This is a genomic window from Cryobacterium sp. AP23 (assembly GCF_054075385.1).
This window is the reverse complement of sequence record NZ_CM133415.1, coordinates 1-57,671: the sequence shown is the minus strand read 5'-3', so window position 1 is coordinate 57,671 and position 57,671 is coordinate 1. Positions and strand designations below refer to the sequence as shown.

Sequence of the window (57,671 nt, the reverse complement as noted above, 5' to 3'; positions counted from 1 at the left end):
GCGAGAACGGCCACAGCGGCAGCGGTCCTTCGAACCGACCTGCCCCCTCTGCCGTCCAAGTGAGGAAGGGCGCAACTCCCTGCACATCGGCAATCTCCGCATTCAGGCGCGCGGGATCGTCCTCCCACCACGTGCGCGCGGGGACATTCATCCCTGCGGCGAATCCCGAATCGGCCGGGGCCCCGAGTCGGATCCACCGGCCAGCGAAATTACGAGCGGAAATGCGTCCCCAAAGACGTCTTGCCAGTGCTGGCTTGCGGTCGGCTGATCATTGTTCGCCACCCCTCGCACCGCGGCGGCGGCGGATACGGCCGCGTCCTCAAACGCACGGCGTAGCCCCGCGATGTCGAGATCCGGTTGAATTACCCCGGAAAGCCCAGCTGGGTCCTCGATTTGAAGGCTGTGCGTGGATGCCTCGACGAAGAAGTTCTTGATGGCCTCGGGCCGGTTCCCCTCATGAAGGCAGTCGAGGGCCAGCACCTCCATGACGAGTGACTTAACGCGACCGGTGTCAGCCTTGTGCTGTCGCGACCAGTATTTCAGCATGCGAACCAGCGGTCGGAACTGGTCCCACTCTTGCTGACGGTCTGCGACTTGATCGATGAGGCATTCCGGGTCAGCAAGTGTCCAGCGGCGCTCGCTCTTGAACGGTATGAGGATCCCGTCCGCGCGGCGCAACGCCGGCATGACATCCACCGTGAACGCGTTCTTCGCGTCCGGCGGATCTATGAAGCACTTCGCAGCCCGGTTCCGTTCGGCGGTGTTTACCTGCCGCACCAGCTGGGCGTACGACCCGTTCTCAACTGAGAGCAGCTCGTGCACGAGATGACGGCACCGCTCGATGGCTTCCCCGGCCGAATCGCCGTCAAGCCCCCAGTCGGGATGCTCAATGGCGTCGAACTCGACGACGAGATCGACGTCATGCACAGGCTGCAACTGCGTGCTTCGCGCCAGCGACCCCGACCCCCATACGATCTTCACGTCCGGGGCAGAGCTAAGTGCGGCCTTGAACGTGTCACGTCTGTGCCGTGCGACCTGAACAACATCGACGTCAGCATTGATCTCTTGTTGAAGCGAGTCGAACGAATCCAGAACTGTCATAGAGGCCTCCAAGCCGCACTCGGCAGATGTGACGAACCATGTCCGGCCTGCTTACGGCAATGGTAACCAAGACCACCGACATCCCGGCCGCGCCGGCGAACGGTACCCGGTGTCAGCAAGCAGCGGCATACTTATCTCAGGCGACCCACCGCCGCTATAAGGAGTCTCGAGTGAGCACCGATGTCGACGTCTCCGGTCCGCTGTTCCTCTCATACCGGCATAATGACGGATCAGAGATTGTCGCGGAGTTGGCCTGGCTCCTGCGTGCCGCGGGCATCCCCGTGTGGCGCGATAAGGACGACCTTCCTCCCGGAGACACCGCAAATCGGCTCAGCGAAGCGATCAACGACGGGCTATCCGGGGCCGCCTTCGTGATCACCGAAGACATCACCCACAGCACCATTGTGCGAGGCATCGAAGCACCGCAGCTGATCGAGCTACACGGCGACGACGCTCGATTCCAACTGTTAATCGCGAACGACATCGCTAGTGACACCGGATCCATTGATTACGCCGCCCCGGACCGGCTGCTCGGGCGCTCTCGGGACGACCTAAAGGGCGTCAACCAGTCGGCAACGAACACCGAGGGGCTACTCGGGCTGACACGGCGGGCTTTGACCCACCGGATGGTGCAACACCGCGCTGCAGTCGAGTCGAACGGCGTCTTCGAGCTCACAATCCAGACACGCAACGTCGGCCAGGTCTACGACCGCACCGGCGCCCAGCTCGACATCCGCGTCCGCCGCTCCACCACGAGAAACTACCCGACCCGGCGGGGCTAGAGGACCTACGCCGCACGCTTGCACTGCTGCCGGACGCGATCACGAGCACCGGAGCCCGGAAAGTAAGGGTAGGCGGCGGTGCACATCTTTCCGTCGCATTCACGCTCGGCATAGCGCTACCGTCCTCGCGGATTGGACAACTCGAAGTCATCGATCAACGAGAAGCCGTCTGGAAGAGCGGGTCTGAAGCCGCCGTCCCGTCACCACTCACACTCGAATTCAATGTGACCGAACACACGCCAGCGCCGTCCACCAGAGCCCGGCCCCGCGTCGCCGTCTACGTCGATCTCCTGCCCACGCAGGGCGACGCTGCCTTCGAGCGATACCTCGAGGGACACGGCGACAGCCTGACCGCACACGGAGTCATCCGGTCCCCGCAGCGCGGGCTGCTCGACCCTGCAGAAGCCGGTGCACTCGCATCAGAGACAGCTGGGCTCATCCGCCAGCTCTCTGCCGCTCACTCCAATGCCCGCGTCGACCTGCTGCTCGCCGTACCCTTCGGTCTCGCCGTCCTCATTGGACGCCTCAGCAACACGCTCCGGGTACGCCTCTTCGAATGGGACGACAGCGACGAACCTATCGACGATAGTGCCGATGCGCGGCCCAGATACGTGCCATGTCTCGAAGTTCGAGCCGGGAGCACAGCGGGCCCGATCACCTCTGTGTTGCTCCAAGTTTGCAGCGACTGAGGCAAATTTCGGCGGCTTCGACGCTGCGCTCGACGCATGGCTTGGGCCAACGAGGAACGTCTCGGGTGGCTACTGGTGCATGTTTCGGGCGGCTGCTGCCGCATATAGAAGCGGCGCCCGAGTGCGGGAGCGGGCAGACATAGATCACTCGGAGAGCCGTGACCAGTTCGGGGTGCATTCGGATCAGGAGGCTGGCATGGCCGCGGCACAAACAACAGAATGTATCCGGGGGCACCACCGCCTTCGTGGGCGACGGAGGAACAATTGGCTGGGGACACCGCGAAAGACCTATTGGCAACGCATCAAGACGATGGGTGGCGACGATCTTTCGCGGGGATAGTCGACTTGATGGATCTACTGACTAGCTGCATCATCAAAGACTCATTCTCGGTCCCCAGTGCGATCACTGCAACGCTCAGCCTGACCGAAGCCGGTCGGGAAATGAAAAGCCGACTTATACGACAGGAAGACGTACCGAGCCTCGAAGCTCACCTGATGTGCGGTTTGACGCTGGGACACGACAGCCTGTTCATCGACGTTGAAGCTACGGATGTCGATCGGCTGAGAGCCGTGATATCCGACCAGATTGTGTCGGGCAGAATTCGGTTCCCGTTCGTATTTGGTAGGCAGCTTTACGACTACTTTGCCGCTCAGTTCGATGAAGAGAAGGATCGCCTGAGCAACGAGGAGACCATTCAACTTCTAGAGGCCATTCCGACAGGTGTATTCCAATACGGTCGTTACGTTGTAGGGCCTTCAGGGCTGCGGGAGAGCGATCACGGCAGACTATTGCAATTCACATCCCGTGTCCCGGCATACCATTGCGACGATCCGGTCTGCAGGAAGCTCCATTCGGTCCTTTTGAGTACGGGCCACAGCGCGCCCATTAACGCCGAACGGGGCAAGCTCGAACGCATTTTGCGGTCGCTGCCCGCGCCAGCGGCCGACTGGGCGGGGCTGGCAAATGAAATTACGCGATCAAAGGAGAGTTACTTCGGTAACAGTTGGACAGCGCCTATGATCACGCTTCTGGGTGACTGCCTCGGCGACGGCGAACTCCAGGCTCTCCATGCTTTCCTCGGCCAAAAGCATGAGTTGCCCCCTTTCTCATCACGCGAACAATTCCTTGAGGAGCTGCTCGTCCGTTTCAGCGACGATGAAATCGCATCCGCAATCGATGTTCTAGTTCGAGGCAAGAAGCTCGAGATTCCTGACGGAGAAGTCCGACGACCGGTCTCTACGTCGCACTTGAGATCGGGTGTTTTTAGACTGCAACCTCAACTTGGTAAGAATGGCGTTCGATTCGTCTCGGGTGACCCAGGTCTTCCGGTTCTTCGCGAACGCGACCTATTTCGTCGTATCTACCTGGATGCCGGAACAGCCGAGCGGCACGAACTGGACTGGCAGCTACGAGGCATCGACGGAGTGTCCCTAGAGGTTCGACTAGACGAATATCTGCGAACGCAATCTCCAGCTACAGCGCTCACACGCCTTGTTCTATCTGGAAGCGCAAGCGCTATAGCCGCAAGTGAACTCGTCGGAGCTGGGGATTTTGACGGAGCATCCGACGAGGAGATTATTTCGCGCCTCCTGTGGAAGTTAGGGTTCGACGATCGTGATCCGCACGACCTACATTCAAAATTTTGGAGACAGCATGAGCAACTAGTTGCATCCGTGCAGAGTTGGCTAGGCGCAGGTCCGGACGACACAGCCGACTTCAAGGGAAAGGCCTCGGTGTATTTCACGGAGCTAGAGGGACTACTTGAGGAGGCGCTGGCGTTCGCAACGTGGGCTCTTCTGCACGACCATACGTCGTCACCTCGCCGCTTTGTTTACACCCCCGATCTTGATCGTCCAGTCGGTCTTGAACTGCTTGACCGATTCGTGCGATCGGAGGCGGCGGCGAACCCTGGGGAGCGTCTCCGATACACCGGAAAACTCACGATGTATCCGCTACTGCGAGGCTTCGGTGTTCTGGGCAAAGTCCTTGAGTCCGTGGAGTCGAAAGCCCCGAACTATGGCCGAGCCATCGCCGACTTCCCCGACTATGCAAGTGCGACGGCGCTGCAGAACTTCCCGTTTAAATCCGTGTTGCCCTTTCTCGACATCGCGACGCACAGTCGCACACGCATCATCCAAGGATTCGAGCAGATCGAAGCGCTGCTCCAACAAGGGCGCGTCGATAGTGTCAGGAATGACTTTTCTCACTACCGTCGAACGTCGCCCGAGGTGGCTGAAATGGCTGAGACACTCGAGGCTGTTGCCCAAGTCGTCCGGATGATCGAAAACCTGGGATTCGGCCTCAATTTGTTCTCGCCTGCCGGCGAAACTAGCGACAGGTGGGGACGAAGAGTCGTTCGTTTTGAGGGCCCGCGTAGTCTTACTCACTCCATTAGCCGACCCTCCAGCCTCCAATGGGCGGGCCTCCCGAGCCTCAGGGCGAATCAGTTCCTAGTTCGGGCGGCATCCTTCGACGACGCCAATGAAGTGCTGAGATTCGAGCACGGTTACTCAAGCGAGTTCTCCGCAATGTGGTCGAATTATCCCAAGCCACGACGTGTGTCCAATCGTGTTGCGGAAGCTTCGGTCGACGCAGCAACGACATAGGGGCTCCCGCACATTCGTCGAAGGTCCGAGAAAACGGTCAGTATCGAGCGCTTATCGAGACACTACGATCCTCCGCATGCCGCCGCATGTGGTGGGCACGGCTGCGGTTGCGATCCGTCGCGCGCTCGGTCGGCGGCCTGGTTCAGGTTGGGACGGCGTTATAGGCTGGGCGCGATTTTGACGTGTGGCTGAGAAACGGTACCGGGAGTCGTTTGAGGACCGACCGATGATCTGCTCGTGCGCATCAAGGGAGGCAGCGAGATGAGACCACTCCGATACTCGATCAACGTCACGCTCGACGGCTGTTGCCATCACGAGGCCGGACTTCCCCCGGACGAGGAGTCAATGCGCTACTGGACCGACCAGCTGGAGCGAGCCGATGCCCTGCTCTTCGGCCGGGTGACCTACGAGATGATGGCGTCGGCGTGGCAGAAGCCGGCCACGGGCTCGTGGCCCGACTGGGTGGATAAATGGCAGAAACCATTCGCCGAGACCATCGACCGGGCGAAGAAGTACGTCGTGTCGAGCACGCTGAGCGAGGTCGACTGGAATGCCGAGCTGGTGCAAGGCGACTTGGCGCAGGCGGTTAGGCAGCTCAAGCAAGAGCCTGGCGAGGGCCTGTGGGTCGGTGGCGTCACGCTTCCCCTGGCGTTGGCCAATCTGGGGTTGATCGACGAGTACGAGTTCCTTGTGCAGCCGGTCCTTGCCGGACACGGCCCGACACTGCTTGCCGGTCTGAATGAGCGCGTTCAGCTCGAACTCGTGGACCGCCACGAGTTCCGGTCGGGGGCAGTCGCCGTACGATACCGGCCCACGCGAGTTCCTGCTTGACGTGCCTTGTCCTTGCCCGCTGGCCGCTTTCTCGCGACGGAACGACGGCTAGGGGGTTTGTTTGCCCCGCGCTGGCCGTGTCCCCGAACGGGCGGACATGGTTCGGGATCGGCTCGTAGGACTCCCCCAAAAGTCGCCAACGCCGCGCGGACACACCGCTAGTGAAGGAGTCTCCTCACGGCCTTCCCGACTGTGCCCCGAAACGGATCGTCCCGGAGCAAGAGTTCGTGACAGACCTCGGTTCTGGCCGCCAAGATCGGGTCGCCGTGAGCGCTTTCCGAGTCAGGTCGGTTCCAGCCGGTGCAGCGCCAGCCGGCGCCGGTGAATTCGGGCTGGAATTTCTCAGCGTTCGTTCTGACCGGAGCTGCCGAGAACACCATTGAATAAGTGGCTACCTTGCGCCTCGCGGCTTGCGCGCTCGACTTCCATCGGGTCCAGGTCTGGGCCGCCGTCGGGTAGCGGAGCCAGCGCTTCCGGCTGTTCGACCGGCGTGCGGGATTCCTTGGCCTCTTTCTTCAGCCGTCGCTTTGCTGCCTTTTCGACGAGGACGGGAACAAAATCACGCACCCGACCCTCATCCAACTGCCCGTGCTCATCTTGGACGACGTCGGCGATGTGTTCGCGCTCCAAGCTCGGGAACCGTTGTGACAGCCGGTCGATCACCTGGTCGATGGCCTGAGTCTCGTCTAGCTCGCTCATGGGTACATTCTTCAGCGCGAATGCTCCCGCGGCAACCGCCTGAAGGTGAACTCTCGCCGTGTCTCGGCATCGAGTGCTCGAATCCCCTCGATCGCTCCCCCGGATGCGAACTAACGGAAGGGCACAGGGACGCTTGCCGCTCGAGCCCACTCAAAACCGACCTGCTGGCCCCCGCACTCCTTCCGAACGTCGGCTTCCAGACGAGCCACGCGGTGGGCCATGGTGGCCGGATCTGTTCCGACGATATCGAACCGGTACTTCCGCAGCCGTTCAGTCACGAGGACGACCCCGACACCAGGAAAAATCACGAACATCTGGTCAGTGAACAAGAGAGTGTGTTCATAATGCCGGCGAAGGTTCTGACCCAATGCGGGGAAGGCGTTGAGCGACTCAAGCGGTCGCATCGTTGCTGTCATAGCGATCATGCACTCAGAGTCAGCTATCAAGGTAAGCACCAGGTTAACTCCGGATGGGCGTCCGCTGAGAATCTAGAAGTAGCCCGCTGACATGCCAGGCGCGTCCTCCTCAGTGCTTGAGGACTTCGCCAGTGTCATCGCCCGACACGTCCGCTTCACGCCACCGCGTACAGACACTCGAGTGCGCTCGTGATCGAGTCGAAGCTCCCAATCGGGTGCGTCTGGTCGTTCCTCACTAAGTAGCCTCGAGGGGTGCGTTGGATGACGCCGGCGAGTTCATTGGTGACTTCGTGCCGCACCTCCCACAGGGCGGGGCCCGCCACGACAACTGAGAACAGTTCTGCGTAGTTCATCGAAATCCCTCACTTTTTCGATAGCCCCTGCGGGTGTTTTTCCGCAACACAAGCTTGATACCGCTCCGGGTCGGACATGGTTGTCCGATAGAAGAACAACAAACGACAAGTGTCTGATCCAGAGACGCTAGGTCTCATCGTCGTGTGAACCGGAGACAACACCCCCGAATCTGACGGTCGGTCATCCCGCTCGGGGCCGCCCCAGAGCGCTACGGCATGGCCAATCCGGCCAGGACTTCAGTCGCTTCCGGTGCGTAGGTGGCGAGTCCACTGGCGGCAAGATAGTGTTCGGCGTCGCCCGCCGCGGCGCATCCGGTCCCGGCGGCGGTGATTGCTTGCCGGTAGCGGTGGTCAACAAGGTCGCCGCACGCGAAGACGCCGCTGAGGTTGGTGCGGGTGGTTGGATGGTCGACCAGCACGTAACCGTCGCCGTCGACGTCAACCTGACCGAGCACGAGTTCGTTCCGTGGGTCGTGACCAATCGCGATGAAGAGTCCTGTCGCGTCCAGGGTGGATTCCTCGCCGGTGACGGTGTCACGTAGCGAGAGGCCGGTCATCTTGTCTTTGCCGGTGGCGGCAAGGATCTCGGAGTTCCAGCGCGGCATGATTTTCGGGTTCGCCAGAGCGCGGTCTTGCATGATCTTGGATGCGCGGAGCGTGTCCCTGCGATGCACGAGAGTGACGGTTTTCGCAAACCGGGTCAAGAACATGGCCTCTTCGAGGGCGGAGTCACCGCCGCCGATGACGGCGATGTCTTGGCCGCGGAAGAAGAATCCGTCACAGGTCGCGCACCAGGAGACGCCGCGGCCGGTGAGGCGTTGTTCTCCGTCGACGCCGAGCTTGCGATAGGCCGATCCAATCGCGAGGACAACGGCGTGGGCCCGGTAGCTGTCTCCGGAGCCTGTGGTGATGGTCTTGATGTCTCCGGTGAGCTCGAGGGCGGTGGCGTCGTCGTAGATCAGGCGGGCGCCGAAGCGTTCTGCCTGCTTGCGCATGTTGTCCATCAGGTCGGGTCCCATGATGCCGTCCGGGAAGCCGGGGAAGTTTTCGACCTCGGTTGTATTAACGAGGGCGCCGCCGGCTTCGACGGAGCTGGTCAGCACGATCGGGTTCAGGCCGGCGCGGGCGAGGTAGATGGCGGCGGTGTACCCGGCTGGGCCTGATCCGACGACGATGACGTTCTCTACGCCGCTCACGCGGGAAGGCCCTTGGATTCGACGCCGAGTGTCTCGAGCATGGCTTCCACGTTGGCGCGGATTTGGTCGCGCACGAGGCGGACTCCTTCGATGGGAAGGTCGGCGGGGTCGGTGAGGTCCCAATCGCGGTAACGCTTGCCCGGGTACACGGGGCAGGCGTCGCCGCAGCCCATGGTGATCACCACATCCGCTGCCTGCACGACATCATCGGTGAGGGGTTTGGGGAAGGCTTCGGTGAGGTCCAACCCGATCTCGGTCATGGCTTGAACGACGGCGGGGTTCAGTTCGTGGGCGGGAGCGGAGCCTGCCGAGCGCACGTGCACCGCACCTCCGGAGAGGGCGCTGGTGAGCGCTGCAGCCATCTGGGAGCGGCCGGCGTTTTGCTCACAGACGAACAGCACCTCGGGGAGGGTGCTGTCGATCGCGCCTTTCGCCTGGGCGAGGGCGGCGAGTCGGTCGGTGGCAAAGCGGATGGTGTTGCTGGTCAAGTGCGCTTTGACTGTGGCCGTGCGGAGCAGCCCTGTGTACGACTCGAGGACGTACCGTTCAACGGTTTCAGCTCCGAATACCCCAGCGAACTTGATCGCCAGGTCGCCGGCCAGGCGTTTGAGGTAGTCCTCGGGGTAGGACAGTCCCGGCATCGCGCTGCGGGCGCTCAGGTCAGTCATGATCGGCGTCAGACCTTCGCGGGGACAAGCTCGGCAAGCAGCTTCTGAATGCGAGCTTTGATGTCATCGCGGATTGGTCGCACCTCGTCGACGCTCTTGCCCTTGGGGTCGACCAGTTCCCAGTCTTCATAGCGCTTGCCGGGGAAGATCGGGCAGACGTCGCCGCAGCCCATGGTGATCACTACGTCGGAGTCCTGCACTTGTTCGGTGGTCATCAGCGTGGGAATCGCCTGGCTGATATCGATGCCCTCTTCGGCCATCGCGGCGATCGCCATTGGGTTGATCTGGTCGCCGGGTTCGGAGCCACCCGAGCGCACCTCTACGGCACCACCGGAGAGCGTGCGCATGTAACCGGCGGCCATCTGCGAACGGCCGGCGTTGTGGATGCAAACGAAGAGCACGGTGGGCTTGTCAGTCATGGAAGTGGTCCTCACTATCGGTTACCTGAAAGCATAGACCGCCATCTATGGGTTTGGCTAGCAATAGTGAATCTGGTTCACGGAGTGTTCACATTGAGAGTGACAAGCAACTTACGCACCCGGGCTTCGATGTCGTCGCGGATCTCGCGGACCCGCGCCAGGGGAAGTCCGACGGGGTCTTCGAGGTCCCAGTCGAGGTAGCGTCGGCCGGGATAGACCGGGCAGGCGTCGCCGCAGCCCATGGTGATCACAAAGTCGGCGGCGCGCACGACGTCATCGGTGAGCGGTTTGGGGTACTCGCCGCCGATCGGGACACCGATCTCGTCAAGTGCGGTGACGATGATTGAGCGCACGGTGCTGGCGGGTGCGGAGCCGGCAGTGCGCACGCTGACGCTGTCGCCGGCGAGGTGCCGGAGGATGCCGGCGGCCATCTGGGAGCGGCCGGCATTCTGCACGCACACAAAGAGCACCTCGGGAACGCCCTGCCCGGTGGGCAGGGCTGCTGAGGCGAGGGCCGAGAGCCGATCAACCGCGAAGCGGGAGGTGAGTGAGGGCAGGAAGCGCGTGATGCGGGCCTGGTCGGCCAGGAGGGCGTAGCTCTCCCGCACGTACCGGTCGACTGTTTCGGCCGCGAACGTTCCGGAGAATCGCACGGCGAGGTCCTCCGAAATCCGCTCCAACACACCGTCCCCGAGCGTCGGCTGCCCGTCGGACTGCAGCACGTCGGTCACTCGGTCGAGCTGGGCGGGAGTGATCGAGTACCAGACGTTGCGGCCCTCAGGCTCACGTTCGAGCAATCCCTCATCGAAGAGCGCCTTGACGTGATGGCTGACCGTGGGTTGACGCAGTTCGAGTTGGGCAGCGAGGCCGCCAACGAGCACCCGACCGTCGGCGCTGTCCATGATGAGCGACATGATACGCGCCCGGGTCGGGTCTGCGAGAAGTCGCAGCTCGCTGGTTGATCCCACAATTCCCATAGATGGCAGTCTATGCGTATGCTTGCCCCGTGACCACAGCCCCGCCCGCCATCATCCGCCGAGTCTCCGCCGAATTCATCGGCTCTGCCTCCCTGACCACCATCGTCGTCGGCTCGGGAGTCGCCGCCACGAACCTCACCACCGACGTCGGGGTGCAGCTGTTGATCAACGCGATAGCGACCGCGTTCGGTCTGTTCGTGCTCATCACCGTTCTCGGGCCACTGAGCGGAGCGCACTTCAACCCGCTGGTGTCTGCCGCGGACTACGCTTTGGGTCTCCGAGGCCTCCGGGACATCGGCCCTTACGTGCTCGCGCAAGTCCTTGGCTGCATTGCCGGCAGCCTCATGGCCAACGCCATGTTCGACTTGCCGGTGGTGTCCTGGAGCACCACGGACCGCGCCACGCCAGCGCACTTGCTGGCCGAGGTGGTCGCGACCGCCGGCCTGATCTTCATCATTTTCACCCTGGCGCACACCGACCGGGCTCACTTCGCCGCTGCCGTTGTAGCCACTTACATCGGTGCGGCCTACTTCTTCACCAGCTCCACGAGCTTCGCCAACCCCGCGATCACGATCGGCCGTATGTTCTCCGACACGTTCGCCGGCATCGCCCCCGCATCCGCCCTGCCCTACATCGGCGCCCAAATCGTTGGTGCGGCCCTGGGATTCGCCGCGATGAAGCTCCTCACCCCTGCGCGACCCGCCCTCGCGCGACGCTAGCTCAACTCACTCCTCCCTGGCGCCGACCGCTGGTCAGTGCTGCGCTCAACCATTCCGACACAGCACCCAACAAGAGAGTTCCACCACAATGAGCCACAAGCCCACAGTCCTGTTCATCTGCCAGCACAATGCCGGCCGGTCCCAACTCGGCGCCGCCCTTCTGGAGCATCTCGCCGCTGACGACTTCACCGCGATCTCCGCCGGATTGTCCCCAGCCGAAGAAGTGAACCCCGCAGTCGCAGCCACGGTCGCTGAACTGGGCCTGGACATCTCGGCGCGGATACCCAGAGCGGTCACCACCCAGGACCTCGACGACGCCGACGTTGTGGTCCTGATGAAGCCGGGGCTTGACCTCCCCGCAGTCCCGCGCGGAGAGGTCCTCGAGTGGTCATTCCCGAACCCGGAAGCATGGGACCTCGACGCGGTACGGCCGCTTCGGGAAGCCGTCGCCGCGAAGATTCAGGCGACCCTGCTGACCCGCTAGACCGAGGCGGGCGCCCGGCCGAGCTGGATCAGCTGCGGCGCCGGAGCAGCACAGCAGCTTCCGCCGGCTGCTGGCTCGGCCGGGTCGAAGAGACCCGCTCCCCCGCACACACCAGTGTCGGGAAGTGCGAGTTCCACGCGGGCCGCGGCGGCGTGGTCTCCCGCGAGTGCCGCAACGACCGAGCGCACCTGCTCGTAACCCGTGAGGGCCAGGAACGTCGGCGCACGCCCATAGGACTTCGCGCCGACCAGGTAGAAGTCAGGCTCGGGCTGCGCGAGATCCGCCGCCCCCGTTGCCGAGACCGAACCGCACGAGTGAAGGTTGGGATCGACCTCCGAGGCGATCCGCACCGGAGCCTGCAGCGTAGAGTCCAGTTCCAGACGCAGCTCGGAGAGGAACGATAAGTCCGGGCGGAACCCGGTGAGCACCGCAACGTGATCGGCCGGCGGCAAGCTCCGGCCGTCCTCGGCCGTCAACACCACCCGGTCGCCGTCTCGGGTGATCCGCTCGACTCGGAACCCGGTTACCAGGTCGACCAAGCCGGCGTCGACGAGGGCTCTCGCGGTGATGCCAAGCTGACCGCGTTCCGGCAACTCGTCGGCCGCGCCGCCGCCGAAGGTGTTGCCGGCGGCGGCGCGTCGGAGCACCCAGGTGACCTTCGTGGACGGGTCGCGTCGGGCGATCCGGCCAAGCGCGATGATGGCCGTAGCCGCGGAGTGCCCCGATCCGACGACGACACTGTGCTGGCCCTCGTAGCCACCGCTCCGGTAATCCGGGATTCGGTAGTCCAGCAGGTCCGCAGCCGCCTTCTCCCCCACTGCGGGCAACCCGTCGGCCCCGGCAGGGTTCGGAGTTGCCCAGGTGCCGGACGCGTCAATAACGGCACGGGCGTCGACCCGCTGCTCGCCACCGTCGCCTGATTCGATGTGCACAGTGAACGGCTGCTCGGCGCGGCCGGCGTCGACCAGGCGATCGCGGCCGCGGCGAGACACCCCGACGACCTGGGCACCGTACCGAACGCGATCGCCCAGTTCCGACGCCAATGGCGCCAGGTATCCGTCAATCCACTCTGCGCCGGTTGGGTAGCCTGCCGTCGGTGCTTCCCACCCCGTCGGCGCGAGGAGTCGGCCCGCGGCCTGGTCGACCAGCTCAGTCCATTCGGAGAACAGGCGCACGTGGCCCCATTCCGCCACCGTGGCGGCAGCGCCGTCTCCGGCCTCGAGGACCAGGACAGGAAGTCCGCGCTCGACCAAGTGGGCGGCAGCGGCCAGCCCCTGGGGCCCGGCCCCGATCACGACGACGGGAAGATCGTTCTGCATCTCAGCAACTCCTACGGATCGATAAATCTCAATGGATCGAGATTGGTCGATAAATCGATGGATGTCAATATGGCGTGTGAGAATGGAGCCATGACAATCTCATTTTCTCTCAGCGCCAAGGACGCCGCGGCTTGCTGCACTCCCGTTACCGGCGGTGTCCTGTCAGAGGAGGAAGCGGAGCGCATCGCCCGCACGTTCAAGGCCCTCGGGGATCCAGGTCGGGTTCGCCTGCTGTCCTTGATCGCGGCAAGCCCGGATGGCGAGGCGTGTATCTGCGACCTGACCGAGCCTGTCGGATTGTCGCAGCCAACTGTGTCGCATCACATGAAAGTGCTCGTCGACGCTGGCCTCGCCACCCGCGAACAGCGCGGCCGTTGGGCCTACTACCGGGTCGTCTCCGACGCCCTCGACCGAGCGTCCCAGGCAATCCGCCCGTGACAGTCCGACTCCGCCCGATGGGCGCCCGGGACTGGCCAGCTGTAGAGACCATTTACCGCGAAGGCATCGACAGCGGAAACGCCACCTTCGAGGCGACACCTCCGAGCTGGGACAGCTTCGATGCTGGAAAACTCGAAGTGGGCCGGCTCGTCGCAATCGACGAGGCCGACACGGTCCTCGGCTGGATCGCCGCATCCCCCGTCTCGGCCCGTGAGACCTACCGTGGCGTCGTCGAACACTCTGTTTACGTTGCCGCTGAATCCGCGGGCAGCGGAGTCGGAAAGCAGCTGCTCAATGGATTCATTCAAGCCGCCGAGATGGCCGGTATCTGGACGATTCAATCGAGCATCTTCCCAGAGAACCCCGCCAGCCTCGCTCTGCACGAGAACGCCGGGTTTCGCACTGTTGGCCGACGCGAACGCATCGCCCTCATGACATACGGCCCATGGGAAGGCCAGTGGCGCGACACAATCCTCGTTGAACGCCGCGCCCCTTTGCCTCAGCGGATGGCATAGTCGACCTGCTGACACGTGAAGGCGTCGGCTGTCCGGAAGGAATCGTCCAGCGCACTTCCGGGCCGCTGGACACGAAATCTAAATCTGGATCGCTGTTCGTGGAGGAACTCCCGTGACCCCCGGCGAGACTGCGGAAATCCTGTCGTCAACCAGAGCGAGCCGCTGTGCAGCCTCGATTGCGGAACGCGCTCGAGCTGCATCGCGTTGCTGGGCCACCGTTTCTGGCGCGGGGCCAAGCGCGCTCCTACCGACGATTCCGTAACGGTCCCGGTATGCCGCGACCGCACAGGCCTGTTGTCTCCACCCGCTCGGCACCGAGCGATGCGGGTCTTGCCTCAGTGCCCGCGTCCAGGTGTCTCCAACGAGCAGTGCTTTGTCGAGGACAGCGTTCGCTCGCGCTTCGATCAACTCACTGCGGTCGTCGAGTGCCTGGCGCATTTCCGCGGTCATCGGCCCGAGTGCCTGCGGGATAAGGCCCGCGATCAGTCGTGGTGTCCTACGCGAGCGACCAGCGCCGCCGTGATGCGCGATCGTCATGGCGATTCGGGAGGTGAGGGCGGCTGCCACATCCTGGGCATCGTCCAAGCCGCGTGCCGCAACGACCCGAGCGAGCAGGCTTTGGACGTCGTGATGGTGGGCTTCGGCTCGCCGCAGTTCCGCCATCAGCGCCCCGAACGCCTGCGACTCGATGGCCTGGTCAGCGTGGACCGCCCGGAGCCCGCTGACTCGGACTAGTGCTGTCCATCTGTCGCGCTGCGCTACCGCCGCGATGGTCTCGTACTCTGCAGCGAGTTGCGCCACAGAGCCCCAAGCATCCTGCTGGGCCGCGATGCTCTCGTGTGCGGACGGTTCGGCGCCGACGTGGGTTAGGACCCCGAATAGGATGCTGCGTGCCGTACTGTCGCTCGGTAGCGGCCCAAGATGAGCGACATCGGGTCGGTCGACGGCGACGTAAGCAGTGTTCGCCTCGCGACCTCGAGTCATCCCGACGTAGAGGTTCTCCCGCGTCATGCCAGTGGACACGACGACATGCGCAGTGTCGGTCGTGATGCCCTGTGCCCGGTGCGACGTGACGGCATAGCCGAGTTCGAGATGGTGCAAGACGTAGGCTGCCGGAAGCAGCACCGCGCTCCCCCACCGGCCGCCGTCCCGGCGGACTTCGACTGAGCCGTTCGCGCGCACCCCTGTCACCGTCCACCGGTCGCCGTTGCGTACCCAGGTTCGGGAGCTGCGCAGCTGCCGGTCGTTTCGGCGTGAGATCACAGTGTCCCCGATAGCGGCTTTATTTCCGTCGTGGAGGGCGACTTCTCGGACCGCGTCGATGCGACCCTCGAGGATGAGTTCAGTGCGGGCACGCGCGTTCAGCGTGGCGACCGCCTCCTTCGAGTCGCTGATCAGGACGGTCGTCTTGCCAGCTCGGGTGTCCGCGCGCCAGGCCGTGTATGCAGCATCCGTCATCGACTCAGTTGTGCCGCCGCTCACTCTGGCGTGGGTCATGTAATGGTTGATTGCGTCGGGGTCACCGTGGCGCAGGCCGAGCGATGCTGCCTTTTCCCACTCGTGTGTGAAGCGGTGCACGCTGACGAGCTCGGGGGCATCCGCCCGACTGTGGACCAGCATTGAGAATGCGCCTCCGGCGTCCACCGAGTGGAGCTGCGCGTAGTCACCGACCAGCAGGACCTTGGCCCCGGCACTCGCGGCAACCGTGGTGATCCGATCCAAGGAGAGCGTGCCCGCCAAGGAGGCCTCGTCGACGACGACGAGCTGGCCGGCGTGGAAGGTCTCTCCGTGGTCGAGATGGTTCTGCCACCACTTCGCCAGGTTCTCGGTTGGGATACCGAGATCCTCTGCCAGAACTTGAGCAGCTGCCGCCGAAGGAGCGAGCCCCACGACCGAGCCTGCATGGTGGGCTGCCTCCCACGCCTGCCGAAGGGCGTTCATCGCAGTCGTCTTGCCCGCACCGGCCGGACCCACCAGGACATCGACAGCCCGTCCAGAGACGGCGATCGCCGAGAGCGCGGCGAGCTGGTCCTCAGCAAGCACTGCGCCATTCGGTATCCGTGCGAGCGAGGCTGCACACACCGTGGCCGAGGCGACACGTGGGCCGGTCGTGTCCGCGGCGCGCTCGAGCAGCCGGGACTCCGCGTCGAGTAGTTCCGTTGAGGTGAAGAGGGTGGCGTTCTTCGGTCGGAACACGGTTGTGCCGTCCGCTCGCAGGAACGAAGTAGGACTCGGCGCAAGCTCGGGTGGAGTGATCCGCAACGATGCCCGCTCGGCGGCATCCACGACGAGGCCAATGACCGCTTCGCGATCAGACGCCGAAGCGAATCGCTGCTGCGCCAGCTGGCGTGTTGCCTCGGCGGCGAGATTCCAATGCCGCCAGGTCGCACGCTTCTCGCTCACCGCCGTCATCACTCTCGACCCGATCGCATGGATCGCCTCCCCCGGCAAGTCCTCGGCACGCAACACGGGAGCACGCGAGGGTGTGGCTGCCGTGGATGCCCACGTCGTCGCGTCCTCGCCGAGCACTCGCTCCGCTCGTTCGCGCCACGCGGCGGTGAGTTCGGCGAGCGAGCGCACCTCCTTCGCGGGTCTCGTGGAGAGTGTTGCCTCGGCGCGGAGCTTCATGATTGTCACCGGGCCTGGCCGGCGGCCGTGCCGTTCCAGATAGGCATCGATGAGGGCGTCGGTCGCGATGTCGATGTGACGCGACCGCGACGAGAACTCCGTGACGAGCGCCTCAGGAACTGAACTGATCGACAGGGCGGGGTGGCGATCCCTCCCCCGCTCTCGCATCTCCCACTGCACTCCCAGTGATCGCGTCAAGGCATCCGCGAACAAAGACTCGTGTAGCTCGGAGAGCGCGACGACGGCAGCATGCATCGGCCGGCCGTCGAGCGAGCGCCACCTGCCGTCGAGCACGGTTCGCACCTTGTTGCTGATCACCACGTGCGTGTGCAGGTGCGGGTCGCCGGCCCGGCTGTCGAAGTGGTCGAACGCGGTGGCAATCAGGCCCGTCACATCAACTTGCGCCACGGCTCCGCCGTACGCGGTGGTTCCGGTCCGCGTCGCCGCGACCTCGCGCTCCATGTACGCCACGACCTCAGAAACCGCCGCATGATGCGCCTGCACAATCCGCGCCTGCGTCTCTGCGTCTGCCACGCCCCAGAGGACGCTAGCCGACTTCGGAATCGAGAACGTGAAGTCGTACCCTGCAACCGCACGACGCCGCGTGAGGGTCTCCTGAGCGGTGCCGGGCGCCGGATCAGTTGGTCTCTGGTATTCGGGATAGGCGCGACCGAGCGGTGCCCCGTCGACTGGGTCTCGCCCCAGCCCGATCAGTCTCTGCAGCTGGCCCTCCGTGACCTCGGCGCCGTCAAGGATGCTGCCCGAGCCGAGGCCCGGAAGTCCGCTTCCCATCCATCGACCCGGCGGGGTGCCTTTCGCGCTGTAGTAGCGGGTCAATGGTGTGGACAGTGATCGCTGCCCGTCGCCGGCAGCGACGGTGCGCAGCAGGTACTTGTACCCATCGCCGGCGCTCATCACCCGCATCGACACCGTCACCGCGGCCTCCTCTGTTGTCACCTAGGAGGTGTGCCGCCTCGATCTGCAAGAGGCGTGGCAATTCGAATTCCGGATTCTCGGCGGTTGCTCGGGGCGCCGTTTCCAGGTGAAGCTGTAGGCGATCTGGCTGCTTGTACGTCGAGATCGCGGCCGGCCGACGGTTGATCGAGTCAGGGCTTGTCCGGCAGTGTCGGCTGCTTGGCGGGATCGCCCGCAAAACGGGACAGCTGATCCGAGAACCCGTCGCAGGATGTCAACCGTGCATACGTCCGACCGCTAGCGTCGGGGTATGAGTAACAATCCCTCTCCTGAGGGCGGCTCGAGCCCCAGGACAAGATCGTCGTCACCGGCCGAGTCCGCTCCTGTCGACCCTGGTGCAGCCACGTCCAGCATCGAATCCGCAGACGACCTCAAGCTCACTCGAGCATCGGCCGCGGCCCTGGGCGCACGGACGGCATTTCAACTTGCTCCAGAAGTCCTGTCAGGGCTGCAGGTGGATTTCGGGAATTCAGCGGGGATCCCAGCCGGGCTACTTGCAAGCATTCAATCCATCGCAAACGTGTCCCCGCAGGTCACCGTTCCAGCTGAGGCACTGTCCAGTCTCGCGGCTACCGCGGCAGCGGTCCGGGTCGCCGTCCCGACAGAGTCGCTCGTGGGTATTGCAGCTGCTGTTTCAGCCGCCCGGATCGCTGTTCCAGCTGATGCGTTGACGAGCATTTCAGCTGCTGTGTCTGCCGCGCGGATCGCTGTTCCGGCTGATGCGTTGGCGAGTCTTGCGGCAGCAGCAGCAGCCATTCCGACAAAGGTCTATTGGGATCAGCTCAGATGGACCGCTGAAGTGTTGAAGCATTCAGCGTCTGTGCCCGCTTTTTACTCGCCGGACCAGCTGGTGCTGCGCTCCCTGGAGCACGAAACTACGCCACGCGAGAGCCGTTCCCCTGGAGATTTCTTCGATGAGCACTCGGTCGAGATCACCGGCACTCGTTCTCTTCTCAAAGCTCTCGCGACTATACAGACCAAACACCACGCGCATAAGCTCGTCTGGCGCGGACAGCAGAACACGGCCTGGGCTGTTCATAGCTCACTTTACCGGAAGATTGTGACTGCTGGTCCGCCCTCGGAGAGCAGACTTATCGCCGCCGAACTCATGGCCATGGAACATGCGCGTCTGTGGGGCGAACGTCAAGGGCGCGCGTTGGATTTCTTCGCCGACCTGCAGCACTACGGTGCCCCTACCCGATTCCTCGACGCCACTGTGGACCCGGAAATGGCCGCATGGTTCGCTGTCGAGGCGAACCCTGAACTTGACGAGCAGGACGGACGGGTCATTGCTTGGGGTCAGCTTGCTCGAACATCAGCTCGGAAGATGTCTGACGCCAACGCTGAGCTCCCCGTAGCGGATGAAGCTCCGTTCTGGCACTCGTGGACCACCGACGAAGAAAGAGGGAGAGTCGATTGGGGAACCGGAACGAGAACATGGTCTTGGTTTCCCCCGGCTCTGAGCGACCGAATGCGCGCGCAGCGGGCAGGATTCCTACTTGAAGCGGGGCCCCTAATCACTCCGACCGTGGCGGAGGTCATATCAGGTGGCGTATCTCGGGACTGGCGCGTATCGGAGATCGCACGGGCGACTTCCATTATCGGCCTACCTTCACAGCACGACGTTCGCACGGCGCCAAACGACGCAAACCTCGTCCCGCTGTTCTCCCTCCGCATAGCGGCCCACGCGAAACCGGAAATCCGAAGCTATCTCAGGGGCAAGGGCCTCACCTACTCAACTGTCTACCCGGATCGCGGGGGTCTCGTCGAGTATCTCAAGGGACCGTTCGGTCTCGAACCCGTACGTTCGACCTCGAACCCATAAGAGTACGCTGAGCGTCCTGCCCGGGCGACTCGCCCAGGTCCAGCCGCCCAGACCGCATACCCCGGCGACCTCGACGCATCCGCGGCGGCTAGGACCCTGGCCCCGGATGTTCGCTATGGCCGTTAGAACAGGCGACGTCGCTCGGCCCCTTGCGGCTGACGACCCCGCCGGTCTAGACACGGGCAAGGGGTTCCCGGACGTTGGCACACTCCATGGTCGGACGAGCACCGTTGCCCCCGGGGGCATCGAGGCCACAAACACCCCTGGCCCGTACGCGGTCGGCAGCACCCATGCCCTCCCCACCGTGTCCCTCCCCGTCGAAAACGGCGGCAAGCCCATTCGGTTCTTCTAAGAGTTCGTCGTTGCCCCTACCCAGCATGAATGCGGGGCGGTCAACGGACGGCTTGGTCCGCAAGGTTTGCTTCCTGGGCCTGCCGCTCTGCCCGCTTCCGGTTCGCCAAACGCCTCGCGTACACGACCCCCGCCAGATACGCAGCAAGTACGCCCAAGGCCGCAAGTGTTGTGCCCCACATCTGCCAGGGGTCCGGGTCCGGGGCGGGGTCGGCATACATCCTGACGAGTGGCGCAAAAACGATGACACAGAAGAGCAGAACGCCCATCGCAACGAATGACCGCCCGCTCATGACGATCTTGTCCTCAAGGAGAAATCTCTCACGGGCCATAAAGCCCTCGACGGCACGTATGTCCTTGGCGTCCTTCAAGACCTCGAGCGCTTCTGCTCCGAGCTTGAGATTCTCTACCCGCCGCCGCGCGCCGACGTGCGGGGCGATCCCGACACCAAACGCAGCAACGATACCCACCAGAAGAGTGGCCTGGCCAATCACGAACCCCCACGTATCCAAAAACGCTTCCATCCCCGGAGACTACTGGACTGCCCGTTCAGGGCCAGTGGTGGGCTCGCTCGAGGGGTTGGGCACCCTCCCCATCCGCTGCCACGCAGCCCGAAGAGGCATAGCGGCTGGCCCCGAGCCCCGGCAGACTTCCTGTTGTTACCGCACCCGCCCACCACCGAAAGGCCCCATGAGCGCCCTCGCCCCCGCTATCGCACCTCCCGAGGCGCTCGAGTACCCCGTCCACTGGACGACCGCAGCCCGCGACGCGCTCACTGAGGTGTTTGACGAGCGACCCGCTATTGCGGGCGCCGTGTTCTCATCCCTCGTCCAGGCCTCGAACTCATCACAACTGCCGACGCGCTTGACGCCGTAGCCCGCGCCGCTGGCCTCGTCGCCACGGGCTCGACGGGCCAGACCGTCTTTCACCCGGGCACTGTCGAGGCTCGCCTCGCCCGCACCGCGGCATCTGCCATCCTCGAGTGCATCGCGCCGGACGGTTCAGGCATCATGGGTTCCGTTAATGGGTAAGCGGTTGGTCGGGCTATGTGTCAGATATGTGGGCGCTGGATGGGTCAGAATTTCATCCACCTCATGTAAGTGGTTTTACTGCCCGAAGCCGGGTGTGTTTTCACTCGATGCTAGCTCTGGTCATCGACGTCTGGTTTAGCCCGCAGGGTTTCGGCAATTTCTTCGTCCGAGTGCGGCGGAGTGGTCTGGTCGACCTCAAGCTTTGAAATGGGCGTCTCATTCGCGCGGCGCGCGGCGCGAGCGTAAGGGCTCAGCGCTGAGCGGCCCAGGCCTGCACCCTTGCTGGCACACAGCTTGGCCGGGCCCCTTATTGTTACGGGATGACCGAAACCTCCGTGTGGATCACCGCCATCGTCCCTGTCGCGGCAGTAGTCTTGACGACCCTCATCAGCAACACGTACCACTCGCGCACGCAGGAGAGCCAGCAGCGGCACGAAGAGCGCATGAAAAATCTCGAGCTTTCGAATGCGCAAGGCGTCCGGACGTACGAGGACAAGCGGAGCGCATACACCGCCGTGTTGAGTGAAGTCGCGCAGGCTCAGCAAAAGCACGACGAGAAAATCGAGGAAGGACGGCGTGCTGGGAAAAGCTCCATGCGGCTCTATGCGACGGATCTTACCGTGGCAGTATCACGAGCCAAACTGTTGCTGGAGCCTGCGATGTGGGATGAGTATGAGCGGGTCTTACTCACTTTCTATGGTTCTTTCTACGAAAAGACAGCCGACGCTCAAAAGGCCCTGGCGGACCTCTTCAGCAAAGACCTCACCCACCCGGGAACAGCTGGGCTTACCAATGAGCGCCTTGACTAACGACTTGCACGCCTCGCCGCTAATTGCGATCCCACCCGCCGTCCGCACGAGGATGAGCGCGGCAAAACGAGAACGGTGTTCCAGATGACGGCGCGTCGCTCTGAAGCTCACTCACCTCGTCAGTAGGCCAGACTGACCAGGTGAACAAAGCTGAGTTGGAGATGCGGGCCCGTATCGCTGTAGGTGCGGCACGAGCTGGCCACTCGCCCGAGGATGACTTTTTAGAGATGAAACGGGAATGGCCCGACCCAATCAAAGCCTCTCGTCAACTTGCTGGATTGGCGAACAAAGCAAATGGCGAGCGATTCCTCTACCTCGTTGGCGTGGATGAGTCAGATGGATCCATACACGCATCCGATACGAATGACCCGGCGAATTGGTGGGCCCAGGTGCAAAGAAGGTTTAACGAAACTGCCCCCTTTCTGATTCGACATTTGCTGGTTGAGTTCGTGCCTGACGAGTTCTTCACGGTGCTCCTCTTCGAGAGCAATAGCGCCCCATACGTGATCATGAGCCCGAAGGGTGGCTCGCCGGAGTTGGAGATCCCTATCCGAGACGGAACGCGAACCAGGAGCGCGAAGCGAAGCGAAGTGCTAGCAATGAGCGCTCAGCATCAGGGTAGTGTCAACATTTCGGTGCTGTCAGCCAGCATGATTGCGAGTTGGCACGCACACCATACCTACGCTACTTCTAGCGAGGAATTGGAAGAGGCTCCTGAACACAATCGTCTAACGGGCACCGCGACTTTGTTCCTTGACCACGATGGGATCAACGCGATTCTTCTACCGTTGCACCTCATGGCCGGCACCCTTAGCGCCAATGGCAAGAGTTATTCCATCAGCCCGGTCCCGGTGTTCGACGCTTCCGACCCGACGGCAAATTCGGACGCACCACAATTTGGGACACGAGCCAATCGGGACGGTATTGTGCTTACCGGCCCCGGTAGCTGCTCCATCACGTTCTCAGTTCAGACCGAGGAGAACGTCGAGCATGAATGGTCCCATGTTTCTACGTGGTCTTTGCATGCGCAGTTCGGCGTCGCCGGTGGCTCTCGGCTCGCAACGCTTTCGGTGTCAATGAACCGCGCCGGAACGTACGGCGACACCGCCATGAGCGGCTATGAGTATAGTTCCTGGCTCTACCGACGATGACTCGCGTGACTTGTTCAGGCGCCCTGGCACCGCTGCGAAGGAAGTTCGTGGCGCTCCTCAGGACTGCTGACTTCCTCGGTAGCGTCGAGTTGTGGCCGACCTCCCTCATCGTGAAGCGCTCGACGCTTACATACTGCGATTCATTCAAGACAAGCGGCACTCCGAACAGGTAGACGTACTTCCGGAGTACGCTGACGATTTCCTCACGCTGTACGGGCTATTTCAACGAGTCCGTCGACTCGCCCAGTCCTACCTGCGGCTACGCAAATTGGGCTTCAGCTCCGAGGGCGAAATCCTTGTCCGTGCTGCAATGGAGCACGCGGTCACAGCACAATACGCATTTCTCACACCCAGCGGGATCGCACGGCTACACGTCACACTCCGACGGGCACACAAGAATTACGCAGTCGTTCTCGCTGAGAACTCTTCCAATCCCCAGATCCATGAATGGGCCGCGAACATAGAGGCACCAGATGGTTCCTCACTACCACCATTCTCTGGCGAAGGAATGATGGGCCAGCTCGACTCAATCAAATTTCTGAAGACCACTTACAAGGTGCTATCCCAAGTCGGGCACGTCTCGCACGAATCGCAATTCGACGCATTTGTCGAAGTCGACGGAAAGTATCACTTGACCACCGAGCCGCAGCCGTCCTTCACCCATGAAGTTTTATACGCCCTTGCCGGCTTCTGCCTAATGTCTGATTGGGTACTCGCACGCCTCGAAGGCAACGAGGCTGAGCTCCATCTGATACGGCAGTTAGGCGGCCAGCTACGACTCCCATGGAGACTCGATACTCATTTACCCGCCGAGAAGCGCCGGTTCCCAAACGAAGAGGAATAGTGCGCAAGCTCGCATTCTGACGTGCTCCCAATTGGCCGGCCCTCACGCGGGTCGTTAATCTCTGTCACCATTTCGGCATACTTGAGTGCCACGGGTGCTTGGGTGGCAGCCCAACTCGCGGGTCACGCGCAAGGTCCCGGTACTCCGGCGGGAGAAGCACCGGTGCCTCACGTGCGCTTCCGTTGAGAAGGTCCCACCGGTTCTCGTAGCGGCTCCAGACGGGAACTAACACCCGTGATCGTTCCACTGGGGCATTGCGTTTCCCCGGCTCCGCTGACGGGTCAGTGAGCCAGTTCATGTGCGAAATCCACGCCGCCGCTGCGACATGGTCCCGCGGCACGACGAAGGCGCGCGGTGACGACATGAGGTTGTCGGGGAGCATCACGAGCACAAACCATTCGCGGTCGGAAACCGAGGGCAATTGGGCGTTGGGCCCCAAAGGCCAACTGACCTTGTCGCCGAGACCACGCGCAGCCTTCACTTGGACCTCGATTATCCGTCGATCGCCCGTCGTTTGCACGGCAAGTATGTCCGTCCGCTCGAGGCCATCGCGTGTAAGCGCAACACCCCAGCCAAGCAGGGACAGTGCAGCACAGGTCCAATGTTCACCGGCGGACTTGCTCATTTTGGTATCAACCACAATGGTCAGCATGGCAGGGTTCGCAGATCGGATCCAACAGGACCCACCAGCCAGGGAGACCCTGCACTCCAGTTACCTGTTTCACTTCTGCCTGCGGCCGGCGGAGTAAAACGAGTAGACCGGTCAGGTCCGGACTGTGCTTCGTCACTCCACGAATTTGCAGGTGCATTCCGCTTATCTAGTTCCGGTCCCCGCTGACTCCGCTTGCTGAAGGCGAGTCTCACATCCTCGCTATCTAAGTCTCAGGATTCACGTTGTGCTGAGCAAGCCATTGTCTCGACATGGGTATCAGATCGCGCAGCAGAGTTAGCCCGTCAATGACATCATCTCGAGGGACGTCCCGCGCGTGAGCAACAGCGTTGCGCAGTTGACGCAAGGTCTGGATGGCCGGGGCGTGATCGGCCATAAACCAATCCTGAACTTGGCGCTTTTCGGCTTCCGGCACGGTTGGGCGTCCTCTGCCCTTCAGCGTGTGCAGGTCCAAAATCTCAGCAAAGGCTTCATAGTCCGCGAGAAGCGTCACTATCAGCTCGGAGTTGCTGAGCCGCTCCAGGTCCTGTGAACCGTGCCCGAGCCCCGTTTGGGAGTCCACTGGTCGCGGCCCAACGCGAGCGCTCTCCTTGCGGAGACGTGCCTGTTCGGCAGCGCCCCAGTCGTCGCCGCCGAAGTGATTATGTACAGTGGCAGAGGCCGTCGAATTCGCCGTAATCGCGGCGTCAATCTGGATTTGCTGGAGCTGAACTGTGGCCCGGAGGTCATCAACGCCAACCGTTGCCGCTTCGGCCCGCGACTCGGCGTCGGCTATCCGCCGCTTCAACGACACGCCGAGAACCGTGATCTCGGAAATGTCTGGCCATAATAGGGCTGCGATCAGTAGTAGAAGCACCAGGACCGTCGCGCTTGTAAGCGTCGGAGGGGCGCACGTCGCTTGCGACGTTACAAGGCCGTCAGCGTCAACGGTGCGTACCGAAATGCACTCTCGGTAGAACCAGACCGCCGCAACCGCATACCCGACGAGCAGTACGCCACCAAGCCACAAGCGGAGGACCCTCCCCCGAGCACGACCGACTGGCTCGGCGATCTCGGAATCAGCTGGTTTGGTCTTCACGTTCTCATACTGGCCGACGCCGCCAAACGGAACAACTTGGTATTAGTCGGAACTGGCTGGTCCGAGGCGATAACGCGGTTACAGTCGACCGGCTGACAGCGCTCCCATCCACCTAGCCCGCGGATCGATTCTCTACTTAAAGAGGGGCGGGCCATCATGAAATAGATCAGTCTTCCCACAAACAGTACGACTCGTCCGTGATCTCTCGTCCTCGCGGCCGCCTGACTCGGCGGCCAGCCTCGGTTTCAACACTTCGTGCCCCCGACATCCGGCACGGACGTCATCTGTCTGATCCACGCGACAATCATGCGTTCGTCGAGGTCTTCCACGGACTCGAGTTCCACGCCCCGTGTCGCCTTGCCCATCCCCACCGGAGTCACCGGCGGTACCGGTTCGAGCGCCGCGCCAGTGATTGAATATGAGCTTGACGTTGCCGGCAATGCCACCGGAGCTGAAGCACCAGCCGTCGCCTACCCCGTATTACGCCACACCCCATTTCACCGAGCGCTGGAGGCCGGGCAGCGTTTTGGCCGCTACGGCATCGACCGCTTCGGCGATGCTTCGCTGTGGCTCCGGGCGGCTGGCGATGTAGGCGAAGACTGGCTTGTCGCCGACCGCCGCTCTTGCGGGACTCGCTCGGCCTGCCATGGCTTCCGGGAGTATCCAGGTTGCGTCGCCTTGCGCCGAACCCGCGGTCGGTTTCTGGACTTCGCTCTAGCCGATCGCCTTGCTGTCCATGGCGAGATGGTTGTTGTCCTTCCACTTGGCCGATGGGGCGATTGTGTGCGCTCGATTTTCGGCGGAATATGGTCCGATGACCGGTGAACGGACGTACCCGGTGTTGCCCTGCGCCGATCTAAACGACGCACTCGCGTTCTATGGAGCGCTCGGTTTCACCGTCGCCTTCGAGCAGCACCGCCCCTATCCCTGCGCGGTGGTGGAGTTGGACGACATCGCGATCCACCTGTTCGCCATGGAGGGCTTCGACCCGGCGACCTCGTACGGCAGCGCCATCATCACCGTCGCAGAACCCGGTGAGCGTCACGAGGCGTTCAAGGCCGGCCTGCGGGAACGTTACGGCAAGGTTCCAATCAAGGGCATCCCGCGCCTGCTCCCCCCGCGGCGGAAGGCCGGCACCGCGACCGGATTCTCGGTCGTGGATGTCGGCGGCAACTGGCTCCGCTTCTACCGGCACGGATCATCCGAAGACGACCCGGCAGAACGGCGCTCCGGCCTCCTCCGGGTGATCGACGTCGCCGCCCGGCAGGGCGACTCGCGCGGCGACGAAGTCCAGGCGATCGCGGTCCTCAACGCGGGCCTCTCCCGGTACCCCGACGCGCCGCCGATCGAGATGTTCGAGGCGCTGCTGTATCGCGCGGAACTCATGGCGCGAACTGGAGCGGACGCGGCTCCCGACCTGGCCGCCGCGAGGGCCCTCCTCACCGAGCATCAGCTCGGCGCGGAGGCAGAGCGGGCGCTGTCCCTCGCGGTTGAGGCGGAACTCACGTCAGAACAACAGAAGGAGGTGGGTCAGTCGGGCGAAGACGGGAGCTTGCCCAACAAGAATGACGGCTCCTCAGGATGACGTCCAAGGAAGTCACCGACGTCCTTCCGCTTTCGCGGCTAGAACGATTGCAAACGCTCGATCCGCGGCGCAAAATGGATGGTAGATCTTCGAAGGCCCGCACGTTCTAGCGACGACCTGATTCTCGGGCTTTCAGTAAAACTCCAGATGGGACGGTGGGGCCACCGTGGCACGACCGTGAACGGTAGTCATCTCTCGCCAACGCCGGTCGATGACTGCGGCGGTTCCAAGCGAGGATTCCCTGCGAAGTGGCACAACGCCAGATGGCACGGTGTGGCCGCAGCGGCATCACCGCAAAGCGATCGACATCCGCGAAACTACAGTCGAGGGCCACGAAGTCAGATTTGCCTCGGCACTACAAAACCCCAGATGACACGGTGCCGCCGCGGTGGCGGCACCGTGAGCAGTCAGCATCCATCGTGAACGCACAGTCAGGATAGCTGCGGCGCTCGGGCCACAGATTCGGTTCCAAGTGGCATAACCCCAGATGGTGCGGTGCTGCCACGGTGGCAGCACCGTGATCAGTCTTCGTCTTTTGCGAACGCCCGGTCGAGCAGCGCCGCCGTGGCCGGGTTCACCAGTTCGCTGCGTTGGATGTAGTGCATGATCGTGACCCTGGTGTCCGTGTGGCCGAGCAGCTCTGCGGCGAGTTCGATGCTGGCGTTGGTATTGACCGCGGTCGCGACGGTGCGGCGGAACATGTGCGGGGTCACCCCGTTGATGCCCGCTCCCTCGAGCACCTGTCGCAGCTGCCTGCGCACGTTTGCGGTGGTCAGCGGGGTGCCATCCCTGGACTGGAACAGCAGGTCATCCAGGCCCATACTGCCGACCTTGGCGAGCCGTCGGCGGACTGCGTCGGAGGTGAAGGTGGGGATGGCGACAACGCGAGTGGACTTGGCGGTCTTGGGGTGGTCCTGCCGGAAGGTCTGCTCCCCCTTGCGGCTGACGATGGTGCCGGCCAGGCGGATGGACGGCACAGGGCTGGTGATGTCGACGTCCCTTCGGCGGATGGCGAGGACCTCGCCGATCCGGGCGGAGGTGCCGAGCATCACCTCGATGATGGCACCGAGCTGGCCGTCGGGCTTGGGGCCGGAGGTGTGGTTGGCGGCGCTCTCCCACTGGGCGATCGCCGCGCGGATCACATTGACCTCCGGGGCCATGAGCGCAGCAGGGACGTGCGGCTCACGGTGCAGGCGGGAGACGTGGTCCATCGGGTTCCGTGGCAGGACCTCGTGTCGCACCGCCAGCTCCAGGGCGAGCCGCAGCACCACCCGGGCCTGCTTGGCGCGATTGTAAGAGATCTTCGCGAGCTGCTTGATGAACTTGTCGCACCGGGCCACCCCGATCTCCCGCAACGCCAAGTGGTCGAAGGCGGGTGAGACCAGGGTGCGCATGTTGCGCTCGTAGAGGTTGCGGGTGGTGCGGGAGATTCGGTCCTCCAGGTCGATGTCCTCCAACCAATAGGTCACCAGGTCACTGAACAGGCTGTCGGGCGTGAGTGATGTGTCGGCGGGTTGGAACAGGTCCCGGTTGGCGATCTTGGCCTTCAATGCGCGTTCGGCGGCCTTGGCGGTGGTGCCGCTGGCTTGCACCAGGCGCGCGTGGCCGTCCCAGTCGCGGTAGCGGGTTCGGGCCGCGAATCGGCCGGACGGTAACTTGCGGGTGGTGATGTCGCCGAAGGTGCCGATAGTCAACCGTTGCCGGGGCATCTCAGCTCACCGCCGATCGGGGTGCCTGGACTCGCTGGTGGGCTCCCGCTGCTGGGCGATCCAGGCCCGCACGTCGGAGATGGCGAACTTGAGGTGTTTGCCGAACCGGTACGCGGTGGGGCCTTTGCCGTGCACCCGCCAGTCGTAGACGGTGGAGATCGGGATGCCCAGGTAGGCGGCCAGCTCGTGGACGTCCATCAGGGGCTCCAGGCCCCAGTCGTCGGTGGGAGGAGAGGTTGGGTTCTCGTTGTGAATGTTCATACCCAGAAGGTGTGCCGGGCGATCCCGGACGATCGGGAGGAACCGAAACCGACCTCAGCGCCTCGCACGACGGGGCCGAGGGAGCGGTGGAAATGGGCTGAAAGTGATGACGTAGTGATGACACAATCAAATCTCTTAACCAAAAAAGTCCCGGAAACCCTTGAGTTTCCGGGACATTTGGTCGGGCTGACAGGATTTGAACCTGCGACCCCCTGACCCCCAGTCAGGTGCGCTACCAAGCTGCGCTACAGCCCGCCGTTTCCCGGTGGATTCCCGCGAGGGGATCTACCGGAGACAACTGGAATAGCTTACCGCGTCGGCGGAGGGGTTGCGTTCACTTTTGGGGGTTGGGTGGGGGTCGGGGGCGGATTGTGCGGGATGCGGGCGGGTCGCGGGGTCTCGACAGGCTCGACCAGCGGGGTGGTGGCGGTGGCGAGGTTGGGTCACGGGGTCTCGACAGGCTCGACCAGCGATCGGTGCGGAACATAGAGACGCGAGGGGCGCACAGGGCGGGCTGCGGCGATTCCCTGCGAACACATAGGTTGTCCATAGGAATGGTGCGTAGCGTGACTCGAGGTCGTCACCGGCCGCCCATTCAACGAAGGAAGTTATGTCCCAGAAAAGCTCAGGCCCCCTGTCCAAGTTCAACCTCGCCCTGGCCCTGCTGTGGCTGGTCGACGTGGTCGTGACTGTTGCGGGGTACCTGATCCTGACCTCCTCCAACGCGACCCAGGCCGACTTCTACACCTCGCAGTCCGCCGACTACGTGGCGTACTTCTCCGCCCAGTCCGGCAGCAACCTGGGCGCCACCCTGATCGGCGCCGGCGTGATCGGCGTCATCATCACCCTCGCCGCCCACGTCGTGGCCCGGTCGATCAAGAAGGCCGCCGCCGTCGCGGCCGGCCTGCCCACGGATGCCGTTGACGCCGAGCCGGACTTCGACTTCGACGACACCGAGTTCGACACCGCCGACCAGGCCGCGTTCGCCGCCACTCCGGCCGCCGAGTCCACCGGCACCACCAAGACCGCCGTCGTCGACGCCGCCGCCGAGCCCACCCCGGCCGCGGCATCCGCCGACGAGGCACCGGCCGACGCCGCATTCAGCGACGCGGAGGCCGAAGCGCCGTACGGCTCCACGACCACGCGCTAACCACGCGAACGGGAGAAATGCCCGGGACGGTGCCCTACACCCGTCCCGGGCATTTCTCTGTCCGCGTGCACCGGCACGTGGAATGCCCGGGGCGGCGCCCTAACCACCACCCCGGGCATATCTGTGTTTGGGCCTCCCCCACCCAAAAACTCTCGGTTACTGGGGTAGGGCGTCGAGGAGCTCCTGCACCTCGTCGTTGGGCAGCGCCGACCACGGCGACCCGTCGGGATTCGCGGCGGCGGCATCCGGGCTCTCGCCCTGGTTCCACCACTTGCTCCGGTACGGCACCCCGTCGAAGAGGATCAGGGCGCCCTTTTCGTAGATCGCGGTGCCGGCCCAGTCTGGATAGATGCCCGCGGGCAGGGTGGGCTGCGGAATCGGGGTCTCCCCCGGCAGCACCGGCCCGATCAGCACCCACGCCGTCTCCCACTCGTTGAGCACAGGATTGTCGGGCAGGTCCCCGCTCGTCCACCACTTGGCCTGGTAGACGTTGCGGTGCCAGACCACCTTGGTGCCCTCCAGGTAGGAAGACTCCTTCGCCCAGATCGCGTACGGGCTGGTCGCCGGGTTGTCGGTGACCGACTCGATCGACGCGGACTCGTCGGTGGTGACCGACCCGGCCGCCGTGACGGGGCGGCCGGTGAAGCCCTCCCCCAGCAGGTCCACGAATTTCTTGTCGCCCTGGTCGATGCCGCTGCAGGAGTCCGACACCCGCTTGAGGTCCACGTAGTTCGAGCCGCAGGTGGTGTCCCGGTTCAGTGACCAGAGCGACATCCGGCCGATGCGCTGCTCCTGCGCGAAGGTGTTCAGCGCGGTGGCGTCGTCGAGGCCGAAGATCTCCCCCGCCACGTCGTTCTGCCCGGCCATCGGGGTGAGGCCGATCTTCGCCCACACCGTGGCATCCGTCAGCTCGGTGCCGGCGCGGGAGTACAGCGTGCCGAGCTGCCGGTGCGCGGCCGTGGCCCCGCGGATGCCCGCCTCGGCCATGGTCTCGTCGGCGTCCTTGCTGCTGCCGAAGTCCATCGTCATGAGGTTCACCCCGGCCAGGTCCACGCCGGCGTCGAGCATCGCGCTGACCGCGGTGGTGCCGTCCTCGGTGAGCCCGGCGGTGGCCACCGGCAGGGTCAGCCACACCGCGAGGTCGTCGCCGGCGGCGCGCCGGTCGGCCTGCAGCTCCGCGATCGCGGCGGCCCGGCGGGTGCCGGCGGCGGTGTCGGTGAGGTTGTCGCCCTCGAGGTCGAGGTCGATGGTGGTCACGTCGTAGCGGTCGAGCACGGCGGCGTAGGCGGCGATGAGCGCCTTCTTGTCAGTGCAGCCGGTGCCCAGCTCGGTGTTGAGCAGGCCACCGAAGGACACCACGACCTGGCCGTCGAGCTGCTTCACCCGGGCGAGCCGGCGGTCGAGGTCGAGCTGGTCCGACGCCTCGTCGAGGGTGTAGTGGGTGCCCCAGGTGGGCGTGCAGGGGTCGTCGGTGGCGCCGACGATGAAGGAGAGCACCGCATCACTGCCGGCGACGTCGGCCGAGGCCTCGAAGTCGTAGGTGGGCGTGGCGGTCACGTCGACGTAGCCGGCGAACCAGGGGTCGTAGGCCTCCGCGGCCTGCGCGGAGTGCCACCACTGCAGGCCGAGGTAACCGCCGCTGCTGAGCGCCACGACGAGCACGATGCCGAGGAACACCCGCACTACGGACAGGCGCCGGCGCGGCTGGCTGGCCCGGGCGGCCGTTTCGGGCGGCTCCGGCATGGGCGGCAGGGCCGAGCCGGTCACGAGGTCGCTCATTTGAAGGCTCCCTGCTTAGCCCGCTTGGTGGCGGCGGGCTTGACGAACGGCCCGGTCACCAGCTCCACGTCGCTGGGCAGTTCGCCCACCGCGTGGCCGTGGTAGATCACCGCCCGCCAGTCCAGGGTGGGTTCGGGCTGCGGCTCCGGTTCGACGGTGGTGGCGCGGCGCGGGGCGCGTTCGATGAACATCCACTGGGTCATGCCCAGCCACACGTCCACCACGGAATTCCACAGGCCGATGTAGGCGAGGATCGCGAAGCTGGCCAGCAGGGCGTTGAACCCGGCGAACGCGGCGTTGCCCCAGTTCTCGTTCGAGACATCCCGCCACAGGGTGAGGGCGGAGAACGCGACGATCAGGAACGGCACGATGACGAACATCATCGGGGCGGCGGTGCGGTTGCGCACCTTGGGGGTGCGGGCGAACGGGATCTTCTGGCTGGTGAGCGCCTGTTGCAGCGACTTGAGCACCCCGGCCAGGTTGACCGGCAGCAGGATCAGGTTGAAGCCGTAGATGCGCAGGATGTCGCTGAACTTGTAGCCGCAGTAGCGCAGGTCGCTGCCCATCGCGAGGAAGTACGGCAGCGCGGCGAGCACCACCACCGGGCTGAGCAGACGACTGTCGTACGGGTAGGCGAGCAGGAAGATCAGGCCGAAGCTGGACCAGGCGATGCTGGTCATGTAGTTCACCCGCAGAGCCAGTTCGATCAGGCTGATCCGGTGGCCCTGCCGGCGGCGTTCGCGCAGCTGGTGCCACAGTTTGGGCAGGATGAGCAGGCCGCCGTTGGCCCAGCGGCGGCGTTGCACGATGAGCGAGCCGAAGTCGGGCGGGGTGGCGCTGTAGCTGAGCCGTTCGGGGTAGTTCACCAGCGACCAGCCGTGGGTGCCCAGGTCGATGCTGGACTCGGTGTCTTCGATCACGGTGCGGTCCTGCACGTACCGGCGCACCTCGAACCCGCCGACGGTTTCCACCTCGACGATGTCCTCCAGCGCGACCTTGCGGATCACCGCGTTGGCGCCCACCCAGAAGGTGGCACCGTGGTACGACATGCCTTGGTGCAAGATGTGCTGGATGTCGGTGGTGGCGCCGGCGAGCCGTTCGATCCGGGTCGGGGCGCCGCGGAACGAGGAGTACGGCGTCTGGGTGACGGCGACCCTGGCGTTGGCGGGCTGCTCGAGTAGGTAGACCAGGCGCAGGCAGTAGTCGCGCAGCAGCAGCGAGTCGGCGTCGAGGGTGAGCAGGTACTCGGAGTCGCGCACCTCGAAGTCGGCGGGCGCATCGTCGGCGACCGGCCGCAGGATGGTGCCGTCTGGTCCGTCCTCGCGCTGGAAGCGGCGCCCCATCAGGCCGATGTAGGCGTTGAGGTTCATCGCCTTGTTGGCGTCGTGCGAGAGCGAGGAGTACAGCTTGCGTTCGAACGTGTCCAGCTCGGCGGAGAAGGTCCAGACCAGGCGGCGGTGCAGTTCGAGCATCCGGGTGGCGCTGGGCGCGGTGCCCTCCTTCGACGCGGCATCCAGTGCGGCGCCGGTGAGGGAGAGTTCGGCGGCCAGCCCGCCGAGCACCTGCTCCACGAAGAAGGTGTCCACGTGGTCGTTGATGGTCTCGGCGGAGGCCATGGCCTGCAGCCAGCGGGCGGCCCACTGGTAGTCGTCGGCGAGCCGGCGCACCGCACGGGTGGTGGGATACGGGAAGTCGTCCAGTTCCAGCTCGCAGATCAGCAGTTCCTCGGCGAACCGGGCCCGGGGCTCGGCGAGGGCCCGTTCGATGTCCTTGGCGATGCCGCGGGAGGCCTGCAGCTGCGCCTTCGCGGCCGGGTCGCTGGGGAACGGCGGGTCATCCAGCAGCAGCATGATGCGCAGGTCCGGGTACTCCTGCAGCGCGGCGGACCACAGCGTGGCGCGAACGACGCCGGGCTCCTCGCTGTATGAGGGCACCAGCACCGTCAGGGAGCTCCGGTGGGCGCCGAAGTGGCTGTCCAGTTCGGCGCGGGGCACCCGCACGTGGTCCCGGAACCGTTGCAACGCGCCCTGCCGGGCGACGAGGTACAGCAGCGCGGAGAAGGTGAGGAAAGTCACCACGATCACGTAGGAGACCGCTTCGGTGGTGAACCGGAAGCTCTCGGTGCCGTTGTTGAGGAACTGGCGCAGGATCGTGTAGATGATGTACGCGATCCAGGCCAGCACGGTGGCGATGATCGCGAGGCGACCCCAGACGATCTTGGAATCGCTGGGAATGTCGTGGACGGTGGAGAGGGGTTGGGTGCTGCGTTCGGCACCGAGCTGGCGTTTGCGGGCAGGCGAAGATAGGGACTTCGATGTCACGGGAATACGTCCTTGGGGTAGGGCCAGGGATCTCGCTGAGCCCAGGTCGAGATTCGGGTCTCGAGGACGCCGGGGCTCAGCGAAATGCGGGGGTGACGGAAGGTCAGGAGGGACGGGGCAGCGCAGGGTCTGGGCGCTGACGGGTGACGCGGTGCACATCGGGTGGAGCACGTCGGTGTGGATCGGGGGGCCAGATGCGGCCCGGTGATGTGCGGGGCCGGTGCAGTCGGGTGGACGTTGCCGGCAGGAAAAACCTAAAACAAACCGGGCACCCAAGGAAAGCCCCTGGTTGAGGCCACCTTCAACCACTCCTTCGGGGTTCACGCTGAGGTTCCGCGCCAGCACTGGGATCGACCGCGGCGTCTTGCACTGCTCTTTGGCGACTCTTGAGCCGACCTTGCGCAAACCGTGCGGCGCGACCGGCGGTTTCGGGCACGAAAAAGCCGCGTGCCGACATCCGAGGATGCGGCACGCGGCTGATTCGTGCTCGGGCGGCTGGTTAGCGCTTGCGCTTTTCGCGCACGCGCATGCTGATGTTGATCGGGCTGCCGGCGAAGCCGTAGACCTCGCGCAGGCGACGCTGGATGAACCGGCGGTAGCCCGGGTCGAGGAAGCCGGTCGTGAAGATGACGAAGGTCGGCGGGCGGCTGGACGCCTGGGTGCCGAACAGGATGCGCGGCTGCTTGCCGCTGCGCACGGGGTGCGGGTGCTCCGCGGCCAGCTCGGCGAGGAACGCGTTGAACTTGCCGGTGGCGACGCGGGTGTCCCACGACTCGAGCGCGAGCTCGAGCGCCGGAACCAGCTTCTCCATGTGACGGCCGGTCTTGGCGGAGATGTTCACGCGCGGGGCCCAAGCCACGTGGGCCAGGTCCTGCTCGATCTCACGCTCCAGGTAGCGGCGGCGGTCGTCGTCGATCTGGTCCCACTTGTTGAACGCGAGCACCAGCGCGCGGCCGGACTCGAGCACCAGGTCGATGACGCGCACGTCCTGCTCGCTGATGACCTCGGTCACGTCGATGAGCACGACGGCCACTTCGGCCTTTTCCAGCGCGGCGCTTGTGCGCAGCGATGCGTAGAAGTCGGCGCCCTGGGAGAGGTGCACGCGACGGCGGATGCCGGCGGTGTCGACGAAGCGCCAGACCTTGCCGCCGAGCTCAACCTGCTCGTCGACCGGGTCGCGGGTGGTGCCGGCCAAGGCGTTGACGACAACACGCTCTTCGCCGACGACCTTGTTCAGCAGGCTGGACTTGCCCACGTTGGGGCGGCCGAGGATGGCGACGCGACGGGGACCGCCGACTTCCTGCTTGGCGACGGCGGAGATCTCGGGGAGTTCTTCGAGGATCGCGTCGAGCAGGTCGGCCACGCCGCGGCCGTGCAGCGCGGAGACCGGCCAGGGCTGGCCGAGGCCGAGCGCCCACAGGCTGGCCGCTTCGGGCTCCTGGCGGATGTCGTCGACCTTGTTGGCGATGAGGAAGACGGGCTTGCCGCTGCGACGCAGCAGCTTGACGACGGCCTCGTCGGTGGAGGTCGGGCCCACGTTGGCGTCGACGACGAACATGACAACGTCGCACAGCTCGATGGCCAGTTCGGCCTGCATGGCGACGGACGCGTCGATGCCCTTGGCGTCGGGCTCCCAGCCGCCGGTGTCGACGAGGCTGAAGCGGCGTTCGTGCCATTCACCCTTGTAGGTGACCCGGTCACGGGTCACACCGGGGGTGTCCTCCACGACGGCCTCGCGGCGGCCGAGGATGCGGTTCACGAGCGCGGACTTGCCCACGTTGGGGCGGCCGACGATCGCGATGACCGGCAGCGCCGGCAGGTACGTGATGGCGTCGGGGTCTTCGCTGATGTGGTCGAGAACGTCGAAGTCCTCGTCATCGAGGTCGTACTCGTTCAGTCCGGTGCGCAACGCGGTGGCGCGCTGGGTGATCAGGGCGTCATCGTCGTCGAGTTCGGTCAGGCGCGATGCGGTCTCCGGGTCAAGCTCGGGGATCGTCGTGTCGTCGAATTGGTTAGTCATGCGAGGCCTCGCGGTTACGTGTATTGATGACCTCTATGACCGCGTCAATGGTCTGGTCGAAGTCGAGATGGGTGGAGTCGACGGTGGTCACACCGTCTGCAGCGCTCATGAATTCCACTACCTGGGAGTCGGCGCGATCCCTCGATCGCAGCTGTTCCGCCACGGTGTGGGCCGATTGGGTTGATATTTCCGCAGAGCGCCTAGCCATTCTAGCCTCTTCGGTCGCTGTGAGTAGAATGCGCACCTCGGCTTGGGGGGCCACGACGGTGGTGATGTCGCGTCCTTCCACCACCACGCCGGGCTGCGGAACGGCCCGGGCGATGCTGCGGAACAGTTCGGTGAGGTGGGTGCGCACCTCCGGCACCCGGGCGATGGCGCTCACCGCAGCGGAGATTTCCGGTTCCCGGATGGCGTCGGTGACGTCGCTGTCCCCGACCCGCACGAAGTAGGCATCCGGTTCGGTGCCGATCAGGTAGTCGAACTCGGGCAGCAGGGCGGCGACCGCGGTGGCATTCTGCGGGTCGACCTCCTGGTCGATCACCAGCCAGGCCAGCGCCCGGTAGGCCGCACCGGTGTCGAGGTAGGCGAAGCCGAGGCGGCGGGCCACGGCACGGCTCACGCTGGACTTGCCGCTGCCGGCAGGCCCGTCGATCGCAACGAACAGGGGGTAGGAGTGCTTGCTCAAACGTCTAACCGACAATCCGCCAGCCGCGGGCGGCCAGCTCAGAGGTGAGGCGGGTGACCGCCTCGGGGAGGATGCTGATCTCGGCGAGCCCGATCTGGGCTCCCGGGGAGTGCTCGAGGCGGAGGTCCTCGAGGTTGACGCCCACGTCGCCGATCTCGTTGAAGAGGCGGGCGAGCTGGCCGGGGGTGTCGTCCACCATCACGGTGAGGCTGGCGTACCGGCGGTCCTGGCCGTGCTTGCCGGGCAGCCGGGCCACGCCGGTGTTACCGCCGGCGATCTCCTCGGCCACCTGCCGGCGGGCGCCGGGGGCGGATGGGTCGGCGAGGGAACCGATGAACCGGTCCAGGTCGTCACGCAGCGCGAGCAGGATCTCCCGCACCGGCGCCGGGTTGGCGCCGAGGATCTGCACCCACAGTTCCGGGTCGCTCGCGGCGACCCGCGTCACGTCGCGCAGACCCTGCCCGGCGAGGTTGAGCGCGGATGCGGGGGCGTCGGTGAGGCGCCGGGCCATCAGGGTGGACACCACCTGCGGCACGTGCGAGACCAAAGCGACGCCCTTGTCGTGCTCTTCGGGGGTCATTTCCACCAGCGTGGCGCCCAGGTCGAGGATCAAGTCGTCGATCGCTGTGGCGCGCTGGTAGCTGATGTCGTCGTGCGCGGCGACCACCCAGGGCCGGCCGATGAACAGGTCGGCGCGGCCGGCGAGCGGTCCCCCACGTTCCCGGCCGGCCAGCGGGTGCGAGCCGATGTAGCGGGAGACGTCGGCGCCGCGTTCGCGCAACTCGGTGAGGGGCGCCAGCTTGACGCTGGCCACATCCGTCACGATCGCGTCGGGGAACGCCTCGAGTTCACGGGCGACAATCTCGGCGGTCACGTCCGGCGGCACGCACACCACGATCAGCTGCGGGGCATCGCCGGCGGCGGCCGCGCGGCCGGCGCCGTAATCGATGGCCAGCGACAGGTTCGTCGGGGAGGCGTCGGCGAGGATCACGTCGATGCCGCGGGCGGTGAGGCCCAGGCCGATGCTGGTTCCCAGGAGCCCGGCGCCGACGACACGCACCGGCCCGATCAGGCGAGACTCGACCACGTTCGGCTCCAAACTTGCGCGGTTGACAGGGGTGTAACGGATGCTGCGGGGCTGGCTGGTTCTGCGCCCTACTTCTGCACTTCGGCGCGGGACACGGTGAGCAACTGGCCGAGTTCCACCTTAGTGAGGTCGCGCACGGCGCCGGCCCGGAGGGTGCCCAGCTGCAGCGGCCCGAACTGGCGGCGCACCAGGTCCACGACGGGGTGGCCGACGGCGTCCATCATCCGGCGCACGATGCGGTTGCGGCCGGAATGCAGGGTGAGCTCCACCAGGGTGAAGCCGTCGCCGGGAGGGCTGGTGAGGATGCGGGCCTTGTCGGCGGCGATGGGGCCGTCCTCCAGCTCGATGCCACTCTGAAGCTTGCCGATGGTCTGCGCCGAGACGCGGCCCTCGACCTTGGCGATGTAGGTCTTGGCGACGCCGAAGGAGGGGTGCGCGAGCACGTGGGCGAGGTCACCGTCGTTGGTGAGAATGAGCAGGCCGCTGGTGGCGGCGTCGAGCCGGCCCACGTTGAACAGGCGCTCTTCGTAGCCTTCGGTGAACTGGCGGAGGTCGGGCCGGCCGCTCTCGTCCTGCATGGAGGAGACCACGCCGACGGGCTTGTTCAGCATCACGTAGCGGCGGCTGGTGTCCAGCTGCACGGCGACGTTGTCCACGGCGATCTTGTCGGTCTCGGGGTGCACCCGGCGGCCCAGCTCGGTGACGACCTTGCCGTTGACCCGCACCCGGCCGGAGCTGATCATCTCTTCGCTGACCCGGCGGGACGCGACTCCGGCGGCGGAGAGCACCTTCTGCAGGCGCACGCCGTCGACGGCGGCCTCGGGGTTGGTGGCGAAGTCGGGGTTGGAGCTGCTGGTGTCGATGTAGCCGTCGTTGTGGTCGGTCATGGTAGATCCTCGAATCCGTTCGCACCGTCGGCGAGCAACGGCGAAATTAGTGGCAACTCGTCGAGCGAGTTGATTCCCAGCTGCACAAGCAGCAGGTCGGTGGTGGCGTAATTGATCGCGCCGGTCTCGCTATCGGTGAAGGCCTCGGTGATCAATCCGCGGCCCAGGAGGGTGCGCACGACCGAGTCGACGTTAACGGCCCTGATCGAGGCTACCGCGCCCCGGCTGATCGGTTGCTTGTAAGCGATCACGGCGAGGGTCTCCAGCGCGGCCTGGGAGAGCCGGCTGGGGTTCTGGGTGAGCACGAAATCGGCCACCACCGGGTCGTACTCTGGGCGCACGTAGATGCGCCAGCCGCCGGCGACCTCGCGCAGTTCGAAGCCGCGCCGCACGGTGCCGTCCACGCCGTCGAAGTCGGCCACGAGCCGCAGGATGGCCTCCCGCACATCGACGAGCGGATGCGCGACCGCGGTGGCCAGGTGCACCAGGCTCTGCGGCTCATCCGCCACCATCAAAATCGCCTCGAGCCGCCGCTCAATCGCCACCCCTCCCCCGTCGCCGGGTCTCGACAAGCTCGACCGACGATCGGTCGCCCCCATCTCGCTGGTCGAGCTTGTCGAGACCCCGCGAGTCGCCCGCTCGGCCGCAGCCACGTCTTCCTCAATCGTCCGCATGGTCGCATCAGGCGTCATAGTCAGCTCCGAGGTTCGCAAGATTGTCATCCGACCAGCCATCCGCATCCCAGTGCAAACTCAGCTCCCCCAACGGCTCCGCCTGGTCGAACGTGAGCGCGCCGTGCCGGTACAGCTCGAGCACCGCCAGGAACCGGGCGATGACCAGCCCCTTCTCCACGCAGTCCACGATCAGGTCCCGGAACGAGAGGTGTCGGTTGGCCTGCAGCAGCGCCACCACGATCGCGGCCTGTTCCCGGATGCTCACCAGCGGCGCGTGCAGATGTTCCAGCCCCACGGTGGGCAGTTCCCGCGGCGTGAGCGCCAGTGCGGCCATCGCGCCGAAGTCGTTCAAGGACAGGGTCCAGACCAGGTCCGGCGTCTCGCGGCGGTACTTCTCCTCCAGCCGCACCGACCGCACGTGCCGGGTGGCCTCGTACTCGAGGTGCTCGAGGAACCACTCCGACGCGGTCTTGAACGCGCGGTACTGCAGCAGCCGGGCGAAGAGCAGGTCCCGGGCCTCTAGCAGCGCCACGTCCTCGGCGTCGACGAGTTCGCCTTGCGGCAGCAGTCCCACCAGTTTGAGGTCGAGCAGCGTCGCGGCCACGACCAGGAACTCGGTGGCCTGGTCGAGCTCCTCGGCGGCGTCGAGTCCGCGCAGGTAGGAGATGAACTCGTCGGTCACTCGGCTCAGGGAGATCTCGGTGATGTCGAGTTCGTGCTTGCCGATCAGGGAGAGCAGCAGGTCGAACGCGCCCTCGAAGTTCTGCAGCGCCACCGAGAATCCGGGCGCGGCGGCTGCCGTTCCGCCGGTGTCGGCGTCGATGATGCCGGTGCTGCTCGTGCCGGTGCCGGCCGTGGCGGAGGACGCCAGGGCGCGGGCCGGAGCGGCCGTGGTGCGCTTAGGCGACCGCGCCACGCTGGATCAGTTCCCGCGCCGCCTGCTTGTAGGCCTTGGCGGCGGCGTGTTCCGGCGCGAACTCGGTGATCGGGATCCCGGCGACACTGGCATCCGGGAACTTGACGGTGCGGCCGATGACGGTGTCCATCACCCGGTCGCCGAACGCGTCGACGACCCGCTCGAGCACCTCACGGGAGTGCAGGGTGCGGGAGTCGTACATGGTGGCCAGGATGCCGTCGAGTTCGATGGCCGGGTTGAGCCGGTCGCGCACCTTGTCGATGGTTTCGATGAGCAGGGCCACGCCGCGGAGGGCGAAGAACTCGCACTCCAGCGGGATGAGCACGCCGTGGCTGGCGGTGAGCGCGTTCACGGTGAGGATGCCCAGCGACGGCTGGCAGTCGATCAGGATCACGTCGTAGTCGTTGGAGACCTTGCGCAGCACCCGGGCCAGGATCTGCTCGCGGGCGACCTCGTTGACGAGGTGCACCTCCGCGGCGGAGAGGTCGATGTTGGCCGGGATGATGTCCAGGCCCTCGACCGCGGTCTGCTGGATCGCTTCGCGCGGGTCCTTGGAGCCGCTCAGGAGCAGGTCGTAGATGGTGGTGACGTCGTGGGTGGGGATGCCCAGGCCCGCGGACAGGGCGCCCTGCGGGTCGAAGTCGATCGCGAGCACGCGGCGGCCGTAGCCGGCCAAGGCCGCACCCAGGTTGATGGTGGTCGTCGTCTTGCCGACGCCGCCCTTCTGGTTGCACAGCGAGATGATGCGCGCCGGGCCGTGGCTCTTCAGGGGGGTGGGTTCTTCGAACACCTGCAACGGGCGTCCGGTAACACCGGTGGGAAGCTCCTCGAGTCCGGGAAGCTGCGTCCGGCTATCCGTCTTACGCGCCACTGGGCTGTCCTCGATCCGTCATGCAGTTCACTTGGTCGATTCTACCGAGCCTGCACGCCCACCACCGCCAAGGTCGCCGGTGTGCCGTCACCCGGGTGGCCAGGAAGCCGCCCACCCCGCTGATCGAGCCTGTCGAGATCCCGCGAGACAATCTCGCATCCCGCCACCCCGCTGATCGAGCCTGTCGAGATCCCGCGAGACAATCTCGCATCCCGCCACCCCGCTGATCGAGCCTGTCGAGATCCCGCGAGACAATCCCGCATGCCGGCCACGATCGTGGTCGCGTCCAGAAACAGGCTCACGGGGTCTCGACAAGCTCGACCAGCGATCGCGGGGTCAGCCGGCCTTCTCGTCGTCGGTGCCGGCGCGCACCCGCACCACGGTCTCCCAGCCGGCCACAATCACGAGCACCACCGTCGTCACCGCGCCCAGCAGCAGCGGGGTGAGCACGAACGCGGCCGCGAACGCCGCCAGCAGCGCCCCCACGCCCACCAGGTACGACACGAGCAGCTCCCGCGCCACGACCAGCCGGAACAGCAGCATCCCCACCACGTAGAGCAGCGGGCCGCCCACCAGCACCACCGCGGTCGACAGGGTCATCTCCGCGTGCGGGTGCGAGAGCACCTCCTTGTCGGCCACCGAGGTGAGCACGATGCCGGCGATGATCAGCGCGTGCACGTAGGTGTACGCCAGCCGGGCGATCCGGCCGGGCTCTTCGGCCGCCGCGATCGCCTTCGCCCCGGCACGTTCGCTGTGGTCGAAGTACAACCACCACATCGCCACGCTCGCCGTGAAGGCCAACAGCATGCCCAGGATGCTCTCCGCCGACGATTCCTTGCCGACGAACGCGAACCCGGTCACGAGCAGCGATTCGCCCAGAGCGATGATCACGAACAGGGCGCTGCGCTCGGCGATGTGCGGGCCGGAGAGGTCCCAGCTGTCGATGCCGGCCGCGCCGAGGCCCGGCACCCGGAAGCTGAGCCCGGCGGAGAGGTATTCGATGGCCAGGGCGATCAGCCATAACGGCAAGCGGTACTGCAGCGGCAGCAGCGCCCCGACGATCCAGAACACGCTGGAGAGGGCCAGCCAGGCCAGGATGCGCACGAAGGTGCGGCGCAGCTCGGCGTCGTGCCGGGCCACGGCGAGCAGCATGAACGCGGTGCGGCCCAGCTGCAGCACCGTGTACGCCAGCGCGAACACGATACCGCGGTCGCCGAACGACTCGTAGATGGAGGTGCTCACCACGAAACCCACCAGAGCCAGGCCGAGCACCACCCCGCGCACGGGCAGCTTGGCCGGGTCGAGCCAGTTGGTCACCCAGGTCGTGTACACCCACACCCACCAGAGCGCGAGCACGAGCATCGCCGACTCCAGTGCGCCCTCCCAGGACTGGTTCTCGTAGAGGTAGCGGGAGAGCTGGGTGAGCGCGAAGACGAAGATCAGGTCGAAGAACAGCTCGACGTAGGTGACCCGGTCGGCACCGTCGGAGTCCTCGGGTCGCAGCAGATTGCGGCGGATGCCGAAGCGGCCGGCCGGCGACGGTGCGGGCGGTACTGGAGTGGTGCGGGTCACTCCCCCATTGTCACGGATTCGGCCCGCGGACCGCACCCCCTGCGCTGGTCGAGGTGCCTGCAGAACGCACCCATCTCGTCGGTCGAGCTTGTCGAGACCCCGCGAGCCGGTCACGAGGCACGTCACGAGGTCTCGACAAGCTCGACCAGCGATCGGGACACGACACACACACGTCACGAGGTCTCGACAAGCTCGACCAGCGGGACCGAGACGCCCCCAGACCAGCGAGCGCCGCCGCTCAGCGGGCCCGGGGGTGGGCGGTGGTGTACATGTCGCGGAGGGTGTCGATGGTGACGAGGGTGTAGATCTGCGTGGTGGCCACCGAGGAATGCCCGAGCAGCTCCTGCACCACGCGCACGTCCGCGCCGCCGGAGAGCAGGTGGGTCGCGAACGAGTGCCGCAGGGTGTGCGGCGACACCTCGATGCCCAGTTCGGCGCGTTCGGCCGCCGCCCGGATGATCAACCACGCGTTCTGCCGGCTCACCCGGTGCCCGCGCACCCCGAGGAACAGCGCCGGGGTGGCCTTGCCCCGGCCAGACAACACCGGCCGGACCCGCACCAGGTACGCCTGCACGGCGGCCTGGGCGAAGCTGCCGACGGGCACGATGCGTTGCTTGTTGCCCTTGCCGGTGAGCCGCACCACGTCGCCCTCAAGCATGTCGTCCACGTTGAGGTTCACCACCTCAGACACCCGCGCCCCGGTGGCGTAGAGCAACTCGAGCAGCGCCTTGTCGCGCACCTGCGACAGCTCCTCACCGTCGGTCGCGGCCAGCAGCTGGTTCACCTGTTCGATCGAGATCGCCTTGGGCAGCCGCAGCCCGAGCTTGGGCGGCTTCGTCTCGTGCGCGACGTCCACGTCCACGAGGGATTCCTCGAGCAGGAACCGGTGGAACCCGCGCACCGTGGACAGGATCCGGGCCACGGATGCGGCGGTCAGCGGCGATTCAACCCGACCGCCGAGATACTGCACGAACGCGCTCACCTGCGGTGAGGTGACGGCGCGCAGGTCCTCCACCCCGGCATCCGTCAGCCAGCCGGCGTAGATGACCAGGTCGCGGCGGTACGCGGCGACGGTGTTGACCGAGAGCCCGCGTTCAATCGAGACATGCCGCAGATACGAGTGCACGGCCGGCTCGACGAACGCGGGGCCGGTCACACCGTGTGGTCCCAGTTCGACGGATGCCGCGGCCACGGCAGGTCCGCCGGGCCCAGGCTCGCCCAGCCGCGGGCGCGGGAGGCAGCCGCGGCGAGGACGCCGACCACAAGGGACGGGTTCTGCACCTTACGGGCGAGGATCGCGTCGATGCAGTCGTCCAGCGACACCCAGCGCACGACCATGTCGGCCTCTTCGTCGGTGCGCTCGAAGACCTCGGTCGCCGGGGAGAGCCCACGGGCGAGGTAGATGCGGATGACCTCGTTGCTGCCACCCGGGGAGGTGTAGAACTCGGTGAGCACGTTCCACTCGGCGGCCACGACGTCGGTCTCCTCGGCCAGTTCGCGCTGCGCGCCGATGTAGGCGTGTTCACCGTCGATGTCGAGCAGGCCGGCAGGCAACTCCCACTCGCGCATCCGCACGGGGTGCCGGTACTGCTGGATCAGCAGCACCCGGTCCTGCTCGTCGATCGCGAGCACCGCGACGGCGCCCGGGTGATCGATGTAGTCGCGCACGATCTCGGTGCCGTTGTAGTCGAAGGCGTCCCGGCGCACGTCCCAGACGTAACCCTCCATGCGCAGTGCGCTGGAGTTCAACGGGGTGCTGGCCGGCTCGTCCTCGATCGGCGCGAGCAGCGCATCCGCGTCGGCCTGGGCGGCCAGCGGGTCCACCGACTCAGCCTCGGCGACGACGGGTTCAGGCATCTTCTTTCACCTCGAACAGGCGGCTGGCCTGCTGGCGGTCCAGGGCGGCGCCGATCAGGCCGCGGAACAGCGGGTGTGCGTGGCTCGGGCGGGAGCGCAGCTCGGGGTGGGCCTGGGTGCCCACATAGAACGGGTGCTCGTCGCGGGGCAGCTCCACGTACTCGACGAGGTGGCCGTCGGGCGAGGTGCCGGAGAACCACAGGCCGGCGTCGGCGATCTGCGTGCGGTAGTTGTTGTTCACCTCGTAGCGGTGACGGTGACGCTCGGATGCGACGGGAGCGCCGTAGAGCTCCTCCACGATGGATCCCGAAGCGAGGTCGGCCGGGTACAGGCCGAGGCGCATGGTGCCGCCCAGGTCGCCGCCGGCGATGATCTCCACCTGCTCCTCCATGGTCGCGATCACCGGGAACTCGGTCTCCGGGTCGAACTCGCTCGACGAAGCGCCCTCGAGGCCGGCCTTGTTACGGGCGTACTCGATGACCATGCACTGCAGGCCGAGGCACAGGCCGAGCACGGGGATGGCGTTCTCGCGGGCGAACTTGAGGGCGCCGAGCTTGCCCTCGATGCCGCGCACGCCGAAACCGCCGGGAACGCAGATGCCGTCGAGCTCGCTGAGCATCGCGGCGGCGCCCTCGGGCGTCTCGCAGGTGTCGGAGGCGATCCACTCGATCTTGACCTTGGTCTGCTGGGCGAAACCGCCGGCGCGCAGGGCCTCGGTCACCGAGAGGTACGCGTCGGGCAGGTCGATGTACTTGCCGACCAGGCCGATGGTGACCTCGTGCTTGGGTTCCCGCACGGCGTCGAGCACCCGCTTCCAGGCGGTCCAGTCCACGTCCTTCACCGGCAGGTCCAGGGCGTCGGTGATGTACTTGTCCAGGCCCTGCTCGTGCAGCACGGCGGGGATCTCGTAGATGCTGGGCACGTCCTTGCAGTTCACGACGGCGTCTTCGTCCACGTCGCACATGAGCGCGATCTTGCGCTTGTTCGACTCGGAGACGGGCCGGTCGCTGCGCAGCACGAGCGCATCCGGCTGGATGCCCAGCGAGCGGAGCGCGGCGACGGAGTGCTGGGTGGGCTTGGTCTTCTGCTCACCGGAGGCGTTCATGAACGGCACCAGGGACACGTGCACGAAGAACACGTTTTTGCGGCCGAGCTCGTGGCGCACCTGACGGGCGGCCTCGATGAACGGCTGCGACTCGATGTCGCCGACGGTGCCGCCGACCTCGGTGATGATCACGTCGGGGCGCGGTTCGTCGCTGGCCTGCAGGCGCATCCGTCGCTTGATCTCGTCAGTGATGTGCGGGATGACCTGTACCGTGTCGCCGAGGTATTCGCCGCGGCGCTCCTTGGCGATGACCTGCGAGTACACCTGACCGGTGGTGACGTTGGCCGCCTGGGTGAGGTTGATGTCGAGGAATCGCTCGTAGTGGCCGATGTCGAGGTCGGTCTCGGATCCGTCGTCGGTGACGAAGACTTCGCCGTGCTGGAACGGGTTCATCGTGCCAGGGTCGACGTTGAGGTACGGGTCGAGTTTCTGCATCACGACACGAAGGCCGCGCGCAGTGAGGAGGTTGCCGAGGCTTGCCGCCGTCAGGCCTTTACCCAATGAAGAAACGACACCACCGGTCACAAAAATGTGCTTCGTAATGTCGTCTGATTTGTCCGCGTTTATATTGTTCACCACGGGCTTCGATCCTATCACCTAGCGGGGGCCTCTCCGTTGGAGCTGGTTGTGTGGGCAAGTTCGATGAGCTCGCGGGCGTGCTCGAGGCCGCTCTCGGAGTCGGGCAGGCCGGAGAGCAGCCGGGCCATCTCCGCGGCCCGGTCTTCGCCGGTGAGCTGGCGCACACTGCTCGCGGTGACCGATCCGTCGCTGTCCTTCACCACGTTGAGGTGGTTGCCGGCGAACGCCGCGACCTGGGCGAGGTGGGTGACCACGATCACCTGGGCGGTTTCGGCCAGCCGGGCGAGTCGCCGGCCGATCTCGATCGCGGCCGCACCGCCGACGCCGGCGTCGACCTCGTCGAAGACGAAGGTGGGCACGGGGTCGGTGGCGTTGATGACGACCTCGATGGCGAGCATCACCCGGGAGAGTTCTCCGCCGGAGGCGCCGCGGGCGAGGGTGCGCGGTTCGGCGCCGGCGTGCGGCTGCAGCAGGATGCGCACCACGTCGTGTCCGGTGGCGGTCACGTCGTCGAGGCGGTCGACCTCCACCACCAGGCGGGCGTTGGGCATGGCCAGCGCAGCCAGTTCGGTGGTGACGGCGGTGCCGAGGGCGGTGGCGGCCGCGGTGCGGATGCCGGTGAGCTGGTCGGCGAGGCGCTGCACGAGGTCGCGGTCGGCGCTGGTGTCGGCGCGGAGGGCGTCGATGCGCTCGGAGTCGCTGTCGAGTTCGAGCAGCCGGCTGCTGCCGGTGTCGAGGAAGTCGATGGCCTCGTCGAGCCCGCCGGCGAACTTGCGGGAGAGCACGCTGAGCTCGGCACGGCGTTCCTGTACGACCTCGAGTTCCCGGGCACCGTCGGCGTCGAGACCGGCGAGGTAGCTGGAGAGTTGCGCGGCGATGTCGGCGACGAGGAACCCGGCATTGGCGAGGGCCTCGGCCAGCGGCGGCAGGGCGGGGTCGTGTGCGGCGGCGCGGTCGAGCTGGCGGCGGGCGGCTTCGAGCAGCGCCACAACATCCGGGGTGTCGTCGGTGGCTTCCTCGGCGGAGAGCAGTTCGCGGGACTGCGCGGCGGCGAGCCGGAGTTCCTCGAGGTTGCCGAGCCGTTCGGCGCGTTCGGTGAGTTCGTCGTCTTCGCCGCGTTGCGGGGCGGCGAGTTCGATCTCGGCGATGGCGAGGCGCAGGTCCTCGGCTTCCCGGGCCCGGCGGTCCTGCTCGGCGATGAGCAGGTCCAGGTCGGACTGGTTGGCGTGCCAGCGGTGGTAGGCGTGCTGGAAGTCGGTGAGGATGTCGGTGAGTTCGGTGCCGGCGAACCGGTCGAGGGCGTCGCGTTGCGCGGAGGCGGAGCGCAGCCGCACCTGGTCGGACTGGCCGTGCACGACCACGAGGTCGCCGCCGAGGTCGCCGAGCACCCCGGCGGGGGCGCTGCGGCCGCCGACGACGGCGCGGCTGCGGCCCTCGGCCGAGACCGACCGGCTGAGCAGCAGCTCGGGGCCGTCGAGGTCTCCCCCGGCGTCCCGCACCCGCTGGGCGACGGGACCGTCGGGTGCGATCAGCCAGCGGCCCTCCACCCAGCTCTGCGGCTGGCCGGCGCGTACGGTGCCGGGGTCGGCGCGTTCGCCGAGCAGGAGGCCGAGCGCGGTGACGACCATGGTCTTGCCCGCGCCGGTCTCGCCGGTGATGGCGGTGAAGCCGGGGCCGAGCGGCAGGGTGGCTTCGCGGATCACGCCGAGGTCGCGGATCACGAGTTCTTCGATCACCTCAGCACCTCACTCACGACCGACCGGCCCCCGCCAGCCCGTTGTGGGCAGGTTGAACTTGTTCACCAGGCGGTCCGTGAACGGGCCGCTGTGCAGCCGGGCGAGGCGCACCGGCACCGGGGAGCGCCGCACGATCACGCGCGCGCCCGGCGGCAGGTCGTGCACGCGGCGGCCGTCGGCGCAGAGCACCGCTGAGCTGTCGCCGCGGGCGAGGATCTCCACGGCCAGCGAGGAGTCCGGCCCGACGACGAGGGGCCGGGCAAAGAGGGCGTGGGCGCTGAGCGGCACGAGCAGCAGGGCGTCCAGGCTCGGCCAGACGATGGGGCCGCCGGCGGAGAAGGAGTACGCGGTCGACCCGGTGGGGGTGGACAGCACCACGCCGTCGCAGCCGAACGCGGAGAGCGGCCGACCGTCGACCTCGATGATGACCTCGATCATCCGCTGCCGGCTGCCCTTTTCGACGGTGGCCTCGTTGAGCGCCCAGGTTTCGTAGACCACCTCGTGGTCCACCTTCACCCGCACCGACAGGGTCATGCGTTCTTCGACGAGGTAGTCGCGCAGCAGGGCGCGGCGCACGGCCTCGCCGAGGTCGTCGCGTTCGCTTTCGGCCAGGAAGCCGACGTGGCCGAGGTTGATGCCGAGCAGCGGGGCGGAGCAGCCGCGCACGATCTCCGCGGCGCGCAGGATGGTGCCGTCGCCGCCGAGCACGATCACGAGTTCGAGGTCGGTGGCGTGCACGGTCTCGCCCAGGATGGCGATGCTGCCGTTCAGTTGCGGGCAGGAGGCCAGCAGGTCGTTGCGTTCGTCGGCGGCCAGCACCGGCACGGCGCCGGCGTCGATGAGCTGCTCGCACACCGTGGCCGCGGCCTCGAGGGAGTCCTGCCGGCCGGTGTGGGCGACGACGAGGATGTGCCTGGGCGTTGCGGTCATGCTCGTCACGCTCCCACCAGTGCGGTTATCCGGTCGATCCATTCTGTCGGATTGCTGCCGGTTCCTGTTCGCAGCCACACGAGATATTCGTGGTTGCCGGCGGCGCCCGCGATCGGCGACGCGATCAGGCCGTTCACCTTCAGGCCGAGATCCCAGCCGGCCCAGAGCACGCCGGAGACGGCGTCGGCCCGGAGGCCGGCGCTGTGCACGACGCCCTCACGGATGCCGCCACGTCCCACCTCGAACTGCGGCTTGACCAGCAGCACGAAATCGGCGCCCTCCGCCGCGGTGGCGACGAGGGCCGGCAGCACCGTGGTGAGGGAGATGAAGGACAGGTCGCCCACGACGAGGTCGGGGCGTTCGGTCACGCCGGAGGCGTCGGCGATGGTCTCGGCGGTGGCGTAGCGCAGGTTGAACCCCTCCACCAACACCACCCGCGGGTCGGCCTTGATGGTCGGTGACAGCTGGCCGTGCCCCACGTCGACGGCGATGATCCGGCCGACGTCGCGTTCGAGCAGCACCTGGCTGAAGCCGCCGGTGGAGGCGCCGGCATCCATCGCGGTGCGCCCGGCGATGGGCAGGTCGAACGCGTCCAGGGCGGCGACGAGCTTGTGCGCCCCGCGGCTGACGTAGTGGTCGGTGGGAGCGACGGCGATCAACTGGCTGTCCCGCACCTTGGCGGAGGCCTTCACGACGGGGCTGCCGTCGACGGTGACCAGGCCCTCGGAGATCAGACGGGCGGCCACGGTGCGGGAACGCACCAGTCCGCGCTCGAACAGGGCGGAGTCCAGGCGCTGCTCCCCCGTCGGGGCGAGCGTGGGTTCGCTGGCGGGGGCGACCGGCGTGCTGATCGGCACGCTGGTCGGCTGGGGCGCCGGCCGCTGCGGTGCGGGCGTGTCCTCGTGCTGGTTCCCCATGTCGGGGTCTGGCGCTGCCGTGCTCGTGGTGGTCATTCGGCCTTCGATCGGGGCACGTCGCCACCCTCAAGGTGGTCGCGCAGACTGTCGTGCAGCTCGGTGTACGCCGCGGCCCGGTCCTCGAGCGGAAGCGCCTCAACGGCCGCGATGCGACCCTTCAGGTCACCGTCGAAAACGGGCGGAGCCGGCGTGGCATCGACCGTCGCGGCGGCGTTGGTGGGCGTCGGCGCAGACGGCGTCGGGCGCGGCCCCGGGCGGCCCGGGGTGGGCACACCGGGCGGTCGTGCTTCGTCTACTCCGTCTGCACTCACGCTTCCTAGGCTACCGTCCGAGATAGAGACTCTCCGGAACGTTCAGTCCGTAGATCGGCCGACCGGATGCCCAGATCACGGCGCACGCGGCCCGCAGCAGGTTGATTCCGTCGTCGCCGACGGCCACGATCTCCACGTCCGCTCCGTGGATCCGCACCGACGCGCCGTCCACAGTGGCCTGGGACTTGTCCTTGGAGAACACGGTCTGCGGGTAGGGCTCGTGCAGTTGGCGCAGGTCTTCCAGGATGAAGGTGGGGCGCTCCTCCGGGCCGGCCGCGAGGGCCTGCTTGGCCTTGTCGATGCCGGTGAGCACCAGCACGGACGGCATTCCGGCGCGGTTGGCGCCGAGGATGTCGGTGTCGAGCCGGTCGCCGATGAACAGCGGGGCCGTGGCGTCGAAGCGCTTGATGGCCTCGAGGAAGATCGGGATCTCCGGCTTGCCGGCCACGAGGGGCAGGCGTCCCACCGCGGTGTGCACCGCGGAGACCAGCGTGCCGTTGCCCGGGGCGATGCCGCGGGCCTGCGGGATGGTCCAGTCGGTGTTCGTCGCGATCCACGGGATGCCGGCGTAGTCGCCGTCCTGGGTCACACCGGCGTTGAGCGCGAACGCGGCCTCGGCCAGCTGGGTCCAGCCCACGTCGGGTGCGAAGCCCTGCACCACCGCGGCCGGGGAGTCCTCGGCGGACCGGGTCACCTCGAAGCCGTGTTTCTGCAGTTCATCGACCAGGCCGTCGCCGCCGACCACGAGGATGCGGGAACCGGCGGGCACCTGCTCCACGAGCAGCCGCATGGCGGCCTGCGGGGAGGTGACGACATCGGACGGCGCCACGGAGAGGCCGAGGTCGGTGAGGTGGCCGGCGACCGACGCATCCGTGCGGGACGCGTTGTTGGTGATGTACCCCACCCGGATGCTCTCTGCGGCCTTGTTGAGGCCCTCGATCGCGAACGGGATAGCGTGCGGTCCGGCGTAGACGACCCCGTCGAGGTCAGCGAGGACAACGTCGATGCCGGCCAGCGGCGTGGCCGGCTCAGTCAACGGGCGTCGTTTCAGGATCTTCGTCCACGCCCTCGGCGCCGTCGGTGGATTCGTCATCGGCTGAAGCTGCGTCCTCGGTCTCGGTGATGGTGATGGTGTCGTCGGCGGTCTCGAGCTCGTCGGGCACGTCGGCGTTGTCCTCGTCGGACTCCTGCTCGCCCTCGTCGGCGTGGCCCTCTTCGGACTCGTCCTCGTCCTCGTCGAACTCTTCGTCATCGAGCTCGACGATTTCGATCGTCTCGTCGACGTCACCGTTCAGGGCGGCGTCGGCGCGGGAGGCGCGTTCGTTCCAGACGTCGGCCTCGTCGGTGCGGCCGAGTTCCTCGAGCACCTCGGCGTACGCCGCGAACAGCTCGGAGCTGTAGGAGAAGGCGGTCTTGGGGTCGAGCTGGGCGATTTCGAGCTCGTTCAGCGCGGCCTCGGTCTCCCCCAGGTCCAGGCGGGCACCGGACATGGCGATGGCCAGGGCCACCTGCACGCCGGCCGGCAGGGTGGAGCGATCAACCGAACGGCCGAGCTCGAGGGCACGGTCGGGGCGGCCGACACCACGTTCGCTGTCCACCATCAGGGGCAGCTGTGCGTTGGAGCCGGAGATCCGGCGGTAGGTGCGCAGTTCGCGCAGCGCCAGGGCGAAGTCGCCGGTGGCGTAGGCCGTGATGGCGAGGCTCTCGCGAACCACGGCGATGCGGCCGGCACGACGCGCGGCGCTCATCACATGGCGGTGGGCCAGCTCGGGGTCCACGTCGATGACCCGGGCGGCCATGGCCAGGTGGCGACCGACGGCCTCGGCGTTGTCCTTGGTGAGGGTCTTCAGCTCGTTGCGGGCGATACGGTCGAGGTCCTCCGACGTGATGTCGTCGGGCAGCTCGGGGTCGTCGTGACGCGGACGCACCGAACGCAGCTCGCGCTGCATGCGCTGCTCTTCGGTCATCTCCTCTTCGACGACACGGGCGTCGCGGTCACCGCGGGCAGGTGCGCCTTCGCGGGTCCACAGCTTCTTCCCGGCGTCGCGCGGGGCGCCGGCGCGGGTCGGCGAGCCGCCGCGGGCGCTGTCCTTCAGCCACGGCTTGTTCTCGGTGTCGCGCTGCGGGCGATCGCTGTTGCCCTTGTACGCCGGACGGTCGCCGTCACGCTGGGGACGGTCGGAGTTGCCCTTGTACGCCGGACGGTCTGAGTTGCCCTTGTACGCGGGGCGATCGGAGTTGCCCTTGTATGCCGGGCGGTCGCCGTCACGCTGGGGACGGTCGGAGTTGCCCTTGTACGCGGGGCGATCGGAGTTGCCCTTGTATGCCGGGCGGTCGCCGTCACGCTGGGGACGGTCGGAGTTGCCCTTGTACGCGGGACGGTCAGAGTTGTACGCCGGACGCTCGGAGTTGCCGCGGTACGGAGGACGGTCACCATCGCGCTGGGGACGGTCGTTGTTGTACGCGGGACGATCGCTGTTGCCACGGTACGGAGGACGCTCGCCGTCACGCTGCGGACGATCGCTGTTGCCACGGTACGGAGGACGCTCGCCATCACGCTGCGGACGATCGGAGTTGCCCTTGTATGCCGGACGGTCAGAGTTGCCACGGTAGGGAGGACGCTCGCCATCACGCTGCGGGCGGTCGGAGTTGCCCTTGTACGCCGGGCGGTCTGAGTTGTAGGCGGGGCGATCGGAGTTGCCGCGGTACGGAGGACGGTCACCATCGCGCTGGGGACGGTCGTTGTTGTACGCGGGACGATCGGAGTTGCCACGGTACGGCGCACGCTCCCCGCCCTGCGGACGGTCAGAGTTGCCACGGTACGGGGGACGTTCGCCATCACGCTGCGGACGGTCGGAGTTGCCACGGTAGGGAGGACGCTCACCGTCACGCTGCGGGCGATCAGAGTTACCGCGGTACGGAGGACGCTCGCCATCACGCTGGGGACGGTCGTTGCCCGCGGTGTTGCCTCGGTACGGCGGGCGGGCGCCGTCCTGACGGGGCCGGTCCGACCCTCCGCGACCACCCTGGTAGCCGCCGGTTCGACGGTCGCCGCTTCCGTTATCGCGTGCGTCGTTCCCGTTGCGTTCCGTGGGGGTCACTGTTTATCTCCTGTAGGTGTGGCTATACGTACCGGACTACTTCTCCAGCGTACGTTAACGGCAAAATGGCCACCCGAATGGGTGGCCATTTTGACTAAGTTAAGTCCGGCGGTGTCCTACTCTCCCACAGGGTCCCCCCTGCAGTACCATCGGCGCAAAGAGTCTTAGCTTCCGGGTTCGGAATGTGACCGGGCGTTTCCCTCTTGCTATGGCCGCCGAAACATCGTGCGATGCGCCGCCACCAGAGTGCCGGCCATCAAGTCGTTTCGAACCATCAAGCTTCGATAGCCCCAGTCTACAGCACAACGCCCACTACCCTCCCCGAGCCGTGACTTTTACCCCAAAATCCCCACCTTTTAGGGGCCCAGCTCACGGTTCGCGGATGCCTGCGGCCGTTGCGGATGCGCGCTGGATGTCTCCGAGTCCCGACCCAACGTTGGTCGAGCTTGTCGAGACCTGGTGACGTGCGGGCGTGACGCTGCCGCGGCGTCCGAGGGCCGGCTCGCGGGGTCTCGACAGGCTCGACCAGCGGGGTGGCGCGGTCCCGAGGCCGGCTCGCGGAGGCGTGGGGGTGGCGACCCCACGCGGTGGGGGTTAAACGCAGAAAAGCCACCCCGTGGGGTGGCTTTTCTGGTGTTGCTAAGTTAAGTCCGGCGGTGTCCTACTCTCCCACAGGGTCCCCCCTGCAGTACCATCGGCGCAAAGAGTCTTAGCTTCCGGGTTCGGAATGTGACCGGGCGTTTCCCTCTTGCTATAGCCGCCGAAACACCTGGTGATGGTGAATCGAATCTATATTTTTAGTTATAGAACACTCCCGTGGGAGTGTGTTTGTTCTCGACCGTACATCGAGAACCACATAGTGGACGCATAGCAGCTTATTCAAACTGAGTGTTATCAAATTATCGGCTTATTAGTACCGGTCAGCTCCAAGAGTCTTTAGTCCTCTCTTCCACATCCGGCCTATCAACGCAGTAGTCTAGCTGCGAGCCTCTCCCCCTAAGGGATGGAAATCTCATCTCGAAGCCGGCTTCCCGCTTAGATGCTTTCAGCGGTTATCCGTTCCGAACGTAGCTAATCAGCGGTGCTCCTGGCGGAACAACTGACACACCAGAGGTTCGTCCATCCCGGTCCTCTCGTACTAGGGATAGATCTTCTCAAATTTCCTGCGCGCGCAGCGGATAGGGACCGAACTGTCTCACGACGTTCTAAACCCAGCTCGCGTACCGCTTTAATGGGCGAACAGCCCAACCCTTGGGACCTACTCCAGCCCCAGGATGCGACGAGCCGACATCGAGGTGCCAAACCATGCCGTCGATATGGACTCTTGGGCAAGATCAGCCTGTTATCCCCGAGGTACCTTTTATCCGTTGAGCGACAGCGCTTCCACAAGCCACTGCCGGATCACTAGTCCCGACTTTCGTCCCTGCTCGACTTGTCAGTCTTACAGTCAAGCTCCCTTGTGCACTTACACTCGACACCTGATTGCCAACCAGGTTGAGGGAACCTTTGGGCGCCTCCGTTACTTTTTAGGAGGCAACCGCCCCAGTTAAACTACCCACCAGGCACTGTCCCTGAACCGGATCACGGTTCGAAGTTAGGTATCCAATATGACCAGAGTGGTATTTCAACGATGACTCCACCTGAACTAGCGTCCAAGCTTCACAGTCTCCCACCTATCCTACACAAGCCACACCGAACACCAATACCAAGCTGTAGTAAAGGTCACGGGGTCTTTCCGTCCTGCTGCGCGTAACGAGCATCTTTACTCGTAATGCAATTTCGCCGAGTTCGCGGTTGAGACAGCTGGGAAGTCGTTACGCCATTCGTGCAGGTCGGAACTTACCCGACAAGGAATTTCGCTACCTTAGGATGGTTATAGTTACCACCGCCGTTTACTGGGGCTTAAATTCTCAGCTTCGCCTTGCGGCTAACCGTTCCTCTTAACCTTCCAGCACCGGGCAGGCGTCAGTCCGTATACATCGTCTTGCGACTTGGCACGGACCTGTGTTTTTAGTAAACAGTCGCTTCCCACTGGTCTCTGCGGCCTTCGAACGCTCCAGGAGTAAATCCCTTCACGCCTCAGGCCCCCCTTCTCCCGAAGTTACGGGGGCATTTTGCCGAGTTCCTTAACCACGATTCTCTCGATCTCCTTAGTATTCTCTACCTGATCACCTGAGTCGGTTTGGGGTACGGGTGACTAAAACCTCGCGTCGATGCTTTTCTTGGCAGCATAGGATCACTGATTTCGTCCGTGAGGACTACCCATCGGGTCTCAGGCTTAATGAACGACGGATTTGCCTATCGTTCGCCCTACATCCTTAGACCGGGACAACCATCGCCCGGCTCAGCTACCTTCCTGCGTCACACCTGTTAATACGCTAACCGCACCAGCATAGGGTCGCACGCTAGGCCTCACGCTTCACCCCGAAGGGATCCATCTAGAGGATTCAGATGCTTAGCATTACTGGATTAGCTTGGACGGTTTTTCATCAGTACGGGAATATAAACCCGTTGTCCATCGACTACGCCTGTCGGCCTCGCCTTAGGTCCCGACTTACCCAGGGCGGATTAGCCTGGCCCTGGAAACCTTGATCTTTCGGAGGACGGGTTTCTCACCCGTCTTTCGCTACTCATGCCTGCATTCTCACTCGTGTAGCCTCCACGGCTGGTTTACACCGCCGCTTCGCTGGCCACACGACGCTCTCCTACCCATCAACACGGCTGAACCAACACCACAAGGGTGCGGCTTACCAAAAATATCAATGCCACAACTTCGGTGGCGTGCTTGAGCCCCGTTACATTGTCGGCGCGGAATCACTTGACCAGTGAGCTATTACGCACTCTTTCAAGGGTGGCTGCTTCTAAGCCAACCTCCTGGTTGTCTATGCAACTCCACATCCTTTCCCACTTAGCACGCGCTTTGGGACCTTAGATGGTGGTCTGGGTTGTTTCCCTCTCGACGATGAAGCTTATCCCCCACCGTCTCACTGCTGCGCTCTCACTTACCGGCATTCGGAGTTTGGCTAACGTCAGTAACCTTTTAGGGCCCATCGGCTATCCAGTAGCTCTACCTCCGGCAAGAAACACGCAACGCTGCACCTAAATGCATTTCGGAGAGAACCAGCTATCACGAAGTTTGATTGGCCTTTCACCCCTATCCACAGCTCATCCCCTCCATTTTCAACTGAAGTGGGTTCGGTCCTCCACGACGTCTTACCGTCGCTTCAACCTGGCCATGGATAGATCACTTCGCTTCGGGTCTAGGACATGCGACTGAATCGCCCTATTCAGACTCGCTTTCGCTACGCATTCCCCTCTCGGGTTAAGCTCGCCACATATCACTAACTCGCAGGCTCATTCTTCAAAAGGCACGCTGTCACACCAACAAAGGGTGCTCCAACGGTTTGTAAGCAAACGGTTTCAGGTACTATTTCACTCCCCTCCCGGGGTACTTTTCACCTTTCCCTCACGGTACTTGTTCACTATCGGTCATGTAGGAGTATTTAGGCTTATCAGGTGGTCCTGACAGATTCACACGGGATTTCTCGGGCCCCGTGCTACTTGGGATACTCTTCGCGCCATCGCTGCATTTCGACTACGGGGTTCGCACCCTCTATGACCAGGCTTTCAATCCTGTTCGTCTATACAACTTTGTAACGCTCACTGTTCGGCAGAATCAGCAGAAAAGTCCCGCAACCCCGACCATGCAACGCCTGCCGGCTATCACACATGATCGGTTTAGCCTCATCCGGGTTCGCTCGCCACTACTAACGGAATCACTATTGTTTTCTCTTCCTGTGGGTACTGAGATGTTTCACTTCCCCACGTTCCCTCTACCCGCCCTATATATTCAGGCGGGAGTCACCAGGTCACCTTGCGGGCCTGGCGGGGTTTCCCCATTCGGACATCCTCGGATCACAGTTCGTTTATCAACTCCCCGAGGCTTATCGCAGATTACTACGTCCTTCTTCGGCTCTACATGCCAAGGCATTCACCGTTTGCTCTTGAAAATTTGAAATCACATGAGTTTGAATCGATTAAGT

The 57,671-nt window shown here is 65.2% G+C and carries 47 protein-coding genes, 1 tRNA gene, 3 rRNA genes and 1 pseudogene (1 of these 52 running past the window's edge); 15 read left to right on the top strand and 37 right to left on the bottom strand.

Features of this window, described 5'->3' with window-relative positions:
* Together ACU5E9_RS00260 and ACU5E9_RS00255 are read right to left on the bottom strand one after the other, a co-directional pair.
* Positions 1-151 carry the 5' portion of a hypothetical protein gene (locus tag ACU5E9_RS00260; protein ID WP_456811651.1) on the bottom strand. It extends 362 nt beyond the left edge of the window, so 151 of the gene's 513 nt are visible here — the first part of the coding sequence; its start codon is at positions 149-151; its stop codon lies off the left edge, out of view.
* A complete protein-coding gene (locus ACU5E9_RS00255) occupies positions 148-1,101 on the bottom strand; it encodes a hypothetical protein (protein WP_456811650.1) in 954 nt (317 codons plus the stop codon). The genes ACU5E9_RS00260 and ACU5E9_RS00255 overlap by 4 nt, the downstream gene beginning before the upstream one ends.
* 170 nt (positions 1,102-1,271) lie before the next feature.
* Between ACU5E9_RS00255 and ACU5E9_RS00250 the strand changes: the two genes are divergently transcribed.
* From ACU5E9_RS00250 to ACU5E9_RS00235, 4 genes and pseudogenes are all read left to right on the top strand, one after another.
* The gene (locus tag ACU5E9_RS00250; RefSeq protein ID WP_456811649.1) at positions 1,272-1,883 is read left to right on the top strand and encodes a toll/interleukin-1 receptor domain-containing protein; all 612 of its coding nucleotides are present in this window, start codon (positions 1,272-1,274) and stop codon (positions 1,881-1,883) included.
* Positions 1,884-1,894: 11 nt separating this feature from the next.
* A pseudogene (locus tag ACU5E9_RS00245) lies at positions 1,895-2,572 on the top strand (SAVED domain-containing protein); the annotation flags it as partial.
* Positions 2,573-2,920: 348 nt separating this feature from the next.
* Positions 2,921-5,179, top strand: coding sequence for a hypothetical protein (locus ACU5E9_RS00240; RefSeq protein WP_456811648.1), 2,259 nt, complete (start codon positions 2,921-2,923; stop codon positions 5,177-5,179).
* Positions 5,180-5,440: 261 nt separating this feature from the next.
* A complete protein-coding gene (locus ACU5E9_RS00235; protein WP_456813465.1) occupies positions 5,441-6,010 on the top strand; it encodes a dihydrofolate reductase family protein in 570 nt (189 codons plus the stop codon).
* 342 nt (positions 6,011-6,352) lie between these two features.
* Here ACU5E9_RS00235 and ACU5E9_RS00230 read toward each other — a convergent pair whose 3' ends face one another.
* From ACU5E9_RS00230 to ACU5E9_RS00205, 6 genes are all read right to left on the bottom strand, one after another.
* Entirely contained in the window at positions 6,353-6,709 is a 357-nt protein-coding gene (locus ACU5E9_RS00230; protein WP_456811647.1) for a three-helix bundle dimerization domain-containing protein, read from the bottom strand.
* A gap of 110 nt (positions 6,710-6,819) precedes the next feature.
* Positions 6,820-7,134 carry a hypothetical protein gene (locus ACU5E9_RS00225; RefSeq protein ID WP_456811646.1) on the bottom strand — a complete coding sequence of 105 codons (315 nt, stop codon included), beginning with the start codon at positions 7,132-7,134 and terminating at the stop codon, positions 6,820-6,822.
* A 553-nt stretch (positions 7,135-7,687) separates the two neighbouring features.
* Positions 7,688-8,674, bottom strand: a complete 987-nt coding sequence (gene trxB, locus ACU5E9_RS00220) for a thioredoxin-disulfide reductase (RefSeq protein ID WP_456811645.1) — start codon at positions 8,672-8,674, stop codon at positions 7,688-7,690.
* Positions 8,671-9,342, bottom strand: a complete 672-nt coding sequence (locus tag ACU5E9_RS00215) for an arsenate reductase ArsC (protein ID WP_456811644.1) — start codon at positions 9,340-9,342, stop codon at positions 8,671-8,673. Before ACU5E9_RS00215 ends, trxB begins: the two co-directional genes overlap by 4 nt.
* An 8-nt stretch (positions 9,343-9,350) precedes the next feature.
* On the bottom strand, positions 9,351-9,761 hold the full coding sequence (locus ACU5E9_RS00210) for an arsenate reductase ArsC (RefSeq protein WP_456811643.1): 411 nt from the start codon (positions 9,759-9,761) through the stop codon (positions 9,351-9,353).
* 77 nt (positions 9,762-9,838) lie between these two features.
* Positions 9,839-10,738, bottom strand: coding sequence for a metalloregulator ArsR/SmtB family transcription factor (locus tag ACU5E9_RS00205; RefSeq protein WP_456811642.1), 900 nt, complete (start codon positions 10,736-10,738; stop codon positions 9,839-9,841).
* Positions 10,739-10,767: 29 nt separating this feature from the next.
* On the opposite strand from ACU5E9_RS00205, the gene ACU5E9_RS00200 reads away from it, so the two are divergent.
* Together ACU5E9_RS00200 and ACU5E9_RS00195 are read left to right on the top strand one after the other, a co-directional pair.
* The gene (locus ACU5E9_RS00200) at positions 10,768-11,457 is read left to right on the top strand and encodes an aquaporin (RefSeq protein WP_456811641.1); all 690 of its coding nucleotides are present in this window, start codon (positions 10,768-10,770) and stop codon (positions 11,455-11,457) included.
* Between the two features lie 88 nt (positions 11,458-11,545).
* A complete protein-coding gene (locus ACU5E9_RS00195) occupies positions 11,546-11,941 on the top strand; it encodes an arsenate-mycothiol transferase ArsC (RefSeq protein WP_456811640.1) in 396 nt (131 codons plus the stop codon).
* Here the strand turns inward: ACU5E9_RS00195 and ACU5E9_RS00190 are convergent.
* Positions 11,938-13,260, bottom strand: a complete 1,323-nt coding sequence (locus tag ACU5E9_RS00190; RefSeq protein WP_456811639.1) for an FAD-dependent oxidoreductase — start codon at positions 13,258-13,260, stop codon at positions 11,938-11,940. The two genes, ACU5E9_RS00195 and ACU5E9_RS00190, sit on opposite strands and share 4 nt — an antisense overlap.
* Before the next feature lie 90 nt (positions 13,261-13,350).
* Here ACU5E9_RS00190 and ACU5E9_RS00185 point away from each other — a divergent pair, with 90 nt between their 5' ends.
* Together ACU5E9_RS00185 and ACU5E9_RS00180 are read left to right on the top strand one after the other, a co-directional pair.
* Entirely contained in the window at positions 13,351-13,698 is a 348-nt protein-coding gene (locus ACU5E9_RS00185; RefSeq protein WP_456811638.1) for an ArsR/SmtB family transcription factor, read from the top strand.
* A 17-nt stretch (positions 13,699-13,715) separates the two neighbouring features.
* Positions 13,716-14,213, top strand: coding sequence for an N-acetyltransferase family protein (locus ACU5E9_RS00180; protein WP_456811637.1), 498 nt, complete (start codon positions 13,716-13,718; stop codon positions 14,211-14,213).
* 78 nt (positions 14,214-14,291) lie between these two features.
* On the opposite strand, the gene mobF is transcribed toward ACU5E9_RS00180, so the two are convergent.
* Positions 14,292-17,765: a MobF family relaxase gene (gene mobF, locus ACU5E9_RS00175; protein WP_456813464.1), complete on the bottom strand. Its 3,474-nt coding sequence runs from the start codon at positions 17,763-17,765 to the stop codon at positions 14,292-14,294.
* Between the two features lie 664 nt (positions 17,766-18,429).
* On the opposite strand from mobF, the gene ACU5E9_RS00170 reads away from it, so the two are divergent.
* On the top strand, positions 18,430-19,641 hold the full coding sequence (locus ACU5E9_RS00170; protein ID WP_456811636.1) for an FRG domain-containing protein: 1,212 nt from the start codon (positions 18,430-18,432) through the stop codon (positions 19,639-19,641).
* 392 nt (positions 19,642-20,033) lie between these two features.
* On the opposite strand, the gene ACU5E9_RS00165 is transcribed toward ACU5E9_RS00170, so the two are convergent.
* Positions 20,034-20,516, bottom strand: a complete 483-nt coding sequence (locus ACU5E9_RS00165) for a hypothetical protein (protein WP_456811635.1) — start codon at positions 20,514-20,516, stop codon at positions 20,034-20,036.
* A gap of 827 nt (positions 20,517-21,343) precedes the next feature.
* Here ACU5E9_RS00165 and ACU5E9_RS00160 point away from each other — a divergent pair.
* The 3 genes from ACU5E9_RS00160 to ACU5E9_RS00150 all read left to right on the top strand — a co-directional run bounded on the left by ACU5E9_RS00160 (position 21,344) and on the right by ACU5E9_RS00150 (position 23,827).
* Positions 21,344-21,832: a hypothetical protein gene (locus ACU5E9_RS00160; RefSeq protein ID WP_456811634.1), complete on the top strand. Its 489-nt coding sequence runs from the start codon at positions 21,344-21,346 to the stop codon at positions 21,830-21,832.
* A 140-nt stretch (positions 21,833-21,972) separates the two neighbouring features.
* Positions 21,973-22,983 (top strand): hypothetical protein, encoded by a 1,011-nt coding sequence (locus ACU5E9_RS00155; RefSeq protein ID WP_456811633.1) that lies wholly within the window; start codon positions 21,973-21,975, stop codon positions 22,981-22,983.
* Positions 22,984-23,074: 91 nt separating this feature from the next.
* Positions 23,075-23,827: a hypothetical protein gene (locus ACU5E9_RS00150; protein ID WP_456811632.1), complete on the top strand. Its 753-nt coding sequence runs from the start codon at positions 23,075-23,077 to the stop codon at positions 23,825-23,827.
* A gap of 875 nt (positions 23,828-24,702) precedes the next feature.
* On the opposite strand, the gene ACU5E9_RS00145 is transcribed toward ACU5E9_RS00150, so the two are convergent.
* Entirely contained in the window at positions 24,703-25,575 is an 873-nt protein-coding gene (locus ACU5E9_RS00145) for a hypothetical protein (protein WP_456811631.1), read from the bottom strand.
* 357 nt (positions 25,576-25,932) lie between these two features.
* Between ACU5E9_RS00145 and ACU5E9_RS00140 the strand changes: the two genes are divergently transcribed.
* Together ACU5E9_RS00140 and ACU5E9_RS00135 are read left to right on the top strand one after the other, a co-directional pair.
* Positions 25,933-26,400, top strand: coding sequence for a hypothetical protein (locus ACU5E9_RS00140; protein ID WP_456811630.1), 468 nt, complete (start codon positions 25,933-25,935; stop codon positions 26,398-26,400).
* A complete protein-coding gene (locus ACU5E9_RS00135) occupies positions 26,390-27,160 on the top strand; it encodes a hypothetical protein (RefSeq protein WP_456811629.1) in 771 nt (256 codons plus the stop codon). Before ACU5E9_RS00140 ends, ACU5E9_RS00135 begins: the two co-directional genes overlap by 11 nt.
* A 521-nt stretch (positions 27,161-27,681) precedes the next feature.
* On the opposite strand, the gene ACU5E9_RS00130 is transcribed toward ACU5E9_RS00135, so the two are convergent.
* From ACU5E9_RS00130 to ACU5E9_RS00120, 3 genes are all read right to left on the bottom strand, one after another.
* Positions 27,682-28,869, bottom strand: a complete 1,188-nt coding sequence (locus tag ACU5E9_RS00130) for a tyrosine-type recombinase/integrase (RefSeq protein ID WP_456811628.1) — start codon at positions 28,867-28,869, stop codon at positions 27,682-27,684.
* 6 nt (positions 28,870-28,875) lie between these two features.
* Positions 28,876-29,130 carry a helix-turn-helix transcriptional regulator gene (locus ACU5E9_RS00125; RefSeq protein WP_456811627.1) on the bottom strand — a complete coding sequence of 85 codons (255 nt, stop codon included), beginning with the start codon at positions 29,128-29,130 and terminating at the stop codon, positions 28,876-28,878.
* Between the two features lie 178 nt (positions 29,131-29,308).
* Positions 29,309-29,385: transfer RNA gene (locus tag ACU5E9_RS00120), tRNA-Pro, on the bottom strand.
* Positions 29,386-29,740: 355 nt separating this feature from the next.
* On the opposite strand from ACU5E9_RS00120, the gene ACU5E9_RS00115 reads away from it, so the two are divergent.
* Complete coding sequence (locus tag ACU5E9_RS00115) at positions 29,741-30,280, top strand: hypothetical protein (protein WP_456811626.1); 540 nt, start codon at positions 29,741-29,743, stop codon at positions 30,278-30,280.
* 156 nt (positions 30,281-30,436) lie between these two features.
* Here the strand turns inward: ACU5E9_RS00115 and ACU5E9_RS00110 are convergent, their stop codons facing one another.
* From ACU5E9_RS00110 to ACU5E9_RS00005, 22 genes are all read right to left on the bottom strand, one after another.
* Positions 30,437-32,059 carry a glycosyl hydrolase family 18 gene (locus tag ACU5E9_RS00110; protein ID WP_456811625.1) on the bottom strand — a complete coding sequence of 541 codons (1,623 nt, stop codon included), beginning with the start codon at positions 32,057-32,059 and terminating at the stop codon, positions 30,437-30,439.
* Positions 32,056-34,380 carry a glycosyltransferase family 2 protein gene (locus ACU5E9_RS00105; RefSeq protein WP_456811624.1) on the bottom strand — a complete coding sequence of 775 codons (2,325 nt, stop codon included), beginning with the start codon at positions 34,378-34,380 and terminating at the stop codon, positions 32,056-32,058. Before ACU5E9_RS00105 ends, ACU5E9_RS00110 begins: the two co-directional genes overlap by 4 nt.
* A 499-nt stretch (positions 34,381-34,879) precedes the next feature.
* Entirely contained in the window at positions 34,880-36,400 is a 1,521-nt protein-coding gene (gene der / locus ACU5E9_RS00100; protein WP_456811623.1) for a ribosome biogenesis GTPase Der, read from the bottom strand.
* Positions 36,393-37,085, bottom strand: a complete 693-nt coding sequence (gene cmk, locus ACU5E9_RS00095) for a (d)CMP kinase (RefSeq protein WP_456811622.1) — start codon at positions 37,083-37,085, stop codon at positions 36,393-36,395. Before cmk ends, der begins: the two co-directional genes overlap by 8 nt.
* 4 nt (positions 37,086-37,089) lie before the next feature.
* Entirely contained in the window at positions 37,090-38,172 is a 1,083-nt protein-coding gene (locus ACU5E9_RS00090; RefSeq protein ID WP_456811621.1) for a prephenate dehydrogenase, read from the bottom strand.
* 68 nt (positions 38,173-38,240) lie between these two features.
* Complete coding sequence (locus ACU5E9_RS00085) at positions 38,241-39,059, bottom strand: pseudouridine synthase (RefSeq protein ID WP_456811620.1); 819 nt, start codon at positions 39,057-39,059, stop codon at positions 38,241-38,243.
* On the bottom strand, positions 39,056-39,658 hold the full coding sequence (gene scpB, locus ACU5E9_RS00080; protein WP_456813463.1) for an SMC-Scp complex subunit ScpB: 603 nt from the start codon (positions 39,656-39,658) through the stop codon (positions 39,056-39,058). The genes ACU5E9_RS00085 and scpB overlap by 4 nt, the downstream gene beginning before the upstream one ends.
* Before the next feature lie 82 nt (positions 39,659-39,740).
* Positions 39,741-40,559 (bottom strand): segregation and condensation protein A, encoded by an 819-nt coding sequence (locus ACU5E9_RS00075; RefSeq protein WP_456813462.1) that lies wholly within the window; start codon positions 40,557-40,559, stop codon positions 39,741-39,743.
* Positions 40,560-40,632: 73 nt separating this feature from the next.
* On the bottom strand, positions 40,633-41,520 hold the full coding sequence (locus ACU5E9_RS00070; protein ID WP_456811619.1) for a ParA family protein: 888 nt from the start codon (positions 41,518-41,520) through the stop codon (positions 40,633-40,635).
* A gap of 336 nt (positions 41,521-41,856) precedes the next feature.
* Entirely contained in the window at positions 41,857-43,092 is a 1,236-nt protein-coding gene (locus ACU5E9_RS00065) for a low temperature requirement protein A (RefSeq protein ID WP_456811618.1), read from the bottom strand.
* 238 nt (positions 43,093-43,330) lie between these two features.
* The gene (gene xerD, locus ACU5E9_RS00060; protein WP_456811617.1) at positions 43,331-44,248 is read right to left on the bottom strand and encodes a site-specific tyrosine recombinase XerD; all 918 of its coding nucleotides are present in this window, start codon (positions 44,246-44,248) and stop codon (positions 43,331-43,333) included.
* Positions 44,245-44,820 carry an NUDIX domain-containing protein gene (locus ACU5E9_RS00055; protein ID WP_456813461.1) on the bottom strand — a complete coding sequence of 192 codons (576 nt, stop codon included), beginning with the start codon at positions 44,818-44,820 and terminating at the stop codon, positions 44,245-44,247. Before ACU5E9_RS00055 ends, xerD begins: the two co-directional genes overlap by 4 nt.
* 121 nt (positions 44,821-44,941) lie before the next feature.
* Entirely contained in the window at positions 44,942-46,633 is a 1,692-nt protein-coding gene (locus ACU5E9_RS00050) for a CTP synthase (protein WP_456811616.1), read from the bottom strand.
* Positions 46,634-46,647: 14 nt separating this feature from the next.
* On the bottom strand, positions 46,648-48,369 hold the full coding sequence (gene recN / locus ACU5E9_RS00045) for a DNA repair protein RecN (protein WP_456811615.1): 1,722 nt from the start codon (positions 48,367-48,369) through the stop codon (positions 46,648-46,650).
* A 9-nt stretch (positions 48,370-48,378) separates the two neighbouring features.
* On the bottom strand, positions 48,379-49,299 hold the full coding sequence (locus ACU5E9_RS00040; RefSeq protein WP_456811614.1) for an NAD kinase: 921 nt from the start codon (positions 49,297-49,299) through the stop codon (positions 48,379-48,381).
* A gap of 5 nt (positions 49,300-49,304) precedes the next feature.
* Positions 49,305-50,252, bottom strand: coding sequence for a TlyA family RNA methyltransferase (locus ACU5E9_RS00035; protein WP_456811613.1), 948 nt, complete (start codon positions 50,250-50,252; stop codon positions 49,305-49,307).
* Positions 50,249-50,527 carry a hypothetical protein gene (locus ACU5E9_RS00030; RefSeq protein WP_456811612.1) on the bottom strand — a complete coding sequence of 93 codons (279 nt, stop codon included), beginning with the start codon at positions 50,525-50,527 and terminating at the stop codon, positions 50,249-50,251. Before ACU5E9_RS00030 ends, ACU5E9_RS00035 begins: the two co-directional genes overlap by 4 nt.
* A 10-nt stretch (positions 50,528-50,537) precedes the next feature.
* A complete protein-coding gene (locus ACU5E9_RS00025; RefSeq protein ID WP_456811611.1) occupies positions 50,538-51,620 on the bottom strand; it encodes an HAD-IIA family hydrolase in 1,083 nt (360 codons plus the stop codon).
* Positions 51,556-53,628, bottom strand: a complete 2,073-nt coding sequence (locus ACU5E9_RS00020; protein WP_456811610.1) for a primosomal protein — start codon at positions 53,626-53,628, stop codon at positions 51,556-51,558. The genes ACU5E9_RS00025 and ACU5E9_RS00020 overlap by 65 nt, the downstream gene beginning before the upstream one ends.
* A gap of 103 nt (positions 53,629-53,731) precedes the next feature.
* Positions 53,732-53,848, bottom strand: a 5S ribosomal RNA gene (gene rrf / locus ACU5E9_RS00015).
* Between the two features lie 428 nt (positions 53,849-54,276).
* Positions 54,277-54,393: ribosomal RNA gene (rrf, locus tag ACU5E9_RS00010) — 5S ribosomal RNA — on the bottom strand.
* 125 nt (positions 54,394-54,518) lie between these two features.
* Positions 54,519-57,646: ribosomal RNA gene (locus tag ACU5E9_RS00005) — 23S ribosomal RNA — on the bottom strand.
* Positions 57,647-57,671 lie beyond the last annotated feature (25 nt).

Excerpts from the sequence above, each read along its gene's own strand:
- ACU5E9_RS00205 (WP_456811642.1), bottom strand. The coding sequence starts at position 10,738 with ATGGGAATTGTGGGATCAACCAGCGAGCTGCGACTTCTCGCAGACCCG.
- ACU5E9_RS00115 (WP_456811626.1), top strand. The coding sequence starts at position 29,741 with ATGTCCCAGAAAAGCTCAGGCCCCCTGTCCAAGTTCAACCTCGCCCTG.
- ACU5E9_RS00240 (WP_456811648.1), top strand. The coding sequence starts at position 2,921 with ATGGATCTACTGACTAGCTGCATCATCAAAGACTCATTCTCGGTCCCC.
- ACU5E9_RS00195 (WP_456811640.1), top strand. The coding sequence starts at position 11,546 with ATGAGCCACAAGCCCACAGTCCTGTTCATCTGCCAGCACAATGCCGGC.
- ACU5E9_RS00255 (WP_456811650.1), bottom strand. The coding sequence starts at position 1,101 with ATGACAGTTCTGGATTCGTTCGACTCGCTTCAACAAGAGATCAATGCT.
- ACU5E9_RS00135 (WP_456811629.1), top strand. The coding sequence starts at position 26,390 with ATGACCGGTGAACGGACGTACCCGGTGTTGCCCTGCGCCGATCTAAAC.
- ACU5E9_RS00025 (WP_456811611.1), bottom strand. The coding sequence starts at position 51,620 with ATGACGAATCCACCGACGGCGCCGAGGGCGTGGACGAAGATCCTGAAA.
- ACU5E9_RS00230 (WP_456811647.1), bottom strand. The coding sequence starts at position 6,709 with ATGAGCGAGCTAGACGAGACTCAGGCCATCGACCAGGTGATCGACCGG.
- ACU5E9_RS00110 (WP_456811625.1), bottom strand. The coding sequence starts at position 32,059 with ATGAGCGACCTCGTGACCGGCTCGGCCCTGCCGCCCATGCCGGAGCCG.
- ACU5E9_RS00235 (WP_456813465.1), top strand. The coding sequence starts at position 5,441 with ATGAGACCACTCCGATACTCGATCAACGTCACGCTCGACGGCTGTTGC.
- ACU5E9_RS00125 (WP_456811627.1), bottom strand. The coding sequence starts at position 29,130 with ATGAACATTCACAACGAGAACCCAACCTCTCCTCCCACCGACGACTGG.
- ACU5E9_RS00130 (WP_456811628.1), bottom strand. The coding sequence starts at position 28,869 with ATGCCCCGGCAACGGTTGACTATCGGCACCTTCGGCGACATCACCACC.
- ACU5E9_RS00190 (WP_456811639.1), bottom strand. The coding sequence starts at position 13,260 with ATGCAGAACGATCTTCCCGTCGTCGTGATCGGGGCCGGGCCCCAGGGG.
- ACU5E9_RS00180 (WP_456811637.1), top strand. The coding sequence starts at position 13,716 with ATGGGCGCCCGGGACTGGCCAGCTGTAGAGACCATTTACCGCGAAGGC.
- ACU5E9_RS00185 (WP_456811638.1), top strand. The coding sequence starts at position 13,351 with ATGACAATCTCATTTTCTCTCAGCGCCAAGGACGCCGCGGCTTGCTGC.
- ACU5E9_RS00215 (WP_456811644.1), bottom strand. The coding sequence starts at position 9,342 with ATGACTGACCTGAGCGCCCGCAGCGCGATGCCGGGACTGTCCTACCCC.
- ACU5E9_RS00085 (WP_456811620.1), bottom strand. The coding sequence starts at position 39,059 with ATGACCGACCACAACGACGGCTACATCGACACCAGCAGCTCCAACCCC.
- ACU5E9_RS00165 (WP_456811635.1), bottom strand. The coding sequence starts at position 20,516 with ATGGAAGCGTTTTTGGATACGTGGGGGTTCGTGATTGGCCAGGCCACT.
- der (WP_456811623.1), bottom strand. The coding sequence starts at position 36,400 with ATGACTAACCAATTCGACGACACGACGATCCCCGAGCTTGACCCGGAG.
- mobF (WP_456813464.1), bottom strand. The coding sequence starts at position 17,765 with ATGCGGGTGATGAGCGCCGGCGATGGGTACAAGTACCTGCTGCGCACC.
- ACU5E9_RS00055 (WP_456813461.1), bottom strand. The coding sequence starts at position 44,820 with ATGGAGGGTTACGTCTGGGACGTGCGCCGGGACGCCTTCGACTACAAC.
- ACU5E9_RS00210 (WP_456811643.1), bottom strand. The coding sequence starts at position 9,761 with ATGACTGACAAGCCCACCGTGCTCTTCGTTTGCATCCACAACGCCGGC.
- ACU5E9_RS00225 (WP_456811646.1), bottom strand. The coding sequence starts at position 7,134 with ATGATCGCTATGACAGCAACGATGCGACCGCTTGAGTCGCTCAACGCC.
- scpB (WP_456813463.1), bottom strand. The coding sequence starts at position 39,658 with ATGGGGGCGACCGATCGTCGGTCGAGCTTGTCGAGACCCGGCGACGGG.
- ACU5E9_RS00035 (WP_456811613.1), bottom strand. The coding sequence starts at position 50,252 with ATGACCACCACGAGCACGGCAGCGCCAGACCCCGACATGGGGAACCAG.
- ACU5E9_RS00160 (WP_456811634.1), top strand. The coding sequence starts at position 21,344 with ATGACCGAAACCTCCGTGTGGATCACCGCCATCGTCCCTGTCGCGGCA.
- ACU5E9_RS00040 (WP_456811614.1), bottom strand. The coding sequence starts at position 49,299 with ATGACCGCAACGCCCAGGCACATCCTCGTCGTCGCCCACACCGGCCGG.